Below are 57,671 nucleotides of genomic sequence, written 5' to 3'. Positions count from 1 at the left end.
CTATGGGATGTTGTATGTAGCTGTTCCGATCCTGCATAATGACCAGATCACCGGTGTGGTTCGAGTATCGGTATCGCTGGATTCGGTCGAAAAAGCTGTTTTTCAATTATGGGAAAACTTAGCGATCGTCTTTGGAGTAGCGATCATCATTATTGCATTAATTAGCTTGTGGATTGCAAGACGAGTAACTAAACCGGTCCAAGAGATCATCGAAGTATCTGAAAACCTGGCGCAACATCGTTATAACAGCCGTATCCGAGGCCGTGCGAGTGGGGAACTCCAAGACTTGGCTATAAGTGTCAATGCTTTAGCAGAAAGCTTGGAATCACAAATGCAGGCAATCAAGCAAAATGAACAACGTTTGACTGCGGTTCTCCAAAATCTTGTCAGCGGTGTTATGCTGATAAATAATGACAAGATGGTCATCATGACAAATAAAATGATGTACGAGTTGCTTGATACACCTTCTATCGCTGGTAAATATTACTACGAGGTCATCAAAAGCTTTGCACTTACCCAATTAGTAGAAGCAGCCATTCAGACGAAATCATTACAACGCGAAGAGATCACGCTATATTTCCCGAAAGAGATGACATTAGACGCCAACGTATCGCCGATTCTGACTGATCAAGGGGAGATAACCGGATTGATCCTGCTGCTACATGATATCACCCAAATCAAGCATTTGGAAAATGTTCGGACAGAATTTGTCACGAATGTTTCGCACGAACTCAAAACACCCGTTACTGCGCTCAAAGGTTTTGCGGAAACGCTCTTGGATGGCGCGATGTATGATGAAGCACTCTTGAAAAAATTCCTAGGCATCATGAAAGATGAGAGCGACAGGCTCCATCGACTGATTTTAGACATTTTAGCGTTATCGAGGATCGAGCAGCATGCCTTGCCTATCAATCAAGAAGTGGTCGATATTTACCAGACCATCACAGAAGCAGCACAGACAGTGACCGAATCAGCCAAGCAAAAAAACATTGATTTAGTCTTACCGCATGCAGCTAAACCACTGCCAATCGAAACGGATAATGACAAATTGAAACAAATCATCATCAATCTGGTTTCCAATGCGGTGGCGTATACGCCGGAAAATGGAACAGTGAAAGTTGATGTGGAAGAAAGCACGCATGAAGTCCTGTTTACGGTAGCAGATAATGGAATTGGAATACCAGCTAAAGAGATCGAGCGAGTATTTGAACGCTTTTATCGTGTGGATAAAGCGCGCAGCCGGCACTCCGGGGGAACAGGACTGGGACTTTCGATCGTGAAACATTTGACGGAACAGCTGGGCGGAAGAATCGAAGTAGCAAGTGTTGAAGGAGAGGGAACGACTTTTTCTATCCACTTGCCAAAAACAAAATAATAGAAAGGCGTGAGATATAATACATCTCGCGTCTTTTTTGATACCTAAAAATAATAACGCTTTACATTCATCTCTATATCTTTTAGAATGTAAGTGAGTAATCACTCATTTTAGTAGATGGAGGGATGAAAGGTGAGCATATTGATCGAAACAAACAACCTCAATATTAAATTGCAAAAGAAACAAATCTTAAAGGATGTTGCGATTCAAGTAAAGCAAGGTGAAATCTACGGGCTGATTGGGCCTTCCGGTGCCGGGAAAACAACACTGGTGAAAGCGATCATCGGGATGGAAAAGGCGAGCAGTGGAGAAGTGATAGTGCTGGATGCCAAGATGCCGACCTTAACAGTAATGAAGAAGATCGGGTATATGGCACAATCGGATGCCTTATACACCGAATTGACTGCGTATGAAAATTTGGATTTCTTCGCGTCGCTTTATGGCTTGAAAAAAACATATAAAAAAGAGAGAATCGCCTATGCTGCGGAAATAGTTGGATTGACCGCAGAAATGAAGAAAAAAGTGGCAGATTTTTCCGGTGGTATGAAAAGACGTCTGTCATTGGCGATTGTTCTACTCGTTGACCCAGCCGTTTTGATATTAGATGAGCCGACAGTTGGAATCGATCCCGAACTCCGCAAGTCGATCTGGGAAGAATTACGAAAGTTGAAAGAGAGTGGCAAAGGGATCTTGGTAACGACGCATGTCATGGATGAAGCGGAAAAATGCGACCGGTTGACAATGATCCGAGAAGGCCGCGTTATCGCGACTGGCTCGCCGCAAGCGCTGAAAGAGCAGACGCATAGCGCTGAATTGGAAGAAGCATTTTTGAGATTTGGGAGGGATGAATGATGCGGATCGCAGCCATTGTAAAACGGATCATGAATCAATTTCGCCGCGACAAGCGCACATTGGCGCTTCTGTTTTTAGCACCATTACTCTTACTTACACTACTTCACTTTTTATTTCAAAGTGACAGCATTACACCGAATGTCGGGATTCAAGGATTATCCGCCACTTTTACAAAAACACTGCGGGATACAGATATGACGCTAAAAACGATTTCTTCCGATGTTTCCGCGGACAAGCTCATCAAAGAAAATGACTATGATGCCGTGATCATCAAAAAAGGGAAGACGCTCACGCTTACTTTTCAAAACGACGACCCGAATAAAACCAAAGAAATCGCGCAGAAATTTCAGCAAGCATTGAAAAAGAGCGAACAAAAGCAATTTACTGCGACAACGAAAGAAATGACACAAACAATTAAGGAATTGCAACAAGTTGTCAAACAACTTCCACAAGGGCCACAGCTCAAACAGCCGAAAATCAGCAAACCGCAACATCTCAAGGTCCATACTAACTATGTATATGGAGATAAAGATACTAGCTATTTCGACACGATCGCGCCAATCTTCATCGGCTTCTTTGTTTTCTTCTTCGTCTTTCTGATCGCAGGAATCTCATTCTTGAGGGAGCGAACCACTGGAACATTGGAGAGATTGATGGTGACTCCGATCAAGCGGTTCGAATTGGAACTCGGATATCTGATTGGCTTTGGCATCTTTGCCGTTATCCAATCGGTGCTGGTGGTTTTTTATGCCGTCAACGTATTGGGGATGATCGCAAATGGTTCGATCTGGTACGTCCTGCTGATCACACTATTATTGGCATTTGTATCCATGGCGCTGGGGATGTTGCTTTCGACCTTTGCCAGCAGCGAATTCCAAATCATTCAATTTATTCCGATCGTGATCGTACCGCAAGTATTGTTTTGTGGCATCTTTTCGATCGAAGGAATGGCAAACTGGCTTCAGTGGATCGCTCATATCATGCCATTTTATTATGGTGCAGATGCTTTGCAGGCTGTTATGATAAAAGGACAAGGGTTCTCAGCGATTCAATATGATATAGGCATATTATTACTTTTTGCGATTGGTTTTTTGATTTTAAATATGTTTGCACTTAAAAAATATCGAAAAATGTAGAAAGAGGGATCAATGTGGCGGAAAAAATAAATTTACTGCAGTTGGTGTTAGAGGCAGCAGAAGAAGAAAAACAGTTAAGCCCAAAACAAAAAAATATTCTTATAGCTGCAATTGCTCTTTTTGCAGAAAAAGGTTATGCGGCAACAAGTACAAGTGAGATCGCCAAGCTGGCAGATGTAGCAGAAGGGACGGTATTTCGCCATTATAAAACTAAAAAAGAACTCTTGCAGGCAATTACCACACCTGCTATTCTTGGAAAGATCGTGCCGCCAGTTGCCGAAGAGTTTAAAAGCGAAGTATTGATCCAGGCGTATCCAAGCTTTGCTTCATTTTTGAGGGAAATTATCAAAAATCGTTTTGCTTTTGTAGATGAAAACAGCCAGATCATTAAAATATTCGCCATGGAGCTTTTTTATCAAGAGGATCTGCGCGAGCGGTTCATCGGTATTTTTTCCACCAGAGTCAAACCGACTTTAGTGAAAATCATCCAGCATTACAAGGCGCAAGGAGAGTTGGTCGATTTGCCAGATGATACGATTCTGCGGGCGATATTAACTAATGTGATCGGTTTTCTGCTCACTCGTTTCTTCCTCGCTCCAAATATTTCTTGGGAAGATGAAGTTGAAGTAGAAAACACGATTCTTTATATAACGAAGGGAATCGTAAAGAAATAATGACCAAGCAGGACATGGGCACAGCGCCGGTGTCCTTTTTTAATTTCAAACGCAATGTTTTGAATAGTTTCTGTAACGAAATTTACAGAATATCGATATAAATTTTAACATTTACATTATCTTAACATTTGCTACATAATGCCTTAATGCTGCTACTTTATAGTAAAGACTGTAAGAACTAACTACTAAAACTAATTAAGGTGGGAAATAAAAAATGAGAAAACGTTTATTTGGGATAGTGGCATTATTGGGAGCAGTACTACTTATTTTCAGTGCATGTGGAAATAGTGGTTCAAATTCTTCAAAAGCAGATAGCAAGAAATCAGATACATCCGGAACGATCACAGCAGTCGGCTCTACAGCATTACAACCATTAGTAGAAGCAGCATCCAAAGATTTCACTAGCAAAAACCCGAAAGCACAAGTTAACGTACAAGGTGGCGGTTCTGGTACTGGACTTACACAAGTACAACAAGGCGCAGTCGATATCGGTAACTCAGATGTATTCGCAGAAGAAAAAGATGGCGTAGACGCTTCTAAAATCGTAGATCACAAAGTTGCAGTTGTTGGTATGGCTCCTGTAGTAAACAAAGACACAGGCATCACAAACTTATCTCAAAAACAATTGATCGATGTTTTCACTGGTAAAGTGAAAAACTGGAAAGAAGTTGGCGGGAAAGATGAAAAAATCACGATCATCAACCGTGCTGAAGGAAGCGGTACTCGTGCTGTTTTCGAAAAATGGGCATTAAAAGGTGCAACTCCAGTCAAAGCACAAGAACAAGATTCTTCAGGAACTGTTCGTAAAATCGTTACTGAAACAAAAGGTTCTATCAGCTACCTAGCATTCTCTTACATTGATGATTCCGTAGTTGGCGTATCGATCGACAACGTGAAACCAACAGAAGACAACGTAGCAACGAACGATTGGAAAGTTTGGGGATATGAACACATGTACACGAATGGTGAAGCAAAAGGCTTAACTAAAACATTCATCGACTACATGCTTTCCGGTGATGTTCAAGATTCGCTAGTAGGCAAATTAGGTTACCAATCCATCAAGTCCATGAAAGTAGAAAGAACAGCAGACGGCAAAGTAACAGACGTAAAATAAAAATTCCAACTGAACGTCTATCCTTCCAGCGATAGGAGGGATAGACGCTTCATTTATTTAGAAACAGGGGAGCAAGAAAGGAGCTTACGCAATTGGAAGCAATATCTAAGACAAGTAAACGAAAACACACTTCCAAAAAAGCACGCTTAGAAACAACAGGTAAAGTCATTACATTTATCTGCATCGCCATTATGGTGATCGCAGCTATTTCAATATTATACTTTGTCATCTCGAAGGGGCTGGCAACTTTTTTCACTAATAAAGTCTCGTTCATTGATTTTATTAGTGGCAAAAACTGGAACCCAACAAAATTAGACAGCGCAGGAAACGCATTAGTCGGCGCACTTCCGATGATCATCGGTTCATTTGGGGTAACTCTCTTTGCAGCCGTGATCGCGGCACCACTTGCGATCGGAGCAGCCGTATTCATGGTCGAGATCTCACCTCGCTTTGGAAAAAGGATCTTGCAGCCGGTAATGGAATTATTAGTTGGTATCCCTTCCGTTGTTTACGGGTTTATCGGACTAAGCGTTGTCGTGCCATTTATTCGGGAACACATCGCTGGCAGCGGTTTTGGTATCGCAGCAGCAACAGTCGTTCTAACAGTTATGATCTTGCCAACCGTCACCTCGCTTAGTGTCGATGCGATCAAAGCTGTTCCGACTTCTTATCGCCAAGCTTCTCTTGCTCTAGGTGCAACGAGATGGCAAACGATCTGGAGAGTTATTTTACGAAGTGCTCGTTCCGGACTGCTTACCGCCGTTGTGTTCGGTATGGCTCGTGCATTCGGTGAAGCACTTGCCGTCCAAATGGTCATCGGGAATTCAGCAGTCATCCCGACTTCTCTATTTGAACCGGCTTCCACGCTGACCAGTATCCTCACAATGGGAATGGGCAACACGGTCATGGGAACCCTCGATAATAACGTACTATGGTCGCTTGCAATGGTACTTTTAGCAATGTCATTAGTGTTTATCTTGATTATTCGGTTTATCGGACGTAGGAGGAAAGTGAAATGAATGTTAAAACAAAAGACAAGATCGCTACCGTGATATTTTATTTGATCGCTTTCCTTATCGTCTGTGTGCTAGCAGGTTTACTCGGCTATATCCTTGTAAAAGGACTACCGGAGATCAGCTGGAAATTTCTTTCGACACCACCACAATCATTCCAAGCAGGCGGCGGGATCGCACCTGAGATCTGGAATTCCTTTTATATGCTAGTCATCACAATGATCATCTCTGTACCAATCGCGATCGGTGCAGGAATCTATATGTCTGAATATGCTAAACAAAACTGGATCACTGATTTTGTAAGAACGATGATCGAAGTTTTATCCTCCTTACCATCCATTGTCGTCGGCCTATTTGGCTTTTTAGTATTCGTTATTCAAATGGGCTGGAGCTTCTCCGTCCTTTCCGGAGCTCTGACGTTGACGATCTTTAACTTACCGCTCTTGATACGCGTTGTTGAAGATGCACTGCGCTCGATCCCGGATGCACAGCGGGAAGCAGGATTGGCATTAGGACTTTCACGCTGGGAAACGATCACACGCGTATTAGTTCCAGCTGCTCTGCCGGCAATTATCACAGGCGTTATTCTTGGTGCCGGAAGAGTATTCGGAGAAGCTGCAGCACTGATTTTCACCGCAGGGCAAAGTACGCCTATTCTTGATTTTGCAAATTGGAATCCATTCAGTGCAACTTCACCGCTCAATATTTTCCGCCCAGCAGAAACACTTGCAGTCCACATCTGGAAAATCAACGGGGAAGGGGTCATGCCTGACGCAGCCGCTGTATCTGACGGTGCTTCAGCAGTCTTGATCTTATCTGTCTTGATCTTTAACATCCTAGCAAGAATAGTTGGTCGCATCCTGTATAAACGGATGACATCAGCCTGATGACGAGAAGGAGTGAAACGAAATGATAACAGCAAAAAACCATCATGCTATGGCAACGGAAGACTTGCATGTATATTATGGCGATAATCATGCCATCAAAGGAGTCAGCCTGCCATTTGAAAAAAATAAAGTCACCGCACTGATTGGACCTTCCGGCTGTGGTAAGTCCACATATTTACGCGCCCTCAATCGAATGAACAATGAAATCGACGGTTGTAGGATGGAAGGACATATCTGGTATGGTGACACAGATATCAATCGACCAGAAGTCGACCTTTATCAAGTAAGAAAAGAAATCGGGATGGTTTTCCAAAAACCGAATCCGTTCAGTAAATCGATTTATGAAAATATTGCTTTTGCATTGAAACGGCATGGTATCAAAAATAAAAAAGAATTGAACGAACGCGTCGAAAAAAGTCTTCGCGATGCAGCGCTTTGGGATGAAGTAAAAGATGAACTGAATAAAAGTGCCTTGACATTATCAGGTGGACAACAGCAGCGGCTTTGTATTGCCAGAGCAATCGCAATGGAACCACAAATCTTACTTCTCGATGAACCGGCGTCAGCGCTTGATCCAATCTCAACAAGCAAGATTGAAGATCTGATAGCAGAGTTGAAGAAAAAATATACGATCGCGATCGTGACACACAATATGCAACAAGCCGGTCGTATCTCTGATTACACTGCCTTCTTCTATTTAGGAGAAGTCGTGGAGTTTGCAGATACTGTACAAATTTTTACAAATCCACAAGAGAAAAGAACGGAAGCCTATATTTCCGGGAATTTCGGTTAAGGAGGGGAAACCATGACAACGACATTAAATAATACCGAAACAGCAGTAGATGTAACCGATCTAAATTTGTTTTACGGTGAGAAGCAAGCACTTTTTAATGTGAATCTTGCCATCAAGCAAAACAAAGTCACTGCCTTGATTGGACCTTCAGGTTGTGGAAAGTCGACCTTTCTGCGGACACTTAACCGGATGAACGATTTGATTCCATCTGTGAAAACGACTGGGAAAATCGAATTAGGAGATCATAATATCCAGCAGCCTAAAGTGGACTTCGTCGATCTGCGTAAGAAAGTCGGGATGGTATTCCAACAGGGGAATCCGTTTCCCTTTTCGATCTATGACAATGTCGCTTACGGCCCACGTATGCACGGCGTTAAAAACAAGAAAGAATTAGATGCGATCGTGGAAGAAAGCCTGCGTAAAGCAGTGCTTTGGGACGAAGTAAAAGATCGTTTGAATGAAAGTGCTTTAGGGATGTCAGGCGGACAGCAACAACGTTTGTGTATTGCCCGCGTGCTTGCTGTGAAGCCGGATATTATCTTGATGGACGAACCGACTTCTGCACTAGACCCGATTTCAACAGCAAAAATAGAAGAATTGATCTTGGAATTAAAGAAAGATTATACGATTATTATTGTAACGCATAATATGCAGCAAGCTTCTCGAGTATCAGACGAAACCGCGTTCTTCTTAAACGGAAGAATCGTAGAGTTTGCAGATACGACGACGATTTTTACCAACCCGCATGCAAAGGAAACAGAAGACTATATCTCAGGAAGATTTGGATAAGGAGGACAAACCATGACAGTTCGGAGAAATTTCACAGAACAGCTTAATGACTTGCATCAGCATTTATTAGAAATGGGAATGTTGGCAAATGAGGCGGTTATCAAAGCAGTAAAAGCATTAGTAGAACGCGATACCGCCATGGCCGATCAAGTGATCGCAGAAGACAAAGCGATCAATCATATGGAGCTTGAATTAGAACATACTTCCTTTGAATTGATCGCCTTACAGCAGCCGGTCGGCGGAGATCTGCGTAAGATCGTAACCGTCTTAAAAACGACCTCTGATTTGGAACGGATCGGTGACCATGCCGTCAGCATTGCTCGAATGACACGGAAAATCGGTGACAGTAAAGTCGTTCAGCCGATACCGGAAATCAGTGAGATGGGCGCGATCGTAAAAGACATGCTGCATGACGCCCTAAATGCATACTTGGCAGAAGACGATGAATCTGCTCGAAGCGTGGCAGAGCGGGATAACAAAGTCGATGCGCTACACAAAGTCGTATATGAAAAATGTATCGCCTTTATGCAGGCGCACCCCGATGATCTGGAAGAAGCATCTCGCCTGCTGTTTGTCGCTCAATACTTAGAACGAATCGGCGACTACGTGACCAACGTCTGCGAATGGGTCGTTTATCTGAAAAGCGGTCAAATTGAAGATTTGAATCGTTAGAAAAAGCTCTATAACTTGCGGAATCATTCCTATTTAGCTATGATATGTATAAGTATCGTCAGTAGAACGGAGGAATGAAGATGGAAGAATTAGAAACAAAACTAGATGAAGAGACTTTATTCTCCATCACGCAAATATTTAAAGCGATGGCCGATCCAACACGCGTACAAATATTATATCTGCTCAGTGATAAAGAATACTCAGTCGGCGAGATCGCAAGAAGCCTTGGCTTTAACCAAACGACTGTATCCCATCAGCTACGTTTTCTTAAAAACCTTCGTCTAGTAAAATCAAGACGAGAGGGAACTTCTATTTATTATACACAAGATGACAAGCACGTTTTAGAACTATTGAAACAAACGATCCGACATGTAGAACATCATTAAAAGTTCTCTCTTGCTTATAGAGGGAACTTTTTTTACTGCTAAAACCTGCAATGTGTAGTAAAATGAAAACAAACTATCGTGCTGGAGGAAAAAATTTGAAAAAAAGGACTACTTTAGAAAAGATCAGTGCCGTCACTTGCTTTATCGTGCTACTTGCGATCGCAGTAGCAGCGATCATCTGGAAAGAACAGTTGACACTCGTTATCGTGCTGTCGATCATCGAGTACGTCCTCGTACAGTACCTGTGCTACCAGACGATCTATCGCTCGCTTGAGGTAAACACTGCCCGGCGTCAGAAATTATTCTTGTGGGGAAATATTCTCACACTTATGCTTGCCGCTATCATCCTTATTTTTGCCAGCGACAATTTCCGCAATTTCTCCTCAGCACTTATCATGATTCTCGGTTATATCGCTGCGCTTATTATGCGAGAGGTAGAAAAAACGAGCCCTACCAATAAAAAAGGAAAGGATTGATTCGATGGGGATTCATCAATACTTCCAAAGTTTATCGGATTTAGAAAATATTTATCGCTGCCCCGGAAAGTTCAAATACCAAGAACATTCTGTGGCTGAACATTCTTATAAAGTAACCAGCATTGCCCAATTCTTAGGATTAGTGGAGGAACAAGCAGGGAATGAGATCGATTGGCGTTCTCTTTATGAAAAAGCATTGAACCATGATTACTCCGAATTATTCATCGGCGACATCAAAACGCCGGTAAAATACGCCACTCCGGAACTACGGGAAATGCTCTCGGAAGTAGAAGAAAGTATGACACATAACTTTATTGAGCGGGAAATACCGGAACGTTTCCAAAAAGCCTACCGCTATTTCCTAAAAGAAGGTAAGGATCAGACGATTGAAGGCAAGATCTTAGCCGTAGCAGATAAAGTCGACTTGCTATATGAATCCTTTGGTGAGATTCAAAAAGGTAATCCAGAAAATGTCTTCATCGAGATCTATACGGAAGCCTTAGCGACGATTTATCAGTTCCGGGAAATGGCAAGTGCGCAGTATTTTCTTGATGAGATCCTTCCAGATATGCTTGCCGAAAAAGGGATCGAAAAAACAGAACTACCGCAACTTACGAATACCGTTATGTCAAATGTCTTAAAAGAAGAAGAATAAAGGAGGTCTCGCGCATGATCGACCAGCTTATCTCGGCTTTTATCCTGCCCTGTTTATTAGTTGTTGTCTTTGCGCGGATAACTTACAGCAGATACGTCGGTCTGATACTGATGGTAGGACTGATAGCTGCATCTTCCAAATTGGGATACACAGACACATGGTGGCTTATTGTGATCGATGCCTTTTCAATGACAGTCGGCTTTTACTTGGCAACCGTGATGCTGCGTAAACTAAAAGAAAGAGACAATTTGTGAAAAATGATTAATTGTGATAGACTATAAACAAAATCTAGGAAAGTAAGAGGTATGTGTCATTATGAAATTTTAACCCGAAATCTGCTGCTATTTTAATAAAACGACTTTTTATTAGGATAACTATGACCAGAATCGGTGTTAAAGCAAATAATGACGCAGTAAATATTCCTTTTTAGCCTACGTATACGGCTTATTAGTGTTTTTTTTGCGCCATTATCTGCAACTTCCAATTCTGGTAAAGATTGGAGGTTTTTTTGTTTCCACTTTTTAAATTAGCTAGAAAAGGAGACGATGCGTAATGGCACAAATCATACTAACAAATATCCAAAAAGAAATTTCTGGACAAAAATTGTTTACAATCAAACATCTGCAAGCAAGGCAAGCCGCGAGAATAGGGATAGTCGGCAAAAACGGTGGAGGGAAGACGACCTTACTGCGAATGCTAACAGGAAAAGATACGGACTATGACGGCGAAATCGATTTGACAGGAAGTTGCTATCTAGTACCACAATTAAAGGAAAATACGACACAAAGCGGCGGAGAACAAGTTCGCGCCTACTTAAATCAAGCGTTGAAGGCACGACCAGAGATTTTATTGCTGGATGAGCCGAGCGCTAACCTAGACCGCGCTAACCAAGAATGGCTGATCAATAAACTGAAACGCTATCCGGGGATCATTGTTTTCGTAACACATGACCGCCACTTGCTGACAGAATTAGCAACTTCGATCTGGGAAATCGAGAATCAGGTTTATACCGAGTATCCAGTGAACTATCAAACTTATTTAGAGCAAAAAGAAAAATATATCGAGAAAAAAGAACAAGCTTTTGTGCAGTATACGCAAGAGAAGAAAAAACTCGAAGCAGAGATCCAAAAACGAAAAATAAAAGCGGATCGTATGCGTAAACCGCCAAAAGGCATGAGCTCCTCGGAAGCGCGAGCAATGTCGTTAGTCGGTAATTTCGACGGTAAACAGCGGAAAATGGCGGCAACAGCGAAAAGTTTGGAACACCGCAAAGAAAGTTTAAGCGAAGTAGAAAAAGTAAAAAAAGCAAAAACGATTCAATTAGTTGATCAAGGACTGCCACAGTTCAATGGTAAAACGATCATGCGGATAACAGCGTTAGATCTAAAGGTAGCTGACCGTTTATTACTGAAGAACGCAACTTTCCATTGGTCAGATGGGGAACGGCTGGCACTAATTGGTCCGAATCGAAGCGGTAAGACCACATTGATCAAAAAATTGTTGGCAAATGATAGTCCGGAGATTTATGTTTCCGAGAAAGCCAAAATCGGTTATTTCTCGCAAGACTTCCAAACGATCGAGATGCAAAAAACGATTTTCGATAATGCCAAGCAATTTTCCACCCAGCCGGATCAAGTCATTTTTGATATTCTTGGAGCAATGGGTTTTCGTCAGGAAAAAGTCTTGCAGCTCGCGGACAGCTTAAGTGGCGGCGAACGGGTCAGACTGGGGCTTGTCCAGATATTGGTGAGCGACAGTAATGTCTTGATCTTGGACGAGCCAACGAATTATTTGGATATTCAAGCCTTAGAAGCGTTGGAAAGATTCTTAAATGTATATCAAGGCGGTGTTCTGATCGTTTCACATGATAAGGCATTTATCGACCAAGTAGCGATGAGGGAATTAGTTATCCAATCCAAGGAACTGCTTGACACAACGAAACTCAACCATTCCTCAGCAGAAACAGCGGAGTTGGAGTCGAAATTACAGCTACTGACGATGAGAAAAAATGAATGGATCGCAGACATGGAGATACCGATTGAAAAGATCCAGCAGATCAATCAAGAAATCGCCGAAGTGAAGAAGCAATTGGATGAAAGATAATTACCCGGGAAATAAAAAAAGAAGAGGGCAGCCTCTTCTTTTTATTTAGCGCTTCTTGGTATTAGACTTAAACACGGCCGTCAACACAATGATTGCTGCTATCAGCCAAATCGATAGGTATACAAAATTGATAGGCTTATTATCTGCATGTAGATGATAAGCTAAGTTAGAAGGGAGAAACAAAATGATTTTCTCGAACAATGGGCTGCCGATCGCCGGGAAAAACAACTCATACATAATACTCATCCCAAAAATGAAAAACAAAAGCATGTTATAAAACGTTGAGCTCCCTGCGCTTTTCGCCAGCAAGCCTGCAATCAGACCAAACATCGTGAAAAGCAGCAACAGAATGACTAATGCTGCATATTCGATTGGTTGTAAATGAACGGGCAAATTTAAAATAAACAGACTGATAATGGTAGTGATTATCGAGATAATAATACCAATGACCGCTTTGGAACTCAGGATCTCAATCGAAGTCGCCGGTGATTCGGTGAGCCCCTCTAATGTACCTTTTTCTTGTTCTTCAGTCATCAATGCTAAAATGACAGCCGCACTTGCTGCAATAAAAGCCATAGAAATGACTGAATATATTAAGGTGCTATGCGGTCCATTCGGAGTTGATTGCGAGACCATTCGATAAATATAACTGAATAGAAAAACGACTAACGGCATAAAGAATAATGCAGGATTTCGCAAAAATTCCTTAAGATCTTTTTCTATCATTGCATGGATCCGATTCATATGCATCTTACAGCAGCTCCTTTCCAGTAACTTTCAGAAAAACATCGCCTAAGCTCGGTAGATCGGAGGAAATAAACTTGAGGTCGTCCACTTCGATCATATCGGAAATATAACGAGCGGCATCCATGTTCATATCTAGTCTTTTAACATTTCCGTTTTTATGGATTACTTTGATTGTTTGATTAGAATGCCTAAATCGTAATTCCTCTGGTGTACCAATGACTTTTAACATTCCTGATTCAATGAATGCAACACGATGGCATAAATGATTTGCTTCTTCCATATTGTGAGTGGTCAGAAAGATAGTAGTTCCCTTTTCGTTGAGTGCTTTCAACCCGTTGTGGATATGAGCCATTGTCATCGGATCAAGAGAGGAAGTCGGCTCATCTAAGAAAAGCAGTTCAGGTTCATGCATGATCGTTTTGGCTAATAAGACACGTTGCTTCATTCCAGCAGATAAGGTTTTGATCACTTTCTTTTTGCTGTCTGCTAAATCGACAAATGCTAAGGCTTCTTCGATTTTTGTTTGAGGCATATCGTATAGTTTCGCAAAAAGCATCAAATTATCTTGGACGGTCAGACGTTCATATAAGGCGCTATGATCCGATAGTATGCCGACTTTATTGGCGAAAGCAGAACTACCGATCTTTGATTGTGGAAAACCGAGTACCTCTATTTCGCCCCCGGATGGATAGTACTTCCCTGTGAGCATTTTGATGGTGGTCGTTTTTCCAGAACCGCTAGGGCCCAAAAAACCGAAAATCTCTCCTTTTTTCACTTGAAATGTCATCGCATCGATGATTCTGGTGCCGGAAAGATGTTTGGTCAACTGATTTACTTTAATAATATTTTCCAATTCTTAAACCTCCTTTAGATTCAACAACAGTGTAATATACTGGCTGATCTGTTGCAGCTAAATGGAGATGAGATGTACCTCTTAGCGGATGAAAAGTTACAAGGATAGATCGAAATGTTGTTCAATTTCTTTTATTTTTTGTCTAGAAAGAGGGATCAACGTACTTTTGGAATTATTCAAGCGAAGGGAGTACGTATTTTTTGACCAGGAAACAATCTCGCTTATTTTTTGCAGATTGACGATATAAGAACGATGACAGCGGTAAAAGCCATAATTTCGGATTATATCCTCTACTTTTTGAAGCGTAGATTCTTGTGAATAGACCTCATCATCGACATGAAGCAGTACTTTCCCGTCTTGGCTTTCGACATAGTCGATATCGATTGGATCAAGCAGCATTGTCTTGTCATTTACTTTCACTGCGATCCGTCTTACTTGGAGCGTTCGCGGGACAGCTTCTTCTAATTGAGTTTCGTTATTGTTTTCTTGTATCTGGATCGGTTTAAAGTCATGCGGCGTTAAACGGTAACAATTATTGGACAGTAGCATGGCTTCTTCGGTATTGTTAGTCAAACAAATAATCTGTTTAGAAGCACTGATTTCTTTTAATAATGCGATCACGCGGTCCTTCGTTTCAATATCAATGTTTTGCAACGGCTCTTTGAGGATGATTTTGGTATAAGGCTTGATAGCCAGCTTGGCGATCTGCAGCAGACGTCGCTGTGGAGGCTGTAGATCTTTATAATAGATTGCTGCATAAGGAGTCAAATGGTATTTTTCCAATATAAGTGCTACATCTTGACGCAGGTCGTACCATTTTAACCAGAACACAATCAGTTCGGATACTTTCATCCGTTCCGGCAAGCGGTCATTCAAGACGTCAAGATGAACGGTTTCTGACTCATTAAGGTGCAGTATATTAAGCTGTAATTCATTTTCTGCAATAATTATAGATAATGCAGAATCGATTACGCTTCTTTTATCAGGATGTGTGTAAATTTCGATTGGGACCATCTCCATTTAAATTTAATATTTACTAAGTATAGCATAGCTTACTTTTAGTAGATTTAATTTTAAAGATAACTTTCATATTTGACATTTTTCCTAAAGGCAATAAAAACTATCTTTATAATAGGCGAAGAAAGTGATGGATTACAACCATAGTCGAAAAGCGGTACTTTGCATTTTTAAAAATTTACTTTAAAAATAAGAACTGTTTTTTGAAGCGAATTTCTTTATGATGAAAATATAGATAAAACAGGAAGAGATTATCTAGTTAAAAGATAGAACGCAATTTAAATAGTTGGGAACATAGTTTTAGAAAGATTATTGGAGTGAGGAATCACATGTTAAATGAATTGATTACATTTTTAACTACAAACGTAATGTTGGCGAATGAATATACGAAAAAGGAATTTTGGCGAGCAGAAGAGGTCATCTATCAGTATAAAGCACCATTATCGCCGGATTACTTTAGTTTTATTGAACAAGGCGCTGCCAGAATGGAGATTTTTCAAGAAGGAGAATGGGTTCCGATCCATCTATTAGGAGCAGAGAGTTTTTGTGGGATCGAACATTTCGTCAATGAACAATTACGCAGCCCATTTTTTGAATATCGGGTCATGGCGCTTACGGATGTAAAAGTATTCCGGGTGCAAAAGAATTATTTCCTAGACCACATGTTTGCCAATCCACAGTACATGCAGCTGATGTTGCAGCAAGTAAGTTCTTTTTTAGTGTACATGACGCATCAACATTATTACTCAAAATCAACAATAGAAAAAAAGATTGCTAATGAACTGGTGGAACTTACTTGGATGAATTTAGGACTTAGTCCAGAAAAGGTAAATAGAATGTTGGTATTTCCAGATTATGTCAATGAATCCTATTTAGCCAAGCTTTTACAGCTAGATAAATCAGAAATAACCATCGTTTTCAAAAAATGGCGGGAAGAACAGCTATTGTTGAAACAATCGCCTATCGTGCTAGATTATGTAAGTCTGCAGAAAAAATCATCTTTTTCGGAAAAGATCACAACTCAAAATTAAAAGCTTACTGCGGTAAGCTTTTTTTTCATGTAATAGTCAAAAAGACGAACGTATTTTCGCTTTTTGTTAGGAGAATGGATGTTTTTATGATAAAATAAAGGTAACTATTCCGTGCGAAAAGGCTTTTTATTCTTAAAAAACGGGTAACAGGGAATAAACAGAAAAGAACGGGGGATTCCGAATTGAAAGATCAATTTGAATTAGTCTCTAAGTATTCACCGCAAGGAGACCAGCCAAAGGCGATTGAAAAGTTGGTGGCGGGGTTAAATAAAGGGATCAAACATCAAACATTACTTGGAGCGACAGGAACAGGGAAAACATTTACTGTGTCCAATGTTATTCAAGAAGTCAATAAACCAACGCTAGTAATGGCGCATAATAAAACACTAGCCGGACAATTGTATAGTGAATTCAAGGAATTCTTCCCAAATAATGCAGTCGAATATTTCGTCAGCTATTATGATTATTATCAGCCGGAAGCGTACGTGCCGCAAAGCGATACCTATATCGAAAAAGATGCCAGCATCAATGATGAGATCGATAAGCTGCGACATTCTGCGACAGCTTCTTTATTTGAGAGACGAGATGTTATCATCATCGCAAGTGTATCGTGTATTTATGGCTTAGGTTCGCCAGAGGAATATGGGGCGATGCTTGTTTCATTGCGAACTGGAATGGAGATCGGGCGCGACCAGTTGCTTCGTAAATTAGTCGATATCCAGTATGACCGTAACGATATCGATTTTCAGCGTGGCCGTTTTCGAGTACGTGGAGATGTTGTCGAGATCTTCCCAGCTTCTCGTGATGAACACTGTATCCGCGTTGAATTTTTTGGAGATGAGATTGAACGGATTCGTGAAGTGGACGCCTTGACTGGTGAGATCATCGGTGATCGGGAACACGTATCGATCTTTCCGGCGTCTCACTTTGTGACCCGTCGTGATATTTTAGAAAAAGCTATGGTCAACATAAAGACCGAATTAAAAGACCGTTTAAAAGAATTGCGTGATAATGATAAATTACTAGAAGCGCAACGGTTAGAACAACGGACGAATTATGACTTGGAAATGATGGAAGAAATGGGCTATTGTTCGGGGATCGAAAACTATTCTAGACACTTAGCGCTTCGTGCGCCAGGGTCAACGCCATATACATTGCTAGATTATTTCCCAGATGATTTTCAGATGGTCATTGACGAATCGCATGTTACGATGCCGCAGATCCGTGCCATGTATAACGGAGACCAAGCTCGTAAACAAGTCTTGATCGATCATGGCTTCCGCTTACCTTCTGCGCTGGATAACCGTCCACTTAAATTTGAAGAATTCGAGAAGCATGTCAACCAGATCATGTATGTATCCGCAACACCGGGACCATATGAATTGGAAAAAAACCCAGATGTCATCGAACAGATCATTCGGCCGACTGGTCTGCTTGATCCGGTCATTGAAGTAAGACCGATCCCAGGACAGATCGATGATTTAATGGATGAGATCGCGGAACGCGTTACCAAAAATGAACGCGTCCTAATTACGACATTGACGAAAAAAATGTCCGAAGACCTTACCGATTATTTAAAAGAAGCAGGCGTAAAAGTCCAATATCTACATTCGGAAGTCAAAACACTTGAACGAATCGAGATCATTCGCGATCTGCGTTTAGGCGTATATGATGTGCTTGTCGGGATCAACTTGCTTCGTGAAGGGATCGATCTTCCGGAAGTATCGCTCGTTGCGATTTTAGACGCCGATAAAGAAGGATTCCTGCGCTCCGAGCGTTCGCTGATCCAAACGATCGGCCGGGCAGCTCGTAATGAAAACGGAAAAGTCATCATGTATGCTGACCGTTATACGGATTCCATGACGAATGCGATCAATGAAACGCAACGTCGCCGTGAGATCCAAATCGCCTACAATGAAGAACACGGTATCACACCACAAACGATCAAGAAAGATATCCGCGGAGCAATCACAGCCACCGTCGCCGCTGAAGAGGAAGAAGCAGAACTGACAGACATCAGCAAAATGACGAAAGAAGAAAGAGCCGCTTTTATCGAAGAAATGGAACGAGAAATGAAGCAGGCTGCCAAAGCGCTTGACTTTGAACGAGCAGCGGAACTGCGGGATGCTTTATTAGAAATAAAGGCGGAAGGATGAGACGAATTTGGAAAAAGATAAAATTGTCATCAAAGGTGCACGCGCACATAATCTAAAAAATATTGATGTTGTTATACCTCGCGATAAATTAGTCGTTATGACTGGTTTATCCGGTTCAGGGAAATCATCATTAGCCTTCGACACGATTTACGCCGAAGGGCAACGACGCTATGTAGAATCATTATCCGCCTATGCCCGTCAATTTTTAGGACAAATGGATAAACCTGATGTTGATACGATCGAAGGACTAAGCCCGGCGATCTCGATCGACCAAAAGACAACTAGCCGCAATCCACGATCCACAGTTGGTACCGTGACAGAAGTTCATGATTATTTACGGTTGCTTTATGCACGTGTTGGACATCCAATTTGTCCCAATCATGGTATCGAGATCACTTCACAGACCATTGAACAAATGGTGGAACGCGTGTTGGAATATCCGGAAAAGACAAGACTGCAAGTAATGGCACCGATTATTTCCGGTAAAAAAGGTTCCCATAAAAAATCGTTAGAAGAAATCAAAAAACAAGGTTTCGTTCGTGTACGAGTAGATGGTGAGATTCTTGATATCAACGATGAGATCGAACTTGAGAAAAATAAAAAACACTCGATCGAGATCATCATCGATCGGATCGTATTAAAAGAAGGGGTTCATTCCCGGCTATACGACTCGCTGGAATCTGCGCTTCGTTTAGCAGACGGCTATGCGATCGTAGACATTATCGACGAGAAAGAACTTTTGTTCAGCGAGCATTATGCCTGCCCATATTGTGGCTTCACTGTCGGCGAATTAGAACCGCGGATGTTTTCTTTCAACAGTCCATTTGGTGCTTGCCCGACTTGTGATGGCTTGGGAACAAAACTAGAGGTAGACGTAGATACAGTGATCCCGGATCGGTCGCTATCACTTAGTGCTGGTGCCATCGTTCCATGGAAACCGATCAGTTCACAATATTATCCACAAATGTTGGCATCTGCCTGTGAAGAATTTGATATCGACATGGATGTGCCCTTTGAGAAACTCCCGAAAGTCAAACAAGATATCATTCTGCATGGTTCTGGGACCGAAGAATTTTTCTTCAAATATAAAAATGACTTCGGTATGACGCGGGAAACATGGATGCCTTTTGAAGGCGTCCTACCGAATATCGAAAGACGCTACCGGGAAACAAATTCTGATTTTACCAGAGAACAAATGTCGCAGTACATGACATACCTGCCATGTCCGACCTGCCATGGCTATCGTCTAAAAGAAGAAGCACTCTCTGTTAAGATCGCAGATAAGCATCTTGGCGAAGTAAGCAATTTTTCGATTGTAGAAGGATTGGCCTTTTTCGATAGCCTGACTTTATCTGAAAAAGATTCGCAGATCGCAGCACCTATTTTGAAAGAAGTTCATTCAAGACTTGGCTTTTTAGAAAATGTTGGGTTAGAATACTTGACCATGAGTCGTTCAGCTGGAACATTATCCGGTGGGGAAGCCCAGCGGATCCGCTTGGCAACACAGATCGGTTCTAGGCTGACAGGAGTCTTATATATCCTTGATGAGCCATCGATCGGCTTGCATCAGCGCGATAATGATCGGCTGATCCATACGCTGAAAAATATGCGTGACATCGGCAATACACTGATCGTTGTAGAACATGACGAAGACACGATGATGGCGGCTGACTATCTGATCGATATCGGACCCGGAGCAGGAGAACATGGCGGTCAGATCGTTGCAGAAGGAACGCCAGAAGAAGTAAAAGCCAATAAAAATTCCATCACAGGCGACTATTTATCCGGTAAAAAATTCATTGCCATTCCTACCGAACGTAGAAAGGGCAATGGCAAAAAGCTGGAGATCATTGGTGCCAAAGCCAATAACCTGAAAAATGTAAGCACAGAGATCCCGCTTGGAACGTTCACCGCCGTGACCGGCGTATCTGGATCAGGAAAAAGTTCACTAGTCAATGAAGTGTTGCGTAAAGCCCTGTCACGCAAACTCAACCGGGCGACTGCTAAGCCAGGTGAGCACAAAGAAATCAAAGGGATCGACAACTTAGAAAAAATCATCGATATCGATCAATCACCGATCGGTAGAACGCCACGTTCTAACCCTGCTACTTATACAGGTGCTTTTGATGATATCCGTGATTTGTTTGCCAGCACGAATGAAGCGAAAATGCGCGGTTATAAAAAAGGTAGATTCAGTTTCAACGTAAAAGGCGGTCGCTGTGAGGCTTGTCGTGGAGACGGAATCATCAAGATCGAGATGCACTTTTTGCCAGACGTTTATGTGCCATGTGAAGTTTGCCATGGCAAACGTTACAATAGCGAAACACTGGACATCCATTATAAAGGTAAAAACATTGCCGAAGTATTGGAAATGACCGTTGAAGAAGGTCTGGAGTTTTTCAAAAATCAACCGAAAATCGCACGCAAACTGCAAACGATCGTGGATGTAGGGTTAGGCTATATCCGGCTTGGCCAACCAGCTACCACGCTTTCCGGTGGGGAAGCACAACGGGTCAAGCTGGCTTCCGAGCTGCATAAACGCAGTACAGGGAAATCTTTCTATATCTTAGACGAACCAACGACGGGCCTTCATGCCGATGATATCAGCCGTTTGCTGAAAGTCTTACAGCGATTAGTCGATAATGGCGATACCGTATTGGTCATCGAACATAATTTAGATGTCATCAAACAAGCGGATCATCTTATCGATCTTGGACCAGAAGGCGGCGATGGCGGTGGTGAGATCGTTGCCACAGGGACACCTGAAAAAGTAGCCCGCTCCAAGAAATCCTATACAGGAAAATACTTGAAACCAGTACTTGAGAGAGATACCAAACGCACAAAAGATAAAATCAAAGCAGCAGAAAAATAATGCCGAAACGTATCGAGATAACCCTCGATACGTTTTTTGATACGAACACATCAAAAGTCTATATAAATAATCATTCTCTAGTTGTATGACAGAATCCAAGAAATCCTTCATAATAGGACTATAAGCTAATGAACGATCCAAGGTCTTTAAGTATAAAAGGAGGAGATTAGCAGTGGAAAACGAACGTGAACGCATTATTGAACTCGTAAAACAAGGTATCCTTTCAACAGATGAAGCATTAACATTGCTTGAAAATATTTCGAAAAAAGAAGGAAAAACCGTTGCAACGGAGAAGATCAGAGAAACAGAGCAAGAACCAGAATTAGAAGAGGAAACCGCTGAAGAAGAATCCTACGACTTCTCGCAAGGGTGGAATAACGGACGCAATCCTCATAGCCCGCGCAACAACCGCAGATCTCATGAACGTAAAAAAGAAACGAAAGCAGATGACGCAAAAAATGCGAAAGAGACCGCAGAAGAAAACGATCGTTTCCAAAGTGTGATAGGCGATCTTTCCCAAGCAGGCGAGAAACTAGGCTCTTTCCTAAACTCTGCATTTAAACAAGTTAAGGATATGCCTTTCCCATTCTTAACATCTACCAAATTGGAAAGAGAATTCGTTTATCACGATACGACACTTTCCATCTTAGAATTCGATATCGCGAATGGGAATGTAGAATTCAAGCCTTCCGACAATGAAGATGTTCGCATCCAAGCGACGATCAAGTTGTTCAAGGAATATCCAGAAGACGAAGCATTGCAAATCTTCTTTGATAAAACAACATTACGTGTCGATGAAGAAACACTGCGTTTTGAATCTAAATCGAAGCAGATCGTGACGAACCTGACAGTTTATCTGCCAAAACGTTTATATGATTATGCATCGATCAAATTACTCAACGGCAATGTCCATATGGATGAATTACAAGGAAGAGATCTCTTCGTCAAGACTACCAATGGTAATGTAAGTATTGGAACGATCTCGGCAACACTAGTAGAACTTGAAACAGTGAATGGCAATGTCCGCATCCAAAATGGGGAAGTGCGCGACATTTCATTGAAGACATTCAACGGTGGTGTAGCAGCAAAAGGAGAATTTTACGCAGGCGTTTTGAAAACGAAAAACGGCAATATCCAATATTACTTAACAGAACCCACTGCGACTTCGATTGAAGCTAAAACAGGTACCGGCGACGTGGAGATCAGTCTACCGAAAGAAATCGGGATCGATGGCGAGATCCATACCAATTTCGGAAAACTACGTGTTGATTTCAAAGACGTGGAAGTGCTGGATTCAAAATCAGAAACGGTCCACAAAAAAATGACTTTCACAAAAATCCCGAACGGTGAAGCAAACATCGCGATCCGCGCAGAAACAACTGCTGGAAGTGTGAAGATCAAAGAAGCAAAATAACCGCTTTGTTCTAGAGGCAGCATTTGCTGCTTCTGGGCGTTACATAATCAAAAGAAAGGACGCGCACTGATATGGAAAAAAAATTACAAAGATCACGAGTAGATAGGAAAATCGGCGGTGTTTTAGGAGGGTTAGGGGAATACATCGGTATAGATTCTACCATCCTCCGCATCATATATGTTGCTATCACTATTTTTACAATGAAATCAGGTTTGCCAATCTTGGTCTATATTATTGCGCTGTTTATCATTCCTTCTGAAAAAGTCACAATGGAAGATGTGCGGGAGCGGCAAGCACAGAAAATCGCTGATCGCTACGACCGCATCAATCGCCGCATCGATCGTAAAAGAAGTGGTTATTCACACCACCGTCACCCAAGACATTCTACAGCACAGGGAAATCATCATGCACAAAAAAGAACTGCGCCTTCAAGACCGCATTTCAGTAAAGAATTTCCTTTCCCAGAAGCAACATTCACTAATTTGATTTTGCGGGTGTCTCATGGTGATGTAGTTGTTCGTACATGGGAAAAAGAAGAAGCCAAGCTGCGTGTATTATTGAGTACTCAAGACAACGGCGGTCCCGTAAGACATCTAAGTGAAGAAAAAATGTGGGATTACTTTTTCAGCAACACTATGTTGGATATTTCTCCGGATACATTATTATTTGAATCTAAAAAAGATATTTTAAAAACAGATATGGTGCTTACGATCCCGAAAAGATTGTATGAACAAATCAAGATCCAGATTTTAAATGGGAAATTAAGATTTGACGATGTTGAAACAGATGACATTATTTTAAAACTGCGCAATGGCGAATTACGCTCACGAGGTGTCAGCGGGAAATTTCTGAATGCTGAATTGACAGAAGGCGAAGTTTATGTTCAAAACTGCCGGGTGGAAAATGTCGACATTAGCACACGAAAAGGCGACATCACTATCCAAGGAAATGCACTAACTACTGCTGCGCGAACTGAACAAGGCGATATCGACTTTATATTGGAGAACGATTTAGCAAGCAGTGTCGATTTAAAGGCACCGAACGGCGATATTCGTATCCAAGTACCTGATAGCTGGAATGTTGATGGTTCACTGCACACGAAAAAAGAAAAAATCTACTTCGACTTAAAAAATGCTAAAATCTGGGATAATAGCGAGGATACAGTTGTATTCACACAAAATGCAGAAGAAATAAGTACGTCGACATTAGAAGCGAAAGTCGGCAAAGGAATTATTAAACTCAGTGAAACAAAAGAGAGGAGTGTTTAAGAATGCGTAAACTATATCGATCTACTTATGATAAAAAATTAGCAGGTGTATGTGGTGGACTTGCCGACTACTTTGGTATTGACGCAACATTAGTGCGATTACTATGGATCGTGGCGAGCTTGATCTTTGGTAGCGGCATTCTGCTCTATATCTTGGCGGCAATCATTATTCCGTCAGATCCTGACTCGGAGTGGAGGGGATAGATCATTATGCGTTTTTTAAGCGGAATCGTTATTAATGCTTTGTTGTTCATGGCATTATCCGGCTTCTTCTCTAGCTTCTATGTGGATGGTTTTATGACTGCGTTGATCGCGAGTGTTGTATGGGCTATTTTGAATCTGCTCGTTCGACCGGTTTTATTATTACTGACATTGCCGATCAACTTTTTCACATTGGGTTTATTTACTTTTGTAGTGAACGCTGTGATGTTGGAACTGACATCTTACTTTGTCGGTGCTCGATTTGAAATTGCTAGTTTTGGAGTGGCCTTGCTGATCGCGGCTTTGATGGCATTTGCCAATATGGTCATCAATTCGGTTATCGGCGAACGCAAAGCTCATTAAAAAACCTCTAAACCTTTTTTAAGGTTTAGAGGCTATTTTTATGGTTGATCTATTTTAACGCTGAAAGAGCTGACTTATCAGCTTAATATATCGCAAAGTTATTTAAGCAGTATTTTTAAAAAGTACACACAAACTTCGCCGATCGAGTATTTCATTCAATTGAAGATCGACCAAGCCTGTAAATTTATGAAATTGACCGATATGAAGATCTATGAGATCGCCAAGAAAGTCGGCTACGAAGATCCATACTATTTTTCACGTTTGTTTAAGAAATATATGGGACTTTCACCAAAAGTATATCGGAAACAAGTGTCGGTCCAAGAGCCTTCACTCATGCGTCAGGAATTTCACTTCAAATAAATCACTGTTACACATGCCGCGAAAGTGGTAAAATGAAGGGGAACTGCTAAAAAGAGAACAACGGAGGTATTTGGATGACGAAAACCGTTACCGTAAATGAATTGAAAAAACGTTTGAAACTAGAATTGATTGGCTCAGATAAAGGACTCGACCGGACGATCATGACAAGTGATCTGTCGCGTCCCGGTTTAGAGTTGACAGGTTTCTTTTCTTATTACCCAGAAGACCGTGTACAATTATTTGGAATGACGGAAATTTCCTTTTCAGAAGGAATGTCCGCCGAAGAACGCTTGAAACGTTATACGCAAATGTGTACTAGCCGCACACCGGCGTTTATTATTGCCCGTAGTTTAGAAGTTCCGAAAGAGTTGGTTGAAGCAGCGGATAAGGCAGGTATCCCAGTACTACGCTCACGTCTTAAGACGACGCGGCTCTCGGTATATATCACGAACTTTTTAGAGAGCAAACTTGCTCCCGTGATCTCCAAGCATGGCGTCTTGGTCGATATCTACGGTTTAGGCGTACTGATCACTGGGAACAGCGGAGTAGGCAAAAGCGAAACGGCGCTAGAACTTATCAAGCGCGGTCATCGCTTAGTAGCGGACGATAATGTCGAGATCCGTCAAGAAGACGAGATATCATTGATCGGCTCCTCACCGGCGATCATCGAACACTTGCTTGAAATACGCGGCCTTGGTATCATTGATGTCATGACATTATTTGGTGCCGGCGCAGTGCGTTCCAGCAAAAAGATCACTTTGGTGGTCGATTTGGAAAACTGGGATCCAAATAAACAATATGACCGCGTGGGGCTAACTACCGAAACAACGAAAATATTCGATTTGGAAATCCCGAAAATAACGATCCCAGTTCGTCCCGGACGAAACTTAGCTATCATTATCGAAGTAGCGGCAATGAATTTCAGGTTGAAAAACATGGGATACGACGCCGCAGAAAAATTCACAAGTGATTTAAGCAAATATATTGATCACAATCGCAGTATCAGCGATTGATGAAAGAAAGTAGGATTTAAATGGAAAATGGAATCAAGCCGCTGGACCCGGTGGCACTGCAAATCGGAGAAATATCGATCAAATGGTATGGGGTGATCATTGCCTGTGGTGTTGTCATTGCATTACTGCTAGCTTTGTACGAATCTTCCAAGCGGAAATTTGATAAAGAGATTTTTGTTGATCTGTTGATCTGGGCAATTCCGATCTCTGTCATCTCAGCGAGAATCTATTATGTCGCATTTGAATGGGATTTCTACAAGGAAAATCCTGGTGAGATCATTAAGATCTGGCACGGCGGCATCGCGATCTATGGCGCTTTGATCGGAGCAGTAATAACGGCTATCATTTTTACCAGAGTGAAGAAGATCTCTTTCTGGCAGCTTGCAGACATCGCAGCACCGAGCCTGATCATTGCTCAAGCTATCGGCAGATGGGGCAACTTCATGAATCAAGAGGCGCATGGTGCAGCCGTTACAAGAGGTTTCTTGGAAAATCTGCACTTGCCGAAATTTATTATCGATCAAATGTATATCAGCGGTGTCTATTATCAGCCGACTTTTCTGTATGAAAGTTTATGGAACGTCATCGGCTTTATCATTCTGCTTATCATTAGACGGACAAAAGTACGTCGTGGAGAGGTCTTTTTATCCTATGTGATCTGGTACTCCGTCGGTCGTTTCTTTATCGAAGGAATGCGTACAGACAGCTTGATGTGGGGGGCGTTTAGAGTTTCCCAAGTGTTGGCAGTGATATTAGTTGTCGTAGCAATCGCGATCATCGTATATCGCCGTGTGAGAAGCAATCCACCTTATTATCTGGATACGAAAAAATAACTAGTGCACGGGACATGTCTTTACCGAAAAGAGAGGAAATGAAAATGACAAAAGCACTTACAACATTATTGTTTGATTTAGATGGCACGTTGATCAATACGAATCACTTGATCATTCGTTCTTTTCAAGAGACTTTTAAACATTTTACACCTGAAAAGGAATATACTCAGGAAGATATCCTGCCATTTATGGGACCATCATTGATCGATACTTTTTCAAAAATCGATCCGGATCGGGCGGAAGAAATGGTGGAATTCTATCGGGTATTCAATTTAGAGAATCATGATGAAATGGTTGTGGAATTTGACGGTGTTTATGAAACGATCCGTTCTTTATATGAATCTGACTATAAATTAGCGATCGTATCGACCAAAATGTACGAGACAGTCATGCGTGGTTTACGGTTGACTGGTTTGGACAAATTTTTCCAAGTAGTGATCGGTTTAGATCAAGTAAGCCAGCCAAAACCAGACCCGGAAGGCATCAACATGGCGCTTAGCCTACTTAATTCAACGAAAGAAGAAGCTATTATGATCGGCGATAATTCGCATGATATCCTAGCGGGGAAAAATGCGGGAACGAAAACGGCTGGTGTAGCTTGGTCATTGAAGGGAGAAGCCTTCATGCAGCAGCTAGAACCAGATTTTCTGCTGGAAAAGATGAGCGATATCTTGCCGATCATGGCAGATGAGGATGAATAATGAGAAAGCTCGAGCGATTCCAAGCCCCTGATCCAGAAGTGAATACGCTGTTTCAAGTTTACCGCACCGTATCGTTTTGGAAAGTCTTCAAGAATACGCTCATCAATGAGATCGCCCGCTATTATCCATTTATGACGGGGAAACGCAATCTTTATCGGCGCGGAATGCGGATGAAGATCGGAACACATTCTGCCGTAGCTTTTAAAGTCACGATGGATTTGTTTTTCCCGGAAAAAATCACGATCGGACAAAATACGATCATTGGTTTTCATAGCACGATCTTGACACATGAATATTTGATCAAAGAATACCGTGTCGGAAATGTGACGATCGGCGATAACGTAATGATCGGCGCGAATGTAACGGTATTGCCGGGCGTTAGGATCGGCGACAATGCAACGATAGCAGCCGGAGCAGTGGTATCGAAAGATGTTCCGTCTGGCAGTTTTGCTTATGGGAACCCACTGCAGATCCGAGACTAAAAAAGAGTTCTGGGAAAACGGAACTCTTTTTTTGCGGGGAAAATTCGGATAAATAACAAGGCGCTCTATTCGCATAAACAGGTCTATGTTATACTCTTAAACATAGACGAAAGAGGTGGAGAGAACTATGAAACAAGAGTCCAAACAAAATATTATTCGTTTTCTTCCCAGTGGTCATTATTATTTTGAACGCGGTATTCATGCTTTTCGAGAAGGAGAAATGAAAGAAGCAGTCCGCTATCTTCTGCGTGCGAACGACTTATCTCCGAATGATCCGATTATTTTATGCCAATTGGCAATTTGTTATACAGAATTAGGACAATTTTTGAAATCGAACCGTTTGCTGCTGCAAGTGATCGATACCCTCGATACTTCCTTGCACTATTGTTATTATTTTATTGCCAATAACTTTGCGTATTTGAACGATATCAGTCATGCGATCCAATATGCAAAACGCTATTTGGAGCTTGATCCGGATGGTGAATATGCAGAAGAAGTCGAGGATCTGTTGGAAGTGCTGGCGGAAGAAAATCCTATCCGTCATTTACGGGAAAACCAGTTTGCGAATATCGAACAACAATTTCAGGATTATATCAAAGAGTGGCGGCGCTATGAAGCTAGCGAAAACATGGAAGCAGCTGCTCAGTTCTTAGAAGGCGTCCTGCTCCGGGAGCCGAATTTTTGGCCAGCATACAATCAACTGGCATTGCTGGATTTTCGTCAATTGAAAGAAGCGGAAGGATTGAAAGTATTGCTGGAACTGATCGATCGTGATCCAGGAAACTTGATGGGACTTGCGGATCTGTGTATGTATTATTTTTATAAAGCAGATATGGAAAGTTGCCGGGAAATTTACGGCCGCTTGGATCATGTTGCACCAACACTAGTGCATCACAAAGAAAAACTAGCGATCGTCCACACGATGCTGGGCAACATTGAGAAAGCACGGGCGTTGTTTGTTCAGTTGGCAGAGACGGAAGTCGTAGATAAAACAGCTTACTATTACTATTTTGCGAAAGTAGAAGCATTCAGCGGTGAAATGGAGTCGGCCGAAGATCTATGGCAGCTTTTCACAATTATCAGCGGCTATGAACCAATGAATTTTCCATGGAAGAATAATCGCCAAAACGATGTACTGGAAATTATTGCGCTGCTTCGGTCAACGCAACCTGCTGAAAAACTTTATGGGGCGTATCAGTTGGCACATTCTGCTAATCGGGCGGAGCTGCTTTTATTTGACCCACTGTTCGATCAAAGCAGTTGGGATTATGACGCATATTTGATATTGACAGATTTTAAAACAATGGGCGATTCCATAGAAGAAAAAAATACCTACTATCTTTGCCGTTTGTTGGAACGTAAAACAGACCAGCTGACTTCAGCGGATAGTGGCTTTTACAAGGATGTTTTTGCGGAACTGCTTTCTGCAAATGCAAAGGAAGAGGAACTCAGTTTGCCTGGGTTAGAGGGGCTAAAATCCTCAAAATGAGCAGAAAAATAGACTTAATACGTCTATCGTATTAGGATTAGAGTAGTTAGACGGACAAGGAGGTATCAGCATGGCAAGCGAAGACAAAATTTATGATGTGATTATTATTGGAGCAGGACCAGCTGGGATGACAGCAGCTTTATATACTTCACGCGCAGATCTTGATACGTTGATGATCGAACGCGGTGTTCCTGGTGGACAAATGGTGAATACGGCAGAAGTTGAAAACTATCCAGGATTTGATTCTATTTTAGGACCGGATCTTTCAGACAAAATGTTCAGCGGTGCAAAACAATTCGGTGCTGAATATGCATATGGTGATATTAAAGGAATCGATAATGAGTTAGCATACAAAACAGTATATGCAGGATCAAAGGCATATAAAGGTCGAGCAATCATCATCGCAACAGGAGCAGAACATCGCAAATTAGGTGTTCCAGGCGAAGATGAACTTAGCGGACGTGGCGTTTCTTACTGCGCAGTCTGTGACGGAGCATTTTTCAAAAACCGTGAATTGGTGGTAGTCGGTGGTGGCGATTCCGCGGTAGAAGAAGGAACCTATTTAACAAGATATGCAAGCAAAGTGACGATCATTCATCGCCGCGATAAATTGCGTGCGCAACAAATCTTACAAGACCGTGCTTTTAAAAATGATAAAGTAGATTTCATTTGGAACCATACAGCAGAAGAAATCGTTGGCGACGGCTCAAAAGTAACTGGTGTGAAAATTATTTCGACAGAAGACGGTTCGGAAAAAACGGTTTCTGCTGACGGCGTGTTTATCTACGTTGGCTTAGTTCCGCTTACCAAACCATTCCAAGATTTGGGGATCACAGACGGAGAAGGCTACATCATAACAGATGAAGAATTGCGTACAGAGATTCCCGGAATCTTTGCAGCAGGCGATGTTAGAGCGAAAAGTCTACGTCAGATCGTTACCGCAGCAGGCGACGGCGGTCTAGCTGGACAAAATGCGCAAAAATATGTAGAAGAGTTGAAGGAATCGCTCACAGAGACGGTTTCAGAATAGAGAAATTGTAAAAAAGGAAGTATCTCCATGGAGATACTTCCTTTTTTTATTTTATGACTTGCCATGTAATGCATTACATGACGTATAGTAAAAAAGTAATCCATTTTAAAACAAAGGAGCCGAAGACATGAAAATAATCATCACAGAAAGTTATGAAGCATTAGGAAATCTAGCAGCAAGTATCCTTTTAGGGAAAATGACGGAAGATAAGCGGGTAAATATTTCCATTACTGCCGGAAATACGCCGCAAAGCACATATGCGGCGCTGATTCCGCGAGTAAAAAACAATGCAGCTTATCAAAATGTGCATTATTATAATTTTGATGAGATCGTCGAAGTAGGAGAAGAAAAAGGAATGACGGAAGCAGCGTTGCAAAAGTTGTTTTTCCAGCCGGCTAATATTTCGTCCGAACAGATCCACCTATTGAATTTAAGTAATTATCAAGAACAGGATCAAAGAATCGCAAACGCAGGTGGACTGGATGCGATGCTGATCGGCATTGGAGAGGATGGACATTTTTGTGCGAATATGCCGCAGTCCACTGAATTCAATCGTCATACACATGAAGTCCTGATAAAGCCAGAGTATTCGTGGTATGAATGGGCAAAGGCCGATTCCGGTGAAAAGCTTCCCGCATCATTCGTTACGATGGGGGCGGCTTCCATTATGAAAGTAAAACAGCTAATACTGATAGCGAATGGCTCACATAAGGCAGGTATTATCAAACGGGCGCTAAGTGGTCCGATCGATAGGGATATCCCAGCCTCGATCTTGCAATTACATCCGAACCTCACCGTTATTCTTGATCAAGAAGCGGCAGCGGATCTATAAGTAAACGACATCTTTCTATAATTAGAAAGATGTTTTTTTAGTAAAAAGGTTGATAAAATTTAGTAAAAATTATATAGTGGATTTATCAAAGCTAGGAGGTAAGTCATGGAAAAACAAAAGGTGAAATCTCTTTTTGAAAGCGTATTCAAAAAAGAAGGAATACTATTTTTTGCTCCGGGAAGAATCAATTTGATCGGGGAACATACCGATTATAACGGAGGACATGTTTTCCCCTGTGCGATCTCGCTCGGAACTTATGGAGTAGCTAGCTTGCGGGAAGACGATCAGATTCGGTTCTATTCGGAAAATTTTCCGGATAAAGGAATTATCTCGTGTACCGTCAACGAATTGGATTATCGCAAGAAAGATGATTGGGCAAATTATCCAAAAGGTGTCATTCGCTACTTGAAAGATAGTGGGTATGCGATCAATCAAGGAATGGACTTTCTGTTTTATGGAAATCTGCCTAATGGCGCTGGGCTGAGTTCCTCTGCTTCGATTGAAATGTTGACCGGGGTCATTGTCAAAGACCTGTTCCAATTAGAGGTGTCGAGGCTTGAACTGATAAAACTAGGACAAAAAGTCGAAAATGCTTTTATTGGTGTCAACTCCGGGATCATGGATCAATTTGCCGTGGGAATGGGGAAAAAGGATCATGCGATTCTGCTTGATTGTCAGACATTGGACTATGAGTTAGTGCCCCTAGAACTGCAGGCGCACAAGATCGTTATTATGAACACGAACAAGCGCAGGGAATTAGCCGATTCGAAGTATAATGAGCGCCGCCAAGAATGTGAGGAAGCCGTGAAAATACTCAATCAAGCACTCTCGATCCAAGCGCTGGGTGAATTGACAAATGAGGAATTTACCTCCCAGGCAGAACAGCTACCGCCACTCATGCGAAAACGGGCCAAACATGCTGTTAGCGAAAATATTCGGACATTAGAAGCTGCGGCGGCACTGAAACAGGGGAAATTAGCGGCTTTCGGCAAACTAATGAATGAATCACATGAATCTTTGCGTGACGATTACGAGGTAACTGGTGTAGAATTAGATATACTGGTGGAGACAGCGTGGCAGTTGCCGGGCGTCGTCGGGGCGAGAATGACGGGAGCAGGATTTGGCGGCTGCGCGATCGCGATTGTAGAAGATGCTCATATTGACACGTTTATCCAGCAAGTAGGCCAACGTTACCAAGAAAAAATAGGTTATGCAGCTGATTTTTATATAGCAGATATTAGTGACGGGGCAACGATTTTGGAGGAGGATGAAACATGAGTATTTTAGTACTTGGAGGAGCTGGTTACATTGGCTCGCATGCAGTGGATCAATTGGTTGAGAAAGGCTACGCAGTGGCTGTGGTAGATAATTTGCAGACTGGTCATGAAAAAGCCGTCCATGAAAAGGCAACATTCTATCAAGGAGATATTCGGGATAAGGCCTTTTTAGAAAGTGTTTTTGAAAAAGAAAATGTAGAAGGCGTCGTCCATTTTGCCGCTAACTCACTAGTTGGCGAATCCATGGAGATCCCGCTGACTTATTTAAATAACAATGTGTATGGTACACAGATCGTCTTGGAAGTAATGGAGAAATTTGGTGTGAAAGCCATCGTATTTTCTTCTTCCGCAGCGACTTATGGCGAACCAGAACAGATTCCGATCACGGAAGACATGCGGACAAATCCGGAAAGCACTTACGGTGATACGAAATTGATCATGGAAAAAATGATGAAATGGTGTGATATTGCTTACGGGATAAAATTTGTCGCGTTACGCTACTTTAATGTTGCCGGTGCAAAGGCAGATGGGAGCATCGGAGAAGATCATGACCCGGAATCACACTTAGTGCCGATCATTCTACAAGTTGCTTTAGGGCAACGGGAAGAGCTATCGATCTTTGGTGATGACTATCCGACCGAAGACGGCACATGTATCCGTGATTATGTTCATGTCGTTGATTTGATCGACGCACACATTTTAGCTTTGGAGTATTTGAAAAAAGGCGGGGAAAGCAATATTTTCAACTTAGGCAGCAGCAGCGGCTTCTCTGTGCAACAAATGCTGGAAGCAGCAAGAGAAGTTACCGGAAAAGAGATCCCGGCAAAAGTAGTTCCGAGACGAAAAGGAGATCCAAGTACACTGATTGCTTCTAGTGACAAAGCTAGAAAAATATTAGGTTGGGAACCAAAAAATACAAACGTGTCCGAAATCATTGCTTCTGCATGGAATTGGCATCAATCGCATCCACACGGTTTTGAGGACAAGTAAAATGGAGTGAATCTACATGGATATTTCCCAAGTAATAACAGATTTCCTAGCAGCAAACAAGCAAGCTGGAAATCTGACCGAAGCCGATGAGATCTATATCCGAAACCGGCTACTGGCATTATTGGCGTTATCCGATTATGAAAACTGCATACCTGCGGAGGAGCCTGGACCGCTCCTCCAATTATTAGATAAATTGATCGAATTTGCTGTCCAAAGCGGTATTATTTCAGCAATCGATTCTGAAAAAGAACAACTTGAAAGTGCCATCATGGATCTATTTGTACCACTTCCATCCGAATTGAATCAAGAATTTCAGCGACGTTACGCACAATCTCCACAGCAAGCGACCGATTATTTTCACGAATGGAGCAAGGCCAGTAATTACATAAAAACGCGCGAACTAGCGAGAAATATTCGTTATCAGACAGCAACTAACTATGGCGATTTAGAGATCACGATCAATCTTGCGAAGCCAGAGAAAGATCCCAAACAGATCGCACTTGAAAAAAACACGCCGACTGGGAATTATCCTACTTGCTTGTTATGTATGGAAAATGAAGGCTACTTGGGCAATAGCAAGCACCCTGCGAGAACAAATCATCGTATTATTCAACTGGAATTGGCTGGGGAGCCATGGTGCTTTCAATTTTCGCCCTATGCGTATTATGAGGAGCATTCGATCTTTTTAGCAAAAGAGCACCGACCTATGCAAATTAATCGGCAGACGTTTACTAATTTGTTAGGGATCGTAGAGCAGTTCCCACACTACTTTGTTGGTTCAAATGCCGATCTACCAATCGTGGGCGGTTCGATTTTGACGCATGATCACTATCAAGGCGGGGCGCATAATTTCCCAATGGAACAGGCAGAAGTCTGGTATTCGTTTGTAATGACTGATTTTCCAGAAATAGAAGCAGAAGTCTTACATTGGCCGCTTTCTGTTATTAGGTTGCGTCATAAAAAGAAAGACATATTAATAGATGCAGCTGTACACGTATTTAACACGTGGAAAAGTTATAATGATGAAAGCGCTTCTATCATTGCGGAAACGGATCAGCCGCATAATACAGTCACACCGATCGCACGGCAAAAAGTGGATGATTACGAACTGGATATCGTGTTGCGCAATAATCGGACATCCGCCGAGTTTCCAGATGGTATCTTTCACCCACATCCCAACGTACAACATATCAAAAAAGAAAATATCGGCTTGATCGAAGTAATGGGATTGGCAATTTTACCAGCGAGGCTGAAAGAAGAACTGGAAGAAGTGAGAGCTTACTGGCTGAACAAACCATCGAATATCAAAGCGATCCATCTCGAATGGGCAGATACTGTGAAAGCCAAGCAAACAATTACAGAAGCCAATAGCCAAGACGTACTCAAACAAGCAGTAGCGGAACGGTTCTTGGAGGTATTGACCGATGCCGGTGTGTTCAAGCAGACAACGGCAGGAAAAGTCGCCTTCCAGCGATTTACAACTACATTATAAAAAACGGAGCACTCTGGAATCGAAGCGGTTTCAGGTGCTTCTGATTTTGAAATAGACGAATGGCAGATAACTTGGTAGAATAAAGGGGAAACATGTGGAGGTGGCAGCGTGGCAACAATCAAAGATATTGCTGAAAAAGCGGGTGTTTCCGCAGCAACGGTTTCACGAGTCTTGAATTTTGACAATACATTATCGACCAGCGATGAAACAAAAAAACGAATTTTTGAAGTCGCGGAGTCTCTGCATTATACGAAACATAAACAGAAAAAACAAAAAAAGCATGCCAAGATCGCACTTGTCAAATGGTATACCGAACAAGAAGAGCTGATGGACATTTACTATTTGGCGATCCGCATGGGCGTCGAAGCAAAAGCCGCAGAGCTTGGCTACCAGTTTGTTTCTGTTACACAAGACGCAGAAACGATGCTCAAGGGCGCAGAAGGAATCATTGCCATTGGTAAATTCAGCGACAAGCAAATTGAAAAGCTGGAGACATATCGAGTACCGATTTGCTTTACAGATCAAGATATGTCTGTTCGTCGATTGGATTCGGTCGTCGCCGACTTGGATCAGGGTGTTATTAGCGTGATTGATTATTTTATTGATCAAGGTCATTCGAAGATCGGCTTTTTAGGCGGAGAAGAGTTTTTCACTGACCATTCCTCGATCATTGCAGACACCAGAGCCAGTAGTTTTCAGGCATATTTGGAAAAGAAGGACCGCTATGATGAACAGATGGTATTTACAGGGGCATTCAACGTTGAATCGGGTTATCAGTTAATGACGGAAGCGATCCAAACGTTAGGAACGCAGCTGCCGTCCGCCTTTTTTGCTGCAAATGATTCTATTGCGATCGGTGCATTGCGTGCACTTCAACATGCGAAAATCAAGGTGCCAGAGCAAGTGGCAGTGATTGGATTGAATGATACCAGTGTTGCAAAGTACGTCTATCCACCACTTAGCACGGTGCGGGTCTACACGGAACTGATGGGCGAAACAGCGATGAAGCTCTTACATGAGCGATTGACTGGGGAAAGAGAAGTTGCCAAAAAAGTAATGATCGCAACCGATTTGATTATCCGCGAAAGTAGTGAGGTAAAATAAAGGAGAGGGGATACATATAATGAGTTGGCAAGAAAATTATCAAAAATGGGTCGCAAATAAAGAACTGGATCCAGCTTTAAAAAAACAATTAGAAACAATCAAAGAAGATGATAAACAGTTGGAGGACAGTTTTTATCGCGACATGGAGTTCGGAACTGCCGGCATGCGCGGTATCATCGGTCCCGGATCGAATCGAATGAATATCTATACGATCCGCAAAGCAACCAGTGGTCTGGCTGCGTTTATTGAAAGCAATGGAGACGCGGCAAAAGCACGCGGAGTAGCGATCGCTTATGATCCAAGACATATGTCGCAAGAATTTGCGTATGAATCTGCTGCTGTTTTAGGCGAACGCGGGATTCAATCGTATGTATTCGAATCATTACGTCCTACTCCCGAACTTTCTTTCGCAGTACGCTACTTAAATTGCTTCAGCGGGATCGTTGTTACGGCGAGCCACAATCCGCCGGAATATAATGGCTATAAAATTTACGGCGAGGATGGCGGGCAAATGCCGCCAGAATCTGCTGACATCGTGACGAATCATATCGAAGCGATCGAGGATATTTTTGCAATCAAAGCAGCTCCTATCCACGAATTAAAAGAAAAAGGGCTGTTAGAAGTCATCAGCAGCAAAGTTGATGAACCTTATCTAAACCGTGTTAAAGAGGTGATCGTGGATAAGGATCTAGTAAATACAAAAGGAAAAGATCTGAAAATCGTCTTTACGCCATTGCACGGAACTGGCGGAATCTTAGGCGTACCAGCTCTGGAAAGTGTTGGTTTTACAAATATCATCAAAGTCGAGGAACAATTCATCAATGATCCTGACTTTAAAACCGTCAAATCGCCAAATCCAGAAAATAAGGAAGCATTCCTAAAAGCAATTGAATATGGGGAAAAATACGATGCTGATATCTTAGTGGGGACCGACCCGGATGCAGACCGCTTAGGCGTTGCTGTTCGCGATAGTTCTGGTAGTTTTGAAGTGTTGTCTGGAAATCAGATCGGTGCGCTGATCTTAAACTATCGCCTGAAACAAATGAAAGCACTCGGCCAGCTTCCGGCAAACGCAGCAGTCTTAAAATCAATCGTGACAAGCGACATTGGTAAAGACATCGCTTCCTTCTATGGCGCTAAAATGATCGAAGTTTTGACTGGTTTCAAATTTATTGCAGAAAAAATCAAAGAATTTGAAGCAAGCGGCTCCCATACTTTTGAATTCGGTTATGAAGAAAGCAACGGGTATATGGTCAAATCCTTCACACGCGACAAAGATGCGATCCAAGCAGTGCTGTCGATCTGCGAAGTAGCCCTGTCCAGCAAACAGCAAAATCGGACACTCTTTGAAGAACTGGAAGCCTTGTTTGAGCAATTTGGCTACTACAAAGAGGCCCTTATTTCCAAAACGATGTCCGGAAAAGATGGCTCAGAGAAAATCAAAGCAATCATGCATGATTTCCGTGCAGAACTCCCGAAAAAAATCGGGGACGAACCAATCGCTCGAATTGAAGACTATTTAACACAAATAGAAACGAATTTAGAAACCGGTGAAGAAACAGCAATCGAGCTTCCAAAAGCAGATGTATTGAAATGTTTTCTTGAAGATGGTTCCTGGTTCGCACTGCGTCCTTCTGGAACAGAGCCAAAAATCAAATTTTATTTTAGCGTGAAAGGCGAAAGTGCCGAGGCAAGTGAACGAAAATTAGAAGCAGTCAAAGCAGGGTTGCTGGCAAAAGTAGAATAAAAGGAACGGGCTTTCCGGGAGGGGAGCCTGTTTATTTTGTTTAAAAAAAATCGTATTATTGTAATGTTTTGTACTTTCGTACTAGTTTGACAATTATAGGAGCATATGTTACGTTGTGAGCGTAATAAAATAACATCTAGGAGGTACAGAAAATGAAACGACAAGTATTTGCTATTATGATGATTGGTGTAATCGCACTAAGCTTATGTATACCGATGACAAGTCAAGCAGCGTTGGTGAAGAAATGGAATAAAGGATATAACCAATCGAGTATGAAGTGGTATAACCATTATTATCGCAGTGATGTTGGACACTCAACTTATACGATCATTGGAGGGAAAACTAGATTTAACGGACCTGTTGTGAAAAAAGGGCAGTGGTCGAAGTTGAATATTAAGTATTATGGACCTTATGCATACAAACATGGAACTACCCCTCCAATGTAATCACAGCGTTGATATGTTTGTTCCTAATATTTTTTAAGAGCCTGTTTTTAACTTGACTCTAATTTAGAATGTAGTTATATGAATATTGATTATTAGGTGAAACTAGATAATAAGGTGGGGATATTATTGTTCAAGAAGAAATTGATTTTCAACTTTTTATTAATAGCGTTACTCCTAGCTGGCGGATTCTATACTTATTATAAAGTTATGAAAGTAGATAATACTAAACAAGTCAGTAAACAGAAACAGGCAAAAAAAGCTTCTCTTTCAAATGAGAATAATGAAATAAATAACTCAATGGATAGTAAAGCGATAGAAGAACAGATTCGCAAAGAGCCTAGGAAAAAGAATAAATTTTATTCGGTGTATGTAGTAGCCCATTCAAAAGAAGGTGGTAGTGCAACTGAATTTATTCCTGAAATAATAAACCCCGATTTTAATCCCTATGATGGTTATAATAGTTCGACCTATGGCGACGAGGAAGTAAGAAAGGATGAAATGTTTATCTATATCGACAATTACCGTATTACAAAAGAAGTGAAGGATCAAATCAAAAAAATCGCCGGCTCCAAAAAGTATAAAGCAGCATTGGAAGAAATTGAAAAAGGGGTACAAGAAATTAAGGAAACGGAAGAATATGGCACTGTCAATGGTGTTCCACTTATAGAAAAATAAACGGAAAAAGTGTATGTTGAACAAAAAGAACTCATTTTCAGTTGTTTACCGGGAACGATGCTTCTTATTTTTGCTAAAAGAAACACAAGCCAACAATCAGTCACCTAAAATAAGAGAAGAGAGGACTTTCTGATGATCATACTCCAAAACATTCAAAAAAATTTCGGAAATAAGCAGCTGTTTCGAGATTTTAGCTTACACATCAAGCCAGGAGAATTTGTAGGCATTATGGGTAAAAGCGGACAAGGAAAAACGACACTCTTAAATATGATCGGCACATTGGAATCCGCGGATGCGGGAATTGTTAAGATCAATGGACGGCAAGCGAAAGGAAGTCATGCAAAGCGGTTGCTATTGCGGGAAAATCTAGGATTTATTTTTCAAAATTACGCTTTGATCGACAATGCAACAGTCAAAGAAAACTTGGAAATCGCTTTGACATATAAAAAAGGGGCTAAGAAAAAGAAGGCGGATTTGTTAGCGAAGGCACTTCAAAAAGTTGGGTTGACAGGATATGAAGCGAAAAAAATCTGCACATTAAGTGGTGGTGAGCAGCAGCGTATTTCTATCGCACGGCTGCTGCTCAAAGATCCGCCGATCATTCTTGCTGATGAACCGACTGGATCGCTTGACCCTGTAAACCGAGATCACATCATTGCCTTATTTCAAGAGCTACACCGTACTGGGAAAACGATTGTGATGGTCACACATGATAAGGAACTACGCACTATTTTTTCAAGGATAGTTGATCTTGGAAGGATGGAGCAATAATGAAAAAAGTATTATTCATTTTAATGTTGCTTACCTTTACATTAACCAGTTATTTAGCAATCAAACAATTTGGATTTCATCAATTTCAAAATTTTAATCGACAAAATATAGAGAATACGCAGCGAGTTATCATTGAAGCTGTTGATAACGATAAAACCGTAGATGCTAATTATAAATTACTTCAAAAAATAGCGATTGAAACAAAAATAAATTTACAAAGAACGGGAGAAATATTAGATGGGGCGAGTGGCAATACGCTTGTCTATTATGTAGCTTTAGGAGATAAAGAGAAGTACTTTGAACAATTAGAGCTGAAATCTGGAAATTATCTAACAGAGAAAAGCCCGAAGTCAGTGTTTCTTTCAACTATCGCAACAGGCGACTCCAAACAGATCGGGCAGGTAGAACTTTTTCATAGCTTTGATCCAATCGAATTCCGTCCGCTAAGTGCAGCGGCTGATCAAGCTGATATTCGTGGAGAGTATGAAGTCGGCGGGGATCAAAATCTAGCGGCTTTTAAAAAGCTTGCCGAAAAAAACAAGTTTATGCTAACAATCTCAAAAAATTCTTCTGCCTCGGGAATGGAGACGCCATATCCATATGAAAAGCTGATTTTTCAATCCTCTCTGGTTTTATGCGTCATGTTTGGTTTAGCGATGCTTTATGACACAGTCAGCAATTATAAAGAAATAGCGATCCGTTATTTGTTTGGCGGGAATTTCGGAGATATTGGTATATATCTGTGGAATCGCTACCGAAATAGTTTGTTTCTGGGGATTGGAATAGGTATTTCCGGCTTGCTCCTTTATTTAGGATTGGTGAACCAATTTCAGCAATTTGGTGCCTTTATGGTTTTTTGGCTGAAAGTAATTACTCCGATTCTGCTTGTTTTAGGAATTGTTTTTCTGCTCGTCTGGGTACTTGCAAGTCGAATCAAGATCACTCAAATGATTAAAAATAAAAAACCTGTGAAGATACTTTTACTGGTCACTATTTTGGCAAAATTCGGATTGTCGCTTTTACTCGTACTAGCGCTACAGCAAGGGCTTAAAGAAACCATAGCTATGAAAAAGATAATGACGACGGATAAAAAATGGTCTTTGTTGAAGCATTATCATTATTTGACGATTTCTGCCTCGTCTACAAGCTTAGACGGTGGGTTGATGGCAGCTGAAAATAAATCTTTTACTCAACTATACAGAGAACTAGAGGAAAAAGGTGCACTTTATATCATGCCTTCCAATTATTATGAGGAGGATCAGGAAGAAACCTATTCAACAGATTTTTTTGGAGCAGAAGGAAGGCGGGTAGAACTAAATAACAATTATTTAGCGATAAATCCGATCATAGATGCAGAAAATAAAAAAATAAATATTTCCTCCAAGAAGTTTGCCAATACGTTGACGGCTTTAGTGCCGCTCAAATATAAAAAATATCAAACCAGAATCAAAAAGACACTAAAAGTGGATTATGAAGATATTTATAGTAATAAAACGAACAAAGCACCGAATATCAAGCTTATTTATGTGAAAGATGGACAATCTTATTTTTCCTATTCGACGGATTTTGCCAAAGACAACACCTATCAACTCATTGATCCAATTGCGGTTATTATCACACCGTATGCGAATTCACAATATTTATCAAATAAACTCGCGATGGGGCGAGGGTATTTTCCTAAAAATCACACCAATGAAAAACCGTTCGCGCAAACAAAACAGCTGCTAAAAAAATATGGATTTGATAATTATTGGACCCCTTCTGGTTCTGCCTATTTCTGGGTGGAAACGGATAGTAAAAACAATAAGGAAAGCTTGGAAATAGGCATAAGCTATATTCTTTTATCGACGGTTTTACTCATGAACCTTGCGATATTCTCGATTATCTTTTATATCGAAGCAAATAAACAAGTTTTGGCGGTACAAAAATTATTTGGCTATCATTTCATCGAAAAACATGGACTTGTTTATTTAACTTTATTTGCTTTTTGGAGTTTAGTTTATATGGGTGAAATGATAATGGCGGAGCAGCATGTGTTGCTTTGGCAGATCGTACTTGCTTTAGCAATAGTCGATTTTATTTTCATAAGTGTATTCTTAGCTATTCGCGAGCGCAAAATCGTGAAGCCTGCAATCGTTAATGTATAAAAAAAGGACGAGCTTTTTCACAAATAGCTCGTCCTTTTTTTATTTTTTATCCGCCTGATCGATCGTTTTCGGACTCTGTTGGCTAATTGCCGGGGCGTGTTTCCCCCAACTTTTGATCAGACCGGACAGCGATGTATCTGTCACAACTAAAGCACCGAAGAAGAGCAGGTACTCCACTAATAGTATCCCTAGCAGAATATTCGTGATCGGCTTGTGTTTTTTTTCGGTCTCTTTTTCATCAACAAGAATATGTGTGTCCTGCATTTGTTCTTCCCGATAGGCGGCAATGTAGGCTTTGCGCTCTTTTTTTGGCATCGCCTTATATTCTTTGATAAAGGCGTCATAATCCTTTGCGATCTGCTTTGCTTCGCCGAATGCGCGGACTTCGCCGTAATGCATCCAGACGATCCGGTCGCAAAGTTTCTTGACTTGCGCTAAAGAATGACTGACGAAGATAATGGTTTTCCCGGAATTTTTTAATTCATCGATTCGGTCTACACATTTTTGGTAGAAAGTTTGGTCGCCGACAGAGAGTGCTTCATCAATGATGAGGATGTCTGGATCTAAATGCACACAAATTGCAAATCCCAACCGTGACCGCATTCCGCTAGAGTAATTCTTGATTGGCTGGTCAATGAAGGTACCAATATCGGCAAATTCAATGATAGAAGGCAACAGTTCTTGGATCTGTTTGGGGTTCAATCCATGCATCAATAGTTTTAATTTAATATTTTCTACACCAGATAAGGCATTTTTCAGACCAACTTTGATCGCAAGCAAAGAAACTTCGCCGTTGATAAGCACTTCACCGTGCGTGGGGATGATCGATTCGGAGATCACATTGGAAAGCGTGGATTTCCCAGCGCCATTGATCCCGACTAATCCAATTGTCTCGCCTTGATAAATCGTCAAATTAACATTGCGCAATGCCCAGAAAGTATCTGTTTGTTTATTGAAAAACATATTTTTAAGTTTATCGTTGCGGCTTTTTAATAAATTATATTTTTTGGATACATTTATAAGTTGAACTGCCTGTTTTTTTTCCATATTCTTCCCTTTTCTTTACTAGATTCAGATTCATTCTCTTTCTATCGTATAATTAATAGCGGAAATCGTCAATGTGGAAGTGGAGAATTTCTAAAACACCTGCTGGTATGCTATTATTAGGAAAATAAGAATGGCGGGAGAGAGGGAAAATGGATTATAATTTCATATTATCTGTCGACGAAAAAATTGATTTAGTTCAGCCATCACTTGAAAATGCCAAGGATCTTTATGCTGTGTTGGATAACGATCGTGAACATCTGCGGAAGTTTTTAAACTATGTGGATGATACGAACGAACTTGCAGATGAAGAAAATTATTTCAGGATCAAGCTGGCGGGTTATGCGAAGGGGACAGATAGACTGTATCTGATTGCCTATGAAAGCAAGATTGTCGGAGCAATCGACTTGCATTTTATTGATGCGGCAAATCATTCTGCAGAAATCGGATATTGGATCAATTCTGCTTACATTGGAAAAGGTATTACCCCTAAATGTGTACAAAAACTTTGTCAGATCGGGTTTGAAACGCTGGCATTGAACCGAATCACGTTGGTTGCCGACACAGAAAACAAAGGAAGTAATCGAGTTGCGGAAAAATGCGGATTTATGCTAGAAGGCACACTGAAACAAAGTAAATTGATCAGGGGAGAATTTCGAGATTTTAACACCTATGCTTTATTAAAGTCAGAATTTGCAGCGATTCATGGGTCGCACTGAAACAAAGCAAAACGAGACGGGATTGTTCCCGTCTCGTTTTTTATTCAATATGAAGGCTTTTTGTCATTTCTCCGGCGTACGTCAAAAACAGTCGCTGCATTCCCCGCGAGATCGCCGTATAGAGGATGCGGTTATCTCTAGCGGTATTATAGTTATCTGCAGAAATATCGTACACAAGCACATTGGAAAACTCCAGCCCTTTCGAGACACTGATCGGCAAAACGCTGACCTGTGCATCACTGGCAAATACGGCAGCGATTTTGTCCGCTTCTGCGCTTGTCTTTGTAATGATCGTTAGCGGTTCGTGTTGTAGTTCTTCCAGCAGCTTGCCTACCAATGGAATCAGGTCTTGCGGGTCTTCGATTTTAAAAACTTGCGGCGGGTGTCCTGCTGGGCGGACGGGAACAATGGTCAGCCTTTTAGTGGAGGCAGCTAACTGACCGAAGAGTTCAGTGATGACGCCGCTGGAACGGTAGCTGTTTAACAGATCGTATCGCGCGATGGGTGTATTTCGAGTAGAAAAACAGCTGGTGATCTCAGCAAACGAGATCGCTGTGTTGAAGATCGCCTGATTTTCATCGCCGACCATGGTAAAATCGCTGTTGGGAAATAGTTCAGCTAGTAAGCAGATCTGCGCTGGCGTGTAATCTTGAACCTCATCGATCAATAGAAAGCGAATCGCGGGTGTATGGCTTTTTTCGATAAGAAAATGACGGATAGCAAGCAAAGCGGTCGCTTCATCCACTGTGAAAGTGGCAGGATCCTGCCATTGATAGGGCTGCTTTTGATAGGTGGAATATAGATGTTCCAATATTTTTGCGCTGTTGAGCCATTTATTTTCCTGAATGGCTTTGGTCACTTTACGATAGCGCCTTGCCAATAAGAGTTGCGTATAATTTAAAACACTTTTTTCATCGTCTGCGGTGATCAATTTCCCAAAGTATTTCTGCTGTTGATCTTCTGTTAAGGATAAGAATAAATCTTGAGCGGCAGCGCTTTTTGCTTCGGTGCGAAGGCGCTTTTTCCAATGATCTAGTAGTGCTTCTTTGACGGCTTGTACTTTTTTCAGCGGTGCTGCTGGGGCGTTTGCATAGATTGCGGCTATTCTCTCTTTAGAAATAATGACCTTACCATTTTGAGTGATGCTACGAATAAAGGAATCGTTCAGCGGCAGCTCGTCAACTTGTTTGATGTGATCGATAAAAGCTTTGCTGCGTAGGACTACTGCTTGTGCATCAACGGTTTCTTTGCTGATCCTGGCGAAATACTGTGGTTCTGTTTCGAGTGGGTCAGCTAGCTGACGCTGAATAAGCTCCCGGAATGTAAGGTTAGTAGGATTCTTTTCACCTAGAGCAGGTAAAACATTGGAAATATAAGTAACAAAGTTAGTATTGGGCGATAAAATCAACATATTGTCTACAGTGATTTCTTGTCGCAATGAATAAAGCAGATAGGCGATGCGCTGCATAATCGTCGATGTTTTCCCACTTCCCGCGACACCATTTACCAAAATGATATGATTTTTCTGGTCGCGGATAATACGATTCTGTTCTTGCTGGATGGTAGAAGTAATGTCTTTCATTTGAGTAGTGGCGTTATGTTCGAGCGCTTCCAGCAATACATCGTCTTGGATCGCGATCGAGGTATCAAAAAATTTGAGCAACTTGTCTTTTGCAATGATAAACTGTCTTCTATTGTTGATGGCAACTTGGATCTTTCGCTGCTGGACGCTGTAATAGGAATTTCCAAGAGCGTTATTATAAAATAATTCCGCGATCGGGGAGCGCCAATCGTAAATCAAGTTATCGCCGGCATCATTCGCAAAATTATGGATACCGATGTAGAAGTCTTCCGGCGCTTCCGCATCTAAAAAGTCAACATTGATTTTACCGAAATAAGGTGATTGTAATAGACGTTTGATCTTTTGAAGAAGGGTATCGGCAGTTTTGACTTTAATATTCAGCTGATCGATTTCTTTATTCTTGGATTCGATCGCCGCCAGTGATTCCATTGTATCGAACATATTATCGAAATTCATACTGGTATCTTCTGCCATCGATTTTATTGATGAGATGCCTTCCTCTTTTGCTGTTTTGAGTAGTGCAGTTAATTCCTCCTCTTGGTGTAGCAACTTTGCGTAGACTTCTTGGAGATAACGCACCTCTTTTTCGGTTTCTTTATCGCTCATACACATTCTCCTTTATGAAAAAAGTAGACTAACCAATCATTATAAGTCATAGGAGGAATCATTACAAGCGAGTAAATAGAGAGAAATCATTTTTTTCTAATGAGGTTAGGTCGTATTCCGATTCTTTCTTACTGAAAATATGGTAGAATAGAAGAAAATACATGGTTTTATATATAGGGAAGGATGAGGAATAATGTCCACTAACCAACTTCAATTGGTGATTATTACAGGGATGTCTGGAGCTGGTAAAACAGTAGCGATGCAGTCACTAGAGGATGTAGGGTTTTTTTGTGTAGATAACTTGCCGCCAACGTTACTGCCTACCTTTTGGGAGCTGATGAAAGAATCCGGTAAGACGGATAAAATCGCGATTGTAATGGATCTACGTGGACGGGAGTTCTTCGATTCGATTGAAAAGGCGCTAGATGATTTAGATAATACGAGCTTTATTACGACGAAAGTGCTTTTCTTGGAGGCGGATGACCAAGTACTGGTGTCCCGTTATAAAGAAACAAGAAGGCATCATCCGCTGGAGCCAAACGGTTCGATTTTAGAAGGGATCCAAGCGGAACGAGCGTTGCTACAAGATCTCAAGGGGCGCGCGCAACTCCTTATCAACACATCGAATATGACGCCGCGTGAACTGCGTGAGCGGATCAACCAAGAATTCAAGGCGGAAAGCAAAGATATTTTTAATGTTCAAGTGACTTCATTCGGCTTTAAATATGGTTTGCCGATCGATGCCGATCTGGTGTTTGATGTTCGTTTTTTACCGAATCCGCATTGGGTCGATAACCTACGGCCGCTAACAGGGCTGGATGAAGAGGTCAATGATTATGTAATGAAATGGCCGGAAACGCAGACGTATTTGGATAAACTGCTCGATATGCTCTGGTTTTCACTTCCTTATTACAAACGTGAGGGCAAGACGCAGCTCAGCATTGCGATCGGTTGTACTGGCGGTCAGCATCGTTCAGTTGCCTTGTCGGCGTTTGTAGGAAAAGCGATCGGTCAAAAATATGATGTTACTATTTCGCATAGAGATATGAAGCGGAGAAAGGGAAATTAAGATGGATAGAGAAACGCTACCGAAAGTGGTCGTTATCGGAGGCGGAACAGGGCTTCCGGTCATACTTAAAGGTTTGAAAAAAGAAAAGGTAAACATCACTGCGATCGTAACCGTTGCAGATGATGGCGGAAGTTCTGGCATGATCCGCAAACAGATGGATGTATTGCCACCGGGCGATATCCGTAATGTAATGCTTGCGCTCTCCAACGTGGATCAGCGTGTCGTCGATCTTTTTCAATATCGGTTTGAAGTCGAAGGAGAGTTGTCCGGACATGTTATCGGAAATTTGATCTTAACAGCTTTGTCGCAGCTGAATGATAGTTACGTCGATGCGATCCAAGTACTTTCAAAAGTGTTGAAGATTCGCGGTCAGGTGATTCCGGCAACAGATGAACCACTTGTGCTACATGCCGAGATGCAAGACGGCAGTTTTATCAACGGCGAGTCATTGATCCCGCTGCAAGGTCAGCCGATCAAGCGAGTATTCATTGATCCTATTGATGTAAAGCCACTGGATACAGCAGTGCAAGCAATTGCCGAAGCTGATTTGATTGTAATTGGGCCTGGTAGCTTGTATACTAGTATCCTCCCCAATTTATTGGTAAAAGATATTGCTGCGGAACTGATCCGAACAGAAGCTCCCGTAGTTTATATTTCAAATATTCTTACGCAGATCGGTGAAACAGATAATTTCAGCGATCTGGATCATATTCGCGTTATCCATGATCACGTTGGAGAACCGATCATCAACCATACGCTCATCAATACAGCAGAAGTACCACGCGAATTAATGTTTCCGGAAGATGTCCGGCAAGTCGCGCATGATACAGAGCAGATCGGTAAGCTAGGCATCCATGCACTGACGGATGATTTTCTTTCTACAGAAGAAGGGTTAGTACGCCACGATGCTAAGAAGGTAGCTGCGGTATTAATGAAGTTATTGGCGCAAAATAATAATTAAAGGAGTGAGAGGCGTGTCGTTTGCATCAGAAACTAAAAAAGAATTGACACAATTGGAAATCAATAACCATGATGCAAAATTAGAGCTGGCCGCGTTTATTCGGATGAATGGCGCCTTATCCTTTTCCAATCAGACATTTGTTTTGGACATCCAAACAGAGAATGCTGCGATTGCTAGAAGGATGTACCGGCTTTTAAAAGACCTCTATGAAATCCCAATTGAATTATTAGTTCGTAAAAAAATGAAGTTAAAGAAAAATAATGTTTACATTGTTCGATTTAAGACCCGCACTCGTGCCATCTTGGAAGATCTCCACATTTTACAGGATGATTTTTCTGTTACGAAATCGATCGATGCTGATTTCGTTAAAAAACGGGGCGACAAACGAGCATACTTACGCGGTGCTTTCCTAGCAAGCGGTTCGATCAATAACCCGGATACTTCTTCGTATCATTTAGAGATTTTCTCTGTATATGAAGAACACAATGAAGCGATCTGCAAGCTGATGAATAGTTTCGAGCTCCATGCCCGGACACTTGAACGGAAAAACGGTTTTATCACGTATTTGAAAGAAGCCGAAAAAATCACGGAGTTTCTAAGCGTGATCGGAGCTACAACGGCGCTGCTTCATTTTGAAGATGTCAGGATCATGCGTGACATGCGTAATTCCGTCAATCGTCTGGTAAACTGTGAAACAGCCAATTTGAATAAAACGATCAATGCGGCGGTAAGACAGATCGACAATATTAAATTCATCCAGCAAGAAGTAGGCTTGGAAGCTTTGCCGGATAAATTGAAAGAAATCGCAGAACTCAGGATCGCCCACGAAGATGTTTCACTCAAAGAACTGGGCGAGATGATGACTTCCGGACAAGTAAGTAAATCGGGGGTCAATCACCGGCTGCGGAAACTGGATACCATCGCAGAACGGCTTAGAAATGGAGAATCACCTTCAGGACTGGGACTCAAAGTCAAACAATTATAAATGTAAAGGAAGCGGTAAACGTGTCAAAATTGTTTTCAGAATATAAGATGAAAGACGTTACTTTGAAAAATAGATTGGTGATGTCACCAATGTGCATGTATTCGGTGGAGAAGAAAGATGGAATCGCGACAGATTTCCATTTAGCGCATTATGCTTCCAGAGCAGCTGGCGGCACTGGCTTGATCTTACTTGAAGCAACAGCTGTCCAAGCAGTCGGCAGAATCTCGTACCAAGATCTAGGGATTTGGAATGATGAACAGATTCCGGCATTGAAACGCATCGTAGACAGTGTTCACAGCTATGACGCGAAAGTCGGTATCCAATTAGCACATGCCGGCCGAAAAGCAGAATTAGATGAAGAGATCGTTGCGCCTTCTGCGATTGCTTTCAGTGATGACTACAAAAAGCCAAAAGAATTGACGAAAGATGAGATCGCAGAGATCGTATCGGACTTCAAACGCGCAGCTTTCCGTGCAAAAGAAGCAGGCTTTGATGTGATCGAACTGCATGCAGCACATGGTTACTTAGTGCATCAATTCTTATCCCCGCTTTTTAACCGGCGCGAAGATACTTACGGCGGTCCGGCAGGCAATCGCTATCGCATCCTCGGCGAGATCATTCGTGCGATTCGCGAAGTTTGGGATGGACCACTGCTTGTCCGCATTTCCGCTACGGATTATGTTCATGGAGGTTTGACATTAGAAGATCATGTTCCTTTCGCGAAATGGATGAAAGCAGATGGCGTGCAATTGATCGACGTAAGTACAGGCGGAAACGTTCCTGTCCGTCCAAATGTTTATCCAGGATATCAAACCCGGTATGCGGATGATCTGCGTCAAAAAGCAGGCATCGCGACCGGTGCGCTTGGAATGATCACGACTGGTGCGCAAGCAGAAGAGATTCTCGGTAATGAACGCGCCGATTTGATCGTCATTGGCCGCGAATTATTACGCGATCCATACTTTGCCCGCACAGCAGCACTTGAATTAGGCGAAGAGATCACACCGCCTAAGCAATATGAACGAGGTTGGTAATAAATAGACATCAACAGAGCCAAAAAAATGGCTCTGTTTTTTTAGGGAAAAGCTGACACCCAGTTGTCAGAGTTAATCTGCTACACTGTTTTCAAGGAGGCGGAGAAATGAACAGTAAACCAGTAATTTTAGAAGGTCAAATGGTCCTCGGTAGCAAAAAACGAATGGACAACCAAGAGGCAGGTGAAGCGATCGGTGAGATGTGGGAGGCATTCTTAAAAGAAAATCAGCCTTTGCCATATTATTCGATTTATACAAATTACGAGAGCGATCACACCGGGAAATATGACTATTATCTAGCAGTTAAAGCAGATACACTAGAAAAAGCGAATTTCACGATCCCGGCCGGCAATTATTTAAAGATACCTGTCGTTCCCAACAACGTGGAAGGCGTCGTTAAAACTTGGCAGGAAATCTGGGCGCAAGACGATACGCTGGCACGGACACATCAAGCAGATTTTGAAAAATATGAAGCAAATGGTGAGATCGCGATCTATTTATCTATCTAAAAAAGCTTAGTTGTTATCCTCATACCGGAAGCGTATACTAGAATCATAGCGTTTTAAAAAGAATTTAGTGAAATAAGGTGACGTTTCTTGTATAAAAAAATTTGGCTGTTCGCTTTTTCCTTCGTATTATTGGTCAGTGGCCTGTATCCAATCCAAAGTACAGCAGCATCCATTGGCTTCCAAAAAGAAGGACAATTATTGTCTAAGAAACTCAGTGCTGTCATAATAAAAGATATCGCTTTCGATTGGACGAAGCCTTCTGGCGGAGCGTATCCTGATTTGAAAGCCAATGATAAAGTCGCGATCTATGTTTCAATGGCAGCTCAGCGAGTGAAGATCATGCAGGATGATAAAGTGATCTATACGATGGTGACTTCTTCCGGTGTAGACGGTTCAAAGGCGACAAGCACTCCAAGAGGCCATTATAAAATCGAGAATGAGCGCGGTAAATGGTTCTATTCCCCCAAATATCAAGAAGGCGCCAAATATTGGACATCCTGGAAAAATCATGGCGAGTTCCTGTTCCACAGCGTTCCCATGGATGCTAGCGGAAACGTGAAAGTAAAGGAAGCCATGAAATTAGGAAAAGAAGCCTCGCACGGCTGTTTTCGACTGACGATCCCCGATGCCAAATGGATAAATGAACACATTCCAGTTGGAACAGATGTTTATATAAGGTAGATATAAGTTGAAATAAGTAGGGAGTGCTTGGATGCTATTTTTAAAAATGGCGTTTTCAAGCAATCCCTTTTTGCCGTAATTTTTTATTTAAGGTGAAGAATGGCATTAAGTACTTAGAAACATAGATGCAAATATAAAGAGTTAGAATTGAAATAGAGTACATTTTTCCCCAATAGCAGCGTTTTATACGATCAAGACCAATGTAACCGGAAAAAGTGCGAAGCCATCATCATGCACGATAATTTGAAAAGGCTTTTCGATAATAACAATCACGTTACCTTATTACAATATCCGAACTGTATTGCAAAAGAGGTCAAACCGGAAGCAGACTTGGATGGATAATCATCAAGTAGAAAGAATAATATGAATAAACATACACTGATAAAATGGGGAAATTTGCTATCTACATAATATGACATCAATATTAGGATGAATAAGCTCCAAAATAAGAAGATTATGTGTCTTTTTTTAAAAATTATGCATAAATGAAAATATCTGAACCTCATTATGTGATCAATATTTAAGAGATCTTAAAAACCAACCTAAAACGAGTGTGTCAATACCTATTCAAGATGAAAAAACAACTTTCTAGGATGGATTTATTATACATATGGGAAATATGCTAACATTAATAAAAGGTCTTGTTTTACTATTTACTTTGCTCATAAGCATATCCAGATCCTACAACTCGGCAATAGTAAGGTGGATCTGGAAGAAAGTATTATTTTAAAAAAGGGGCAGCGAGTGCGAGTAGTATTAAGATACGACTCCAAAAATAATTATCATTTAATTAATGAAGGAACGTCTATTTTTATAAAACCTAAGAAAAATGCTAATAGTATGCTTGCTAATATGTATCAACAAGTTTCTACCAATAAACGGTATTTCCCAAATGAAATCAAATAAGGAGTGCATGGATATGATGAAAAAAAGATTATTTACTATTTTAGTAGCTTTTATAATGGTAGGTATGTGTTTCCCGGCAAATTATGAAGCTAAAACATTGGCACCCACTAGTAAACAACCAACAACCAAGCAAGTGACATATAATTTTAAGACGAAGAAAGTAACGGTAAAAGGTAAAGCAGGAAAAGGCGCAAGTGTAACTCTATGCTATAAAAATAAACAAGTCACAAAAAAAGCCAATCGTAAGACTGGGAATTATCGAATCAGTATTAAAATCAAAAAAAGTGATACGTTGCGTGTATATGCAAAAGAACGTGGGTTTTTAAAAAGTAAAATTAAGAAAGTACCTGCAAAACGATATTTAACAGCATCTCCCGATAAGATTATTGCTGGAGGGTCGATGGATGATAACAAAGTAACAAAAGTTAAACTAATTGGTGATGCACCAAAAAACGCCAAGGTCAATATTCGGTTTAAAGGGAAATTGCTCAAACAATTTTGGACAAAGAAAAATTCCAAGGAATATACGGTATATGTAAAAATACGGCAAGCTGATTATGGGAAATATAATTTCCAAGCTTCCGCTAAAAAGAAAAATAAAAAACGGAGCAAACTGGTAACATTGAAATTTCCAGAGATGTAATTATATAACTTTTAGTCTAGGAATCATAATTTCTAGACTTTTTTAAATCTTTCTTTAATAAGTAGAACCAAAAGATAATAAAATGCTAAACTATTTGTGAAAAGAGCGTTTTTAATAGCGTAACTAGATCTGTATCGTTTGTTGTAACATTTTTGCGTTATATCTGCATTATTGAGTTTGCGGCTGAGTATAATAAAATTGGTTATGGAAAAAGTGATGCACCAGCGTGGGGCCTATCGAATGCTTTGTTGCGCAGAACAAAGCATTCGTTTGCATAAGCAAGTCCCTTTCAACGCTGCTTTTTGATCAAATAGGAAGTGATATAAGCGGTCACAGGAACAGCAACGATCACGCCGATTCCTCCTATTAAAGTAGCGATTATTTCCAGACCGAATACTTTACTGTTTAAGGTATCTAGCAAGGAATAGTTGAGTGTGATCAGCCAGATGATCAGTGTCAAATAACTGCCTAAATAAGCAAAGAACAGTGTAGTGCTAGTTGCGGATAAAATTCCTTTACCAACCGCCAGTCCATTGGCATAAAGTTCCTTGAATGTCGCTTCCTTGAAGTGCGTATAATATTCATAAATCGAAGAAGCAACGGAAATCGTTGTATCTAAAATAGCACCAACAGCAGCAATGATTGTAGTAAAGACAGCGATCTGGTAAAAATTGATCCCGATATGAAGCGAGTAGACGCCGATTTCTTCCCATTCCTCTTCTGAAAAGCCCTGTAGCCCCAAGTGCATCGTGAAAAGGAGGGTTAGTAGGAACAATAGGCACATTACTAATGATATAGAAAGAAAGGAAGCGTTGGTTTTTAAATGGATGCCATTGATGAAATAAAGGTTAAAAGCGCTGATAAGGATGCTTACAATCAAAGCAAGTAGGATCGGATCTACCTTGAAATAGAGCAGGAAGACTGTAATGATCAGGATCAAGATATTGACATAAAGGGCGAAAAACGATTTTGCACCGCGTTTTCCACCAATGAGAAGCATCAATAGAAATAAGATAAAACTCAGTGCCCAAAAAGTCGTCATAGCTTATTTCCCTCCTTATCTAAGATCCAAGCGCTTATATATATGGTCAGTGGAATCGAAATGACGACGGCGATCCCACCGGTGAGCGCACGTATCAATTCAAGCGATAGATTTAGTTGAAAAGCAAAACTAATATCTAACCCATTACGCAGCAACAATAATATCATCGGAATGGAGCCTACTAGATAAACAAATAGTAAGATATTTGTCATTGCCCCCATAATATCTTTGCCGATCTCAAAACCACTTTTTCGCAAGACTTGGATCTTCATATTGGGATTTTTTGCTGAGATTTCTAGCATAGAAGTGAAGATCGTAATCACGATATCCACGACAGCGCCTACAGAACCAAGAAGAATCTCAACGAAAAACATGTTTTTCGGGGGCAGCGTGACGAATTCCAACGATTCATAATAGATTCCTTTTTCGTTAGTTGCACGCATTGTTATGTAAACGACCAAAGCCGTTAAACCAATCGATAATAAGGTCAAAGCAATCAGATAAAATGTTTTTTTGTGGATACCATTCAAAATCAATAAGAAGGATGTAATACATAGTAAAATGACAATCAAAAAGACATTAACGAAGCCCAGATTTTTAAGAGCCGTATTTAAATAGAGCGAGATCGCCGCTAAAATGATACATATATTGCTTGCTAAAGCTAAAAGAGAGAGAAGCCCTTGGCGTTTCCCAATGAAAAGCATGAGAAAAATAAATACAAAGAAGAGCAAAATAATAGTAGTATCACGCTTGATTCCTTTAATACTGCCAGTCAATAGTTTGTCTTTTGAAGCTTTATTGACCTTAACGAAGATCTTGCTAGGTTTGCTGATTTTATAATCGAAAGCACTAGAAGCTGAATATTTATGAAAGAGTTCGATTTTAGAACCTTTATATTTACCAGTAGTCAACGTTCCAATAACTTGCTGCTGATAAATCGTATCTTTATTTTTCATAGTGTCAGTAACGGTATTTTCTTTTAAAATTTTTGTATGATTGACACGGGCAATATCGTATTTGGGCGAATAATTGTTAAGTAGGAGAAGTATGATAACAAACACGCTAGCTAGAAGTACTAATTTTTTCATTTATCCACGACCTTATCCTGTACTAGATTCTCTGGGAAAAGAGAATGTTTTTAATAGGAATGATTACGATTTAAAGTCTAGCATTTTACGGGAATGCTGTCAATTGAGTGGGACAACGTAAAAAACCCCTTACACCTTGTCTCTAAGGCATAAGGGGCCAAGATAAATCAGCTATTTTGTTTGCTCAACGCAAGTCCGATCTGACGTAATGATTCCGGCATATCCATTTGCTCCATGTGTACTTCAACAACATGTGCTTTTTGCGGAGTAGCATCGATGGCTGCAAGTGTGTTGGCAAAATCAGTTTCTGTGAACACATTATGTGTGTCGACTGTTTCCGCATCGCCACCAAACGTTTCAGCTACCAATTGCAGATTCCAAGTTGGAATATCATTATAGCTTTCATCTTCGCCGTGGATCGCGCGTTCTACCGTATAGCCATCATTGTTGATAATGAAAATGACCGGTGTTAATTTTTCGCGGAAGATCGTGCTCATTTCTTGCGCTGTCAATTGGAAAGATCCGTCGCCGATACTTAAAATATGGCGGCGCTCAGGTGCGGCGATCTGGCTGCCGATCATTGCTGGAAGCGTGTAGCCAATCGATCCCCATAGTGTTTGCGAAATCAAATTCATCCCTTTTTTAAGTGGCGCCAGCATCAGACCGAACGAAGAAGTTCCTTGTTCAGTAACTAAAACATCATCTGCTTGTAAGAAGTTCATCACAGCTTGATGGAAACGATCTTGTTTCAGTGGTGTTTCTGCTTGCGGTTCAAAAACAGCTAGTTCAGCTTGTTTTGCGGCAGTATCAGCAAAAGTAAAGTTCAGTTTTTCTAATTCTGCTAGCAATCCATTTAAAGAAATCCCGCTATACGTACTGCCATCCGGTAGCATGATAATGTCGTTTGCAGCAGTCAGTGTGTTTTCTGTTTTAAAACCTTGGCTGAATGAAGAAGTCGAGTTGTCGATGATCTTCCCGCCAAAATGCAAGACAAAATCGCTGTTATCCACATAATCTAAAACATTTTTATCGCTGAATGCGGGGTAATACGTACCGATAAAGTGCTCATTTTCTTCATTAAAAGAACCTTTACCATAAGCAAGATTAGTTACGGGTAATTTTGTTTGATTGATCCAGTTTTCAAAACGTTCGCGAATTTGGAAACGAGCGATCTCGTGACCGGCAATAACGATTGGTTGCGCCGCTTTTTCCAAATGAGATAGAATGATTTCTGCTAATTGAGCTTCACGTTCGCCGCTTGATTTTTCTGTTTGCAAGGCTTTAGCAGGTTTTACAATCGCCTTATGAGCGATGTCGATTGGCAGATTGATATAAACAGGACGCTTTTCAAGCAATGCCGTTTCAAGCACACGGTCGATCTCTGACGCGGCGTTTTCCTCTGTCAGCATCGTTGTTGCAGCAGTGACTTCCTTTGCCATTTCGGAAAAATTATGGAAGTTTCCCATTCCTAGCGAGTGATGTACTAATTTTTTATTGGATTGCACATTCATAGTTGGAGATCCGACGATATGGATGACAGGAACTTGTTCGGCAAAGCTTCCCGCTGTGCCATTGATCGCACTTAATTCACCAACACCAAATGTGGTAACCAAAGCACTCACACCACGTTCGCGGGCATAACCATCTGCAGCATAAGCGGCATTTAATTCGTTGGTATTCCCTTGCCAGCTAAGCCCTTCGTGGTTTTGGATATAGTCTAAGAAAGTTAAATTATAGTCGCCGGGCACACCAAATACTTTGTCAATGCCAATTTCTTCTAAACGGTCGACCAAATATTGACCTACTGTATACATGAAAAATTCCTCCTCGTTATTATGACTCTAATATACGCCTGAAAATTTAAAAGGTCAAGTAAATTGACCTTTATTTTTTAGCTTTAAATCAAAAGTGGTATAATCATAGTGAGAATTCGAAGTTGAGGAGGAAGAGAAATTGAAACTGATTGACTTGAAGCAAATGATCGACCATACAAATTTGAAACCGTATGCAGAAACAAGCGACTTCAAAAAACTATGCGCGGAAGCGGACGAGTACCAATTTAAAATGGTCGCGATCAATCCTGCAGCGACGGAAGTTTGCGCCGCCTTTTTAGAAAATAGTCCTGTTCATGTCGGGGCGGCAATCGGCTTTCCTTTAGGCCAAACAACGCTGGATTGTAAACTTTTTGAAACAAAAGATGCGATCGCAAAAGGCGCGGATGAAATCGATTATGTAATCAATATCGGGGCATTGAAAGAGAAAAAATATGCATATCTGGAGCAGGAAATGGAAGCAATCGTGGCGATCTGCCGGGAACATCAGGTGATTTCCAAAGTGATCTTCGAAAATTGCTATTTAACAGAATCCGAAAAAATAAAAATGGCTGAGATCGCAAAGAAAGTAGAGCCAGATTTCATTAAGACTTCGACCGGATTTGGAACAAGTGGCGCAACGGCTTCAGATGTACGATTGATGAAGGAAACGGTGGGAGATAAGGTAAAAGTGAAAGCTGCCGGAGGAATTCGCGATCTGCAAACAGCAATGCTGATGATCGAAGCTGGTGCGGA

Annotated in this window: 56 protein-coding genes (2 of these 56 only partly in view); 48 read left to right on the top strand and 8 right to left on the bottom strand. The window is 41.3% G+C overall.

The features are described from left to right. From pnpS to abc-f, 15 genes are all read left to right on the top strand, one after another. Positions 1 to 1,375, top strand: the 3' portion of a protein-coding gene (gene pnpS / locus EL241_RS12105) for a two-component system histidine kinase PnpS (protein ID WP_036105639.1). It extends 401 nt beyond the left edge of the window; only the last 1,375 of its 1,776 coding nucleotides appear in the window; its start codon lies beyond the left edge, outside the window; the stop codon is at positions 1,373 to 1,375. A 132-nt stretch (positions 1,376 to 1,507) separates the two neighbouring features. Beyond that, positions 1,508 to 2,227: an ABC transporter ATP-binding protein gene (locus EL241_RS12100; protein ID WP_036105643.1), complete on the top strand. Its 720-nt coding sequence runs from the start codon at positions 1,508 to 1,510 to the stop codon at positions 2,225 to 2,227. Then, on the top strand, positions 2,227 to 3,363 hold the full coding sequence (locus tag EL241_RS12095; protein WP_036105646.1) for an ABC transporter permease: 1,137 nt from the start codon (positions 2,227 to 2,229) through the stop codon (positions 3,361 to 3,363). The genes EL241_RS12100 and EL241_RS12095 overlap by 1 nt, the downstream gene beginning before the upstream one ends. A gap of 14 nt (positions 3,364 to 3,377) precedes the next feature. Continuing rightward, positions 3,378 to 4,037 carry a TetR/AcrR family transcriptional regulator gene (locus tag EL241_RS12090; RefSeq protein WP_003758885.1) on the top strand — a complete coding sequence of 220 codons (660 nt, stop codon included), beginning with the start codon at positions 3,378 to 3,380 and terminating at the stop codon, positions 4,035 to 4,037. Positions 4,038 to 4,251: 214 nt separating this feature from the next. Next, positions 4,252 to 5,151: a phosphate ABC transporter substrate-binding protein gene (locus EL241_RS12085; protein WP_036105648.1), complete on the top strand. Its 900-nt coding sequence runs from the start codon at positions 4,252 to 4,254 to the stop codon at positions 5,149 to 5,151. A gap of 92 nt (positions 5,152 to 5,243) precedes the next feature. Next, positions 5,244 to 6,170: a phosphate ABC transporter permease subunit PstC gene (gene pstC, locus EL241_RS12080; protein WP_003758890.1), complete on the top strand. Its 927-nt coding sequence runs from the start codon at positions 5,244 to 5,246 to the stop codon at positions 6,168 to 6,170. Further along, on the top strand, positions 6,167 to 7,051 hold the full coding sequence (gene pstA / locus EL241_RS12075; protein ID WP_036105651.1) for a phosphate ABC transporter permease PstA: 885 nt from the start codon (positions 6,167 to 6,169) through the stop codon (positions 7,049 to 7,051). The genes pstC and pstA overlap by 4 nt, the downstream gene beginning before the upstream one ends. Positions 7,052 to 7,073: 22 nt before the next feature. Further along, the gene (pstB, locus tag EL241_RS12070; protein ID WP_036105655.1) at positions 7,074 to 7,844 is read left to right on the top strand and encodes a phosphate ABC transporter ATP-binding protein PstB; all 771 of its coding nucleotides are present in this window, start codon (positions 7,074 to 7,076) and stop codon (positions 7,842 to 7,844) included. 12 nt (positions 7,845 to 7,856) lie between these two features. Further along, on the top strand, positions 7,857 to 8,633 hold the full coding sequence (gene pstB, locus EL241_RS12065; RefSeq protein ID WP_003758898.1) for a phosphate ABC transporter ATP-binding protein PstB: 777 nt from the start codon (positions 7,857 to 7,859) through the stop codon (positions 8,631 to 8,633). A 12-nt stretch (positions 8,634 to 8,645) separates the two neighbouring features. Then, entirely contained in the window at positions 8,646 to 9,305 is a 660-nt protein-coding gene (gene phoU / locus EL241_RS12060) for a phosphate signaling complex protein PhoU (protein ID WP_003758900.1), read from the top strand. Positions 9,306 to 9,385: 80 nt separating this feature from the next. Next, entirely contained in the window at positions 9,386 to 9,691 is a 306-nt protein-coding gene (locus EL241_RS12055) for an ArsR/SmtB family transcription factor (RefSeq protein ID WP_036105657.1), read from the top strand. A 95-nt stretch (positions 9,692 to 9,786) separates the two neighbouring features. Next, positions 9,787 to 10,167, top strand: a complete 381-nt coding sequence (locus EL241_RS12050; RefSeq protein WP_036105659.1) for a hypothetical protein — start codon at positions 9,787 to 9,789, stop codon at positions 10,165 to 10,167. A gap of 4 nt (positions 10,168 to 10,171) precedes the next feature. Beyond that, positions 10,172 to 10,822, top strand: a complete 651-nt coding sequence (locus tag EL241_RS12045; protein ID WP_003758906.1) for an HD domain-containing protein — start codon at positions 10,172 to 10,174, stop codon at positions 10,820 to 10,822. Between the two features lie 17 nt (positions 10,823 to 10,839). Beyond that, entirely contained in the window at positions 10,840 to 11,076 is a 237-nt protein-coding gene (locus tag EL241_RS12040; protein ID WP_036105802.1) for a CsbA family protein, read from the top strand. A gap of 298 nt (positions 11,077 to 11,374) precedes the next feature. Further along, positions 11,375 to 12,925 carry a ribosomal protection-like ABC-F family protein gene (gene abc-f / locus EL241_RS12035; protein ID WP_126320623.1) on the top strand — a complete coding sequence of 517 codons (1,551 nt, stop codon included), beginning with the start codon at positions 11,375 to 11,377 and terminating at the stop codon, positions 12,923 to 12,925. Between the two features lie 45 nt (positions 12,926 to 12,970). Here the strand turns inward: abc-f and EL241_RS12030 are convergent, their stop codons facing one another. The 3 genes from EL241_RS12030 to EL241_RS12020 form a co-directional block, all read right to left on the bottom strand. Next, entirely contained in the window at positions 12,971 to 13,675 is a 705-nt protein-coding gene (locus EL241_RS12030) for a permease-like membrane multi-spanning protein (protein ID WP_036105662.1), read from the bottom strand. A gap of 1 nt (position 13,676) precedes the next feature. Further along, entirely contained in the window at positions 13,677 to 14,525 is an 849-nt protein-coding gene (locus EL241_RS12025; RefSeq protein WP_003758914.1) for an ABC transporter ATP-binding protein, read from the bottom strand. A gap of 96 nt (positions 14,526 to 14,621) precedes the next feature. Continuing rightward, positions 14,622 to 15,545 carry a LytTR family transcriptional regulator DNA-binding domain-containing protein gene (locus EL241_RS12020; RefSeq protein ID WP_052009150.1) on the bottom strand — a complete coding sequence of 308 codons (924 nt, stop codon included), beginning with the start codon at positions 15,543 to 15,545 and terminating at the stop codon, positions 14,622 to 14,624. Positions 15,546 to 15,871: 326 nt separating this feature from the next. Between EL241_RS12020 and EL241_RS12015 the strand changes: the two genes are divergently transcribed. The 24 genes from EL241_RS12015 (at position 15,872) to EL241_RS11900 (ending at position 42,235) form a co-directional block, all read left to right on the top strand. Further along, positions 15,872 to 16,573, top strand: a complete 702-nt coding sequence (locus tag EL241_RS12015) for a cyclic nucleotide-binding domain-containing protein (RefSeq protein WP_126320622.1) — start codon at positions 15,872 to 15,874, stop codon at positions 16,571 to 16,573. Between the two features lie 182 nt (positions 16,574 to 16,755). After that, entirely contained in the window at positions 16,756 to 18,729 is a 1,974-nt protein-coding gene (gene uvrB / locus EL241_RS12010; RefSeq protein ID WP_003758921.1) for an excinuclease ABC subunit UvrB, read from the top strand. 7 nt (positions 18,730 to 18,736) lie between these two features. After that, positions 18,737 to 21,601, top strand: coding sequence for an excinuclease ABC subunit UvrA (gene uvrA / locus EL241_RS12005; protein WP_036105666.1), 2,865 nt, complete (start codon positions 18,737 to 18,739; stop codon positions 21,599 to 21,601). A 172-nt stretch (positions 21,602 to 21,773) separates the two neighbouring features. After that, complete coding sequence (locus EL241_RS12000) at positions 21,774 to 23,015, top strand: DUF4097 family beta strand repeat-containing protein (protein ID WP_126320621.1); 1,242 nt, start codon at positions 21,774 to 21,776, stop codon at positions 23,013 to 23,015. Positions 23,016 to 23,086: 71 nt separating this feature from the next. Next, positions 23,087 to 24,283, top strand: a complete 1,197-nt coding sequence (locus EL241_RS11995) for a DUF4097 family beta strand repeat-containing protein (protein ID WP_126320620.1) — start codon at positions 23,087 to 23,089, stop codon at positions 24,281 to 24,283. Positions 24,284 to 24,285: 2 nt separating this feature from the next. Next, on the top strand, positions 24,286 to 24,486 hold the full coding sequence (locus EL241_RS11990; RefSeq protein WP_036105668.1) for a PspC domain-containing protein: 201 nt from the start codon (positions 24,286 to 24,288) through the stop codon (positions 24,484 to 24,486). A 6-nt stretch (positions 24,487 to 24,492) separates the two neighbouring features. Then, positions 24,493 to 24,846 carry a phage holin family protein gene (locus EL241_RS11985; protein ID WP_036105670.1) on the top strand — a complete coding sequence of 118 codons (354 nt, stop codon included), beginning with the start codon at positions 24,493 to 24,495 and terminating at the stop codon, positions 24,844 to 24,846. Between the two features lie 51 nt (positions 24,847 to 24,897). Further along, complete coding sequence (locus EL241_RS11980; protein WP_077912756.1) at positions 24,898 to 25,206, top strand: helix-turn-helix domain-containing protein; 309 nt, start codon at positions 24,898 to 24,900, stop codon at positions 25,204 to 25,206. A gap of 74 nt (positions 25,207 to 25,280) precedes the next feature. Continuing rightward, positions 25,281 to 26,219: an HPr(Ser) kinase/phosphatase gene (hprK, locus tag EL241_RS11975; RefSeq protein ID WP_003758951.1), complete on the top strand. Its 939-nt coding sequence runs from the start codon at positions 25,281 to 25,283 to the stop codon at positions 26,217 to 26,219. A gap of 20 nt (positions 26,220 to 26,239) precedes the next feature. Further along, positions 26,240 to 27,052 carry a prolipoprotein diacylglyceryl transferase gene (gene lgt / locus EL241_RS11970; RefSeq protein WP_003758952.1) on the top strand — a complete coding sequence of 271 codons (813 nt, stop codon included), beginning with the start codon at positions 26,240 to 26,242 and terminating at the stop codon, positions 27,050 to 27,052. Positions 27,053 to 27,096: 44 nt separating this feature from the next. Continuing rightward, the gene (gene ppaX / locus EL241_RS11965; protein WP_036105673.1) at positions 27,097 to 27,753 is read left to right on the top strand and encodes a pyrophosphatase PpaX; all 657 of its coding nucleotides are present in this window, start codon (positions 27,097 to 27,099) and stop codon (positions 27,751 to 27,753) included. Continuing rightward, complete coding sequence (locus tag EL241_RS11960; protein WP_003758954.1) at positions 27,753 to 28,235, top strand: acyltransferase; 483 nt, start codon at positions 27,753 to 27,755, stop codon at positions 28,233 to 28,235. Before ppaX ends, EL241_RS11960 begins: the two co-directional genes overlap by 1 nt. A 127-nt stretch (positions 28,236 to 28,362) precedes the next feature. Next, positions 28,363 to 29,724: a tetratricopeptide repeat protein gene (locus EL241_RS11955; protein ID WP_126320618.1), complete on the top strand. Its 1,362-nt coding sequence runs from the start codon at positions 28,363 to 28,365 to the stop codon at positions 29,722 to 29,724. Positions 29,725 to 29,794: 70 nt separating this feature from the next. After that, a complete protein-coding gene (gene trxB, locus EL241_RS11950) occupies positions 29,795 to 30,754 on the top strand; it encodes a thioredoxin-disulfide reductase (RefSeq protein ID WP_003758956.1) in 960 nt (319 codons plus the stop codon). Positions 30,755 to 30,881: 127 nt separating this feature from the next. Continuing rightward, a complete protein-coding gene (locus EL241_RS11945; RefSeq protein ID WP_036105676.1) occupies positions 30,882 to 31,586 on the top strand; it encodes a glucosamine-6-phosphate deaminase in 705 nt (234 codons plus the stop codon). A 105-nt stretch (positions 31,587 to 31,691) separates the two neighbouring features. Then, positions 31,692 to 32,864 carry a galactokinase gene (locus EL241_RS11940; protein WP_036105679.1) on the top strand — a complete coding sequence of 391 codons (1,173 nt, stop codon included), beginning with the start codon at positions 31,692 to 31,694 and terminating at the stop codon, positions 32,862 to 32,864. After that, complete coding sequence (gene galE, locus EL241_RS11935; RefSeq protein ID WP_036105681.1) at positions 32,861 to 33,853, top strand: UDP-glucose 4-epimerase GalE; 993 nt, start codon at positions 32,861 to 32,863, stop codon at positions 33,851 to 33,853. Before EL241_RS11940 ends, galE begins: the two co-directional genes overlap by 4 nt. 16 nt (positions 33,854 to 33,869) lie before the next feature. Continuing rightward, on the top strand, positions 33,870 to 35,345 hold the full coding sequence (gene galT, locus EL241_RS11930) for a UDP-glucose--hexose-1-phosphate uridylyltransferase (protein ID WP_036105683.1): 1,476 nt from the start codon (positions 33,870 to 33,872) through the stop codon (positions 35,343 to 35,345). Positions 35,346 to 35,453: 108 nt separating this feature from the next. Beyond that, the gene (locus EL241_RS11925; RefSeq protein ID WP_126320617.1) at positions 35,454 to 36,449 is read left to right on the top strand and encodes a LacI family DNA-binding transcriptional regulator; all 996 of its coding nucleotides are present in this window, start codon (positions 35,454 to 35,456) and stop codon (positions 36,447 to 36,449) included. A 19-nt stretch (positions 36,450 to 36,468) separates the two neighbouring features. Beyond that, on the top strand, positions 36,469 to 38,196 hold the full coding sequence (locus EL241_RS11920) for a phospho-sugar mutase (RefSeq protein ID WP_003758965.1): 1,728 nt from the start codon (positions 36,469 to 36,471) through the stop codon (positions 38,194 to 38,196). Positions 38,197 to 38,348: 152 nt separating this feature from the next. Beyond that, on the top strand, positions 38,349 to 38,642 hold the full coding sequence (locus tag EL241_RS11915) for a hypothetical protein (protein WP_036105685.1): 294 nt from the start codon (positions 38,349 to 38,351) through the stop codon (positions 38,640 to 38,642). 126 nt (positions 38,643 to 38,768) lie between these two features. Beyond that, the gene (locus EL241_RS11910; protein ID WP_126320616.1) at positions 38,769 to 39,317 is read left to right on the top strand and encodes a hypothetical protein; all 549 of its coding nucleotides are present in this window, start codon (positions 38,769 to 38,771) and stop codon (positions 39,315 to 39,317) included. A 132-nt stretch (positions 39,318 to 39,449) separates the two neighbouring features. After that, positions 39,450 to 40,088 carry a putative bacteriocin export ABC transporter gene (locus EL241_RS11905; protein ID WP_036105691.1) on the top strand — a complete coding sequence of 213 codons (639 nt, stop codon included), beginning with the start codon at positions 39,450 to 39,452 and terminating at the stop codon, positions 40,086 to 40,088. Beyond that, positions 40,088 to 42,235 (top strand): bacteriocin-associated integral membrane family protein, encoded by a 2,148-nt coding sequence (locus EL241_RS11900; RefSeq protein ID WP_126320615.1) that lies wholly within the window; start codon positions 40,088 to 40,090, stop codon positions 42,233 to 42,235. The genes EL241_RS11905 and EL241_RS11900 overlap by 1 nt, the downstream gene beginning before the upstream one ends. A 39-nt stretch (positions 42,236 to 42,274) precedes the next feature. On the opposite strand, the gene EL241_RS11895 is transcribed toward EL241_RS11900, so the two are convergent. Next, positions 42,275 to 43,282, bottom strand: a complete 1,008-nt coding sequence (locus tag EL241_RS11895; protein WP_126320614.1) for an ABC transporter ATP-binding protein — start codon at positions 43,280 to 43,282, stop codon at positions 42,275 to 42,277. A 149-nt stretch (positions 43,283 to 43,431) separates the two neighbouring features. Between EL241_RS11895 and EL241_RS11890 the strand changes: the two genes are divergently transcribed. Then, the gene (locus EL241_RS11890; RefSeq protein ID WP_036105701.1) at positions 43,432 to 43,998 is read left to right on the top strand and encodes a GNAT family N-acetyltransferase; all 567 of its coding nucleotides are present in this window, start codon (positions 43,432 to 43,434) and stop codon (positions 43,996 to 43,998) included. 40 nt (positions 43,999 to 44,038) lie between these two features. Here EL241_RS11890 and EL241_RS11885 read toward each other — a convergent pair whose 3' ends face one another. Next, the gene (locus EL241_RS11885) at positions 44,039 to 46,186 is read right to left on the bottom strand and encodes a HelD family protein (protein WP_036105703.1); all 2,148 of its coding nucleotides are present in this window, start codon (positions 46,184 to 46,186) and stop codon (positions 44,039 to 44,041) included. Positions 46,187 to 46,379: 193 nt separating this feature from the next. On the opposite strand from EL241_RS11885, the gene rapZ reads away from it, so the two are divergent. The 7 genes from rapZ to EL241_RS11850 all read left to right on the top strand — a co-directional run bounded on the left by rapZ (position 46,380) and on the right by EL241_RS11850 (position 52,974). After that, a complete protein-coding gene (rapZ, locus tag EL241_RS11880; protein WP_003758973.1) occupies positions 46,380 to 47,255 on the top strand; it encodes an RNase adapter RapZ in 876 nt (291 codons plus the stop codon). A gap of 1 nt (position 47,256) precedes the next feature. Then, the gene (locus tag EL241_RS11875; protein WP_036105706.1) at positions 47,257 to 48,216 is read left to right on the top strand and encodes a gluconeogenesis morphogenetic factor MgfK; all 960 of its coding nucleotides are present in this window, start codon (positions 47,257 to 47,259) and stop codon (positions 48,214 to 48,216) included. 13 nt (positions 48,217 to 48,229) lie between these two features. Next, a complete protein-coding gene (whiA, locus tag EL241_RS11870; RefSeq protein ID WP_036105710.1) occupies positions 48,230 to 49,201 on the top strand; it encodes a DNA-binding protein WhiA in 972 nt (323 codons plus the stop codon). A 20-nt stretch (positions 49,202 to 49,221) separates the two neighbouring features. Beyond that, positions 49,222 to 50,235: an NADPH dehydrogenase NamA gene (gene namA, locus EL241_RS11865; protein WP_036105714.1), complete on the top strand. Its 1,014-nt coding sequence runs from the start codon at positions 49,222 to 49,224 to the stop codon at positions 50,233 to 50,235. 107 nt (positions 50,236 to 50,342) lie between these two features. After that, entirely contained in the window at positions 50,343 to 50,744 is a 402-nt protein-coding gene (locus tag EL241_RS11860; RefSeq protein ID WP_052009153.1) for a GyrI-like domain-containing protein, read from the top strand. Between the two features lie 87 nt (positions 50,745 to 50,831). Then, a complete protein-coding gene (locus EL241_RS11855) occupies positions 50,832 to 51,425 on the top strand; it encodes a L,D-transpeptidase (protein ID WP_052009154.1) in 594 nt (197 codons plus the stop codon). A 919-nt stretch (positions 51,426 to 52,344) separates the two neighbouring features. Further along, complete coding sequence (locus EL241_RS11850; protein WP_126320613.1) at positions 52,345 to 52,974, top strand: hypothetical protein; 630 nt, start codon at positions 52,345 to 52,347, stop codon at positions 52,972 to 52,974. A 289-nt stretch (positions 52,975 to 53,263) separates the two neighbouring features. Here the strand turns inward: EL241_RS11850 and EL241_RS11845 are convergent, their stop codons facing one another. The 3 genes from EL241_RS11845 to EL241_RS11835 form a co-directional block, all read right to left on the bottom strand. After that, positions 53,264 to 54,016: a YibE/F family protein gene (locus EL241_RS11845; protein ID WP_036105723.1), complete on the bottom strand. Its 753-nt coding sequence runs from the start codon at positions 54,014 to 54,016 to the stop codon at positions 53,264 to 53,266. After that, entirely contained in the window at positions 54,013 to 55,104 is a 1,092-nt protein-coding gene (locus tag EL241_RS11840) for a YibE/F family protein (protein ID WP_052009155.1), read from the bottom strand. The genes EL241_RS11845 and EL241_RS11840 overlap by 4 nt, the downstream gene beginning before the upstream one ends. A gap of 167 nt (positions 55,105 to 55,271) precedes the next feature. Beyond that, a complete protein-coding gene (locus EL241_RS11835) occupies positions 55,272 to 56,918 on the bottom strand; it encodes an alpha-keto acid decarboxylase family protein (RefSeq protein ID WP_003758994.1) in 1,647 nt (548 codons plus the stop codon). Between the two features lie 139 nt (positions 56,919 to 57,057). Between EL241_RS11835 and deoC the strand changes: the two genes are divergently transcribed. Next, a protein-coding gene (gene deoC, locus EL241_RS11830; RefSeq protein WP_036105728.1) for a deoxyribose-phosphate aldolase crosses the window boundary here: on the top strand, positions 57,058 to 57,671 show its 5' portion. It continues 58 nt past the right edge of the window; the window shows 614 of its 672 coding nt (coding positions 1-614); its start codon is at positions 57,058 to 57,060; its stop codon lies beyond the right edge, outside the window.

The organism is Listeria grayi, from assembly GCF_900638015.1.
GTDB classification, from domain to species: Bacteria; Bacillota; Bacilli; order Lactobacillales; family Listeriaceae; genus Listeria; species Listeria grayi.
The sequence above is the reverse complement of the archived record's forward strand: the minus strand, read 5'-3'. Positions and strand labels throughout refer to the sequence as shown.

What these genes read in the sequence shown, in the direction of transcription:
- phoU (WP_003758900.1), top strand. Translation starts at nt 8,646, where the DNA reads ATGACAGTTCGGAGAAATTTCACAGAACAGCTTAATGACTTGCATCAG.
- EL241_RS11920 (WP_003758965.1), top strand. Translation starts at nt 36,469, where the DNA reads ATGAGTTGGCAAGAAAATTATCAAAAATGGGTCGCAAATAAAGAACTG.
- abc-f (WP_126320623.1), top strand. Translation starts at nt 11,375, where the DNA reads ATGGCACAAATCATACTAACAAATATCCAAAAAGAAATTTCTGGACAA.
- EL241_RS11990 (WP_036105668.1), top strand. Translation starts at nt 24,286, where the DNA reads ATGCGTAAACTATATCGATCTACTTATGATAAAAAATTAGCAGGTGTA.
- EL241_RS11945 (WP_036105676.1), top strand. Translation starts at nt 30,882, where the DNA reads ATGAAAATAATCATCACAGAAAGTTATGAAGCATTAGGAAATCTAGCA.
- galE (WP_036105681.1), top strand. Translation starts at nt 32,861, where the DNA reads ATGAGTATTTTAGTACTTGGAGGAGCTGGTTACATTGGCTCGCATGCA.
- EL241_RS12055 (WP_036105657.1), top strand. Translation starts at nt 9,386, where the DNA reads ATGGAAGAATTAGAAACAAAACTAGATGAAGAGACTTTATTCTCCATC.
- pstB (WP_003758898.1), top strand. Translation starts at nt 7,857, where the DNA reads ATGACAACGACATTAAATAATACCGAAACAGCAGTAGATGTAACCGAT.
- EL241_RS11915 (WP_036105685.1), top strand. Translation starts at nt 38,349, where the DNA reads ATGAAACGACAAGTATTTGCTATTATGATGATTGGTGTAATCGCACTA.
- rapZ (WP_003758973.1), top strand. Translation starts at nt 46,380, where the DNA reads ATGTCCACTAACCAACTTCAATTGGTGATTATTACAGGGATGTCTGGA.
- EL241_RS11885 (WP_036105703.1), bottom strand. Translation starts at nt 46,186, where the DNA reads ATGAGCGATAAAGAAACCGAAAAAGAGGTGCGTTATCTCCAAGAAGTC.
- EL241_RS12085 (WP_036105648.1), top strand. Translation starts at nt 4,252, where the DNA reads ATGAGAAAACGTTTATTTGGGATAGTGGCATTATTGGGAGCAGTACTA.
- EL241_RS11835 (WP_003758994.1), bottom strand. Translation starts at nt 56,918, where the DNA reads ATGTATACAGTAGGTCAATATTTGGTCGACCGTTTAGAAGAAATTGGC.
- EL241_RS11960 (WP_003758954.1), top strand. Translation starts at nt 27,753, where the DNA reads ATGAGAAAGCTCGAGCGATTCCAAGCCCCTGATCCAGAAGTGAATACG.
- EL241_RS11900 (WP_126320615.1), top strand. Translation starts at nt 40,088, where the DNA reads ATGAAAAAAGTATTATTCATTTTAATGTTGCTTACCTTTACATTAACC.
- EL241_RS11905 (WP_036105691.1), top strand. Translation starts at nt 39,450, where the DNA reads ATGATCATACTCCAAAACATTCAAAAAAATTTCGGAAATAAGCAGCTG.
- EL241_RS11850 (WP_126320613.1), top strand. Translation starts at nt 52,345, where the DNA reads ATGATGAAAAAAAGATTATTTACTATTTTAGTAGCTTTTATAATGGTA.
- EL241_RS11840 (WP_052009155.1), bottom strand. Translation starts at nt 55,104, where the DNA reads ATGAAAAAATTAGTACTTCTAGCTAGCGTGTTTGTTATCATACTTCTC.
- EL241_RS11985 (WP_036105670.1), top strand. Translation starts at nt 24,493, where the DNA reads ATGCGTTTTTTAAGCGGAATCGTTATTAATGCTTTGTTGTTCATGGCA.
- galT (WP_036105683.1), top strand. Translation starts at nt 33,870, where the DNA reads ATGGATATTTCCCAAGTAATAACAGATTTCCTAGCAGCAAACAAGCAA.
- EL241_RS11940 (WP_036105679.1), top strand. Translation starts at nt 31,692, where the DNA reads ATGGAAAAACAAAAGGTGAAATCTCTTTTTGAAAGCGTATTCAAAAAA.
- pstB (WP_036105655.1), top strand. Translation starts at nt 7,074, where the DNA reads ATGATAACAGCAAAAAACCATCATGCTATGGCAACGGAAGACTTGCAT.
- EL241_RS11955 (WP_126320618.1), top strand. Translation starts at nt 28,363, where the DNA reads ATGAAACAAGAGTCCAAACAAAATATTATTCGTTTTCTTCCCAGTGGT.
- EL241_RS11895 (WP_126320614.1), bottom strand. Translation starts at nt 43,282, where the DNA reads ATGGAAAAAAAACAGGCAGTTCAACTTATAAATGTATCCAAAAAATAT.
- hprK (WP_003758951.1), top strand. Translation starts at nt 25,281, where the DNA reads ATGACGAAAACCGTTACCGTAAATGAATTGAAAAAACGTTTGAAACTA.
- EL241_RS11845 (WP_036105723.1), bottom strand. Translation starts at nt 54,016, where the DNA reads ATGACGACTTTTTGGGCACTGAGTTTTATCTTATTTCTATTGATGCTT.
- ppaX (WP_036105673.1), top strand. Translation starts at nt 27,097, where the DNA reads ATGACAAAAGCACTTACAACATTATTGTTTGATTTAGATGGCACGTTG.
- EL241_RS12015 (WP_126320622.1), top strand. Translation starts at nt 15,872, where the DNA reads ATGTTAAATGAATTGATTACATTTTTAACTACAAACGTAATGTTGGCG.
- EL241_RS11995 (WP_126320620.1), top strand. Translation starts at nt 23,087, where the DNA reads ATGGAAAAAAAATTACAAAGATCACGAGTAGATAGGAAAATCGGCGGT.
- EL241_RS11890 (WP_036105701.1), top strand. Translation starts at nt 43,432, where the DNA reads ATGGATTATAATTTCATATTATCTGTCGACGAAAAAATTGATTTAGTT.
- lgt (WP_003758952.1), top strand. Translation starts at nt 26,240, where the DNA reads ATGGAAAATGGAATCAAGCCGCTGGACCCGGTGGCACTGCAAATCGGA.
- EL241_RS11875 (WP_036105706.1), top strand. Translation starts at nt 47,257, where the DNA reads ATGGATAGAGAAACGCTACCGAAAGTGGTCGTTATCGGAGGCGGAACA.
- EL241_RS12030 (WP_036105662.1), bottom strand. Translation starts at nt 13,675, where the DNA reads ATGCATATGAATCGGATCCATGCAATGATAGAAAAAGATCTTAAGGAA.
- EL241_RS12095 (WP_036105646.1), top strand. Translation starts at nt 2,227, where the DNA reads ATGCGGATCGCAGCCATTGTAAAACGGATCATGAATCAATTTCGCCGC.
- pstA (WP_036105651.1), top strand. Translation starts at nt 6,167, where the DNA reads ATGAATGTTAAAACAAAAGACAAGATCGCTACCGTGATATTTTATTTG.
- EL241_RS12045 (WP_003758906.1), top strand. Translation starts at nt 10,172, where the DNA reads ATGGGGATTCATCAATACTTCCAAAGTTTATCGGATTTAGAAAATATT.
- EL241_RS12020 (WP_052009150.1), bottom strand. Translation starts at nt 15,545, where the DNA reads ATGGAGATGGTCCCAATCGAAATTTACACACATCCTGATAAAAGAAGC.
- trxB (WP_003758956.1), top strand. Translation starts at nt 29,795, where the DNA reads ATGGCAAGCGAAGACAAAATTTATGATGTGATTATTATTGGAGCAGGA.
- EL241_RS11860 (WP_052009153.1), top strand. Translation starts at nt 50,343, where the DNA reads ATGAACAGTAAACCAGTAATTTTAGAAGGTCAAATGGTCCTCGGTAGC.